Source organism: Sphingomonas trueperi, assembly GCF_011927635.1.
GTDB lineage: Bacteria > Pseudomonadota > Alphaproteobacteria > Sphingomonadales > Sphingomonadaceae > Sphingomonas > Sphingomonas trueperi.
Genome location: NZ_JAATJB010000022.1, coordinates 1 through 44,711 on the forward strand (window position 1 = coordinate 1; position 44,711 = coordinate 44,711).

At 67.2% G+C, this 44,711-nt stretch carries 41 protein-coding genes and 2 pseudogenes; 19 read left to right on the plus strand and 24 right to left on the minus strand.

Going from position 1 to position 44,711, the window contains the following annotated elements:
• A pseudogene (locus tag GGR89_RS22840) lies at positions 1-736 on the minus strand (response regulator transcription factor); the annotation flags it as partial.
• A 287-nt stretch (positions 737-1,023) separates the two neighbouring features.
• Positions 1,024-1,398, minus strand: coding sequence for a winged helix-turn-helix transcriptional regulator (locus tag GGR89_RS22730; protein ID WP_125972347.1), 375 nt, complete (start codon positions 1,396-1,398; stop codon positions 1,024-1,026).
• A gap of 95 nt (positions 1,399-1,493) precedes the next feature.
• Between GGR89_RS22730 and GGR89_RS20520 the strand changes: the two genes are divergently transcribed.
• The 5 genes and pseudogenes from GGR89_RS20520 (at position 1,494) to GGR89_RS20535 (ending at position 4,621) form a co-directional block, all read left to right on the plus strand.
• The gene (locus GGR89_RS20520; RefSeq protein WP_125972349.1) at positions 1,494-2,075 is read left to right on the plus strand and encodes an FMN-dependent NADH-azoreductase; all 582 of its coding nucleotides are present in this window, start codon (positions 1,494-1,496) and stop codon (positions 2,073-2,075) included.
• Positions 2,076-2,175: 100 nt separating this feature from the next.
• Positions 2,176-3,322: pseudogene (locus GGR89_RS20525) on the plus strand (N-acetyltransferase).
• Between the two features lie 150 nt (positions 3,323-3,472).
• A complete protein-coding gene (locus GGR89_RS22735) occupies positions 3,473-3,604 on the plus strand; it encodes a hypothetical protein (protein ID WP_277600085.1) in 132 nt (43 codons plus the stop codon).
• A gap of 160 nt (positions 3,605-3,764) precedes the next feature.
• Positions 3,765-4,109 (plus strand): lysozyme inhibitor LprI family protein, encoded by a 345-nt coding sequence (locus GGR89_RS20530; RefSeq protein WP_164521820.1) that lies wholly within the window; start codon positions 3,765-3,767, stop codon positions 4,107-4,109.
• 14 nt (positions 4,110-4,123) lie between these two features.
• Entirely contained in the window at positions 4,124-4,621 is a 498-nt protein-coding gene (locus tag GGR89_RS20535; RefSeq protein WP_126002006.1) for a hypothetical protein, read from the plus strand.
• Positions 4,622-4,719: 98 nt separating this feature from the next.
• Here the strand turns inward: GGR89_RS20535 and GGR89_RS20540 are convergent, their stop codons facing one another.
• Entirely contained in the window at positions 4,720-7,749 is a 3,030-nt protein-coding gene (locus tag GGR89_RS20540) for a sensor histidine kinase (RefSeq protein WP_164521819.1), read from the minus strand.
• A gap of 197 nt (positions 7,750-7,946) precedes the next feature.
• Here GGR89_RS20540 and GGR89_RS20545 point away from each other — a divergent pair, with 197 nt between their 5' ends.
• The gene (locus GGR89_RS20545) at positions 7,947-8,303 is read left to right on the plus strand and encodes a hypothetical protein (RefSeq protein WP_125972357.1); all 357 of its coding nucleotides are present in this window, start codon (positions 7,947-7,949) and stop codon (positions 8,301-8,303) included.
• Between the two features lie 649 nt (positions 8,304-8,952).
• Here GGR89_RS20545 and GGR89_RS20550 read toward each other — a convergent pair.
• Positions 8,953-9,609 carry a sensor histidine kinase gene (locus tag GGR89_RS20550; protein WP_125972359.1) on the minus strand — a complete coding sequence of 219 codons (657 nt, stop codon included), beginning with the start codon at positions 9,607-9,609 and terminating at the stop codon, positions 8,953-8,955.
• Between the two features lie 207 nt (positions 9,610-9,816).
• On the opposite strand from GGR89_RS20550, the gene GGR89_RS20555 reads away from it, so the two are divergent.
• On the plus strand, positions 9,817-10,503 hold the full coding sequence (locus GGR89_RS20555; protein ID WP_342449854.1) for an FABP family protein: 687 nt from the start codon (positions 9,817-9,819) through the stop codon (positions 10,501-10,503).
• Positions 10,504-10,569: 66 nt separating this feature from the next.
• On the opposite strand, the gene GGR89_RS20560 is transcribed toward GGR89_RS20555, so the two are convergent.
• From GGR89_RS20560 to poxB, 6 genes are all read right to left on the minus strand, one after another.
• Positions 10,570-11,724 carry an FAD binding domain-containing protein gene (locus GGR89_RS20560; protein WP_125972361.1) on the minus strand — a complete coding sequence of 385 codons (1,155 nt, stop codon included), beginning with the start codon at positions 11,722-11,724 and terminating at the stop codon, positions 10,570-10,572.
• Positions 11,721-12,401, minus strand: coding sequence for a DsbA family oxidoreductase (locus tag GGR89_RS20565; RefSeq protein WP_125972363.1), 681 nt, complete (start codon positions 12,399-12,401; stop codon positions 11,721-11,723). The genes GGR89_RS20560 and GGR89_RS20565 overlap by 4 nt, the downstream gene beginning before the upstream one ends.
• A gap of 115 nt (positions 12,402-12,516) precedes the next feature.
• Positions 12,517-14,754 carry a xanthine dehydrogenase family protein molybdopterin-binding subunit gene (locus GGR89_RS20570; protein ID WP_125972365.1) on the minus strand — a complete coding sequence of 746 codons (2,238 nt, stop codon included), beginning with the start codon at positions 14,752-14,754 and terminating at the stop codon, positions 12,517-12,519.
• Positions 14,751-15,227, minus strand: a complete 477-nt coding sequence (locus GGR89_RS20575) for a (2Fe-2S)-binding protein (RefSeq protein ID WP_125972367.1) — start codon at positions 15,225-15,227, stop codon at positions 14,751-14,753. Before GGR89_RS20575 ends, GGR89_RS20570 begins: the two co-directional genes overlap by 4 nt.
• On the minus strand, positions 15,224-16,528 hold the full coding sequence (locus tag GGR89_RS20580) for a cytochrome c (RefSeq protein WP_125972369.1): 1,305 nt from the start codon (positions 16,526-16,528) through the stop codon (positions 15,224-15,226). Before GGR89_RS20580 ends, GGR89_RS20575 begins: the two co-directional genes overlap by 4 nt.
• A gap of 142 nt (positions 16,529-16,670) precedes the next feature.
• The gene (gene poxB / locus GGR89_RS20585; RefSeq protein WP_125972371.1) at positions 16,671-18,395 is read right to left on the minus strand and encodes a ubiquinone-dependent pyruvate dehydrogenase; all 1,725 of its coding nucleotides are present in this window, start codon (positions 18,393-18,395) and stop codon (positions 16,671-16,673) included.
• A gap of 232 nt (positions 18,396-18,627) precedes the next feature.
• Between poxB and GGR89_RS20590 the strand changes: the two genes are divergently transcribed.
• The gene (locus GGR89_RS20590) at positions 18,628-18,912 is read left to right on the plus strand and encodes a hypothetical protein (protein ID WP_125972373.1); all 285 of its coding nucleotides are present in this window, start codon (positions 18,628-18,630) and stop codon (positions 18,910-18,912) included.
• Positions 18,913-18,935: 23 nt separating this feature from the next.
• Here GGR89_RS20590 and GGR89_RS22845 read toward each other — a convergent pair whose 3' ends face one another.
• The gene (locus GGR89_RS22845) at positions 18,936-19,838 is read right to left on the minus strand and encodes a helix-turn-helix domain-containing protein (RefSeq protein ID WP_125972375.1); all 903 of its coding nucleotides are present in this window, start codon (positions 19,836-19,838) and stop codon (positions 18,936-18,938) included.
• A gap of 74 nt (positions 19,839-19,912) precedes the next feature.
• Entirely contained in the window at positions 19,913-20,860 is a 948-nt protein-coding gene (locus tag GGR89_RS20600; protein ID WP_125972377.1) for an AraC family transcriptional regulator, read from the minus strand.
• Positions 20,861-21,057: 197 nt separating this feature from the next.
• On the opposite strand from GGR89_RS20600, the gene GGR89_RS20605 reads away from it, so the two are divergent.
• Complete coding sequence (locus GGR89_RS20605) at positions 21,058-25,140, plus strand: trifunctional serine/threonine-protein kinase/ATP-binding protein/sensor histidine kinase (RefSeq protein ID WP_125972379.1); 4,083 nt, start codon at positions 21,058-21,060, stop codon at positions 25,138-25,140.
• A 21-nt stretch (positions 25,141-25,161) separates the two neighbouring features.
• Here GGR89_RS20605 and GGR89_RS20610 read toward each other — a convergent pair whose 3' ends face one another.
• Together GGR89_RS20610 and GGR89_RS20615 are read right to left on the minus strand one after the other, a co-directional pair.
• Complete coding sequence (locus GGR89_RS20610; RefSeq protein WP_125972381.1) at positions 25,162-25,527, minus strand: response regulator transcription factor; 366 nt, start codon at positions 25,525-25,527, stop codon at positions 25,162-25,164.
• A 63-nt stretch (positions 25,528-25,590) separates the two neighbouring features.
• Complete coding sequence (locus GGR89_RS20615; protein WP_241217789.1) at positions 25,591-26,280, minus strand: response regulator transcription factor; 690 nt, start codon at positions 26,278-26,280, stop codon at positions 25,591-25,593.
• Positions 26,281-26,634: 354 nt separating this feature from the next.
• On the opposite strand from GGR89_RS20615, the gene GGR89_RS20620 reads away from it, so the two are divergent.
• Positions 26,635-27,258 carry a response regulator transcription factor gene (locus GGR89_RS20620; protein WP_241217790.1) on the plus strand — a complete coding sequence of 208 codons (624 nt, stop codon included), beginning with the start codon at positions 26,635-26,637 and terminating at the stop codon, positions 27,256-27,258.
• Positions 27,259-27,322: 64 nt separating this feature from the next.
• Here the strand turns inward: GGR89_RS20620 and GGR89_RS20625 are convergent, their stop codons facing one another.
• Positions 27,323-28,165 carry an alpha/beta fold hydrolase gene (locus GGR89_RS20625; RefSeq protein WP_126002020.1) on the minus strand — a complete coding sequence of 281 codons (843 nt, stop codon included), beginning with the start codon at positions 28,163-28,165 and terminating at the stop codon, positions 27,323-27,325.
• Between the two features lie 21 nt (positions 28,166-28,186).
• Here GGR89_RS20625 and GGR89_RS22110 point away from each other — a divergent pair, with 21 nt between their 5' ends.
• Complete coding sequence (locus GGR89_RS22110; protein ID WP_209092437.1) at positions 28,187-28,561, plus strand: hypothetical protein; 375 nt, start codon at positions 28,187-28,189, stop codon at positions 28,559-28,561.
• 113 nt (positions 28,562-28,674) lie between these two features.
• Here GGR89_RS22110 and GGR89_RS20630 read toward each other — a convergent pair whose 3' ends face one another.
• The 4 genes from GGR89_RS20630 to GGR89_RS20645 all read right to left on the minus strand — a co-directional run bounded on the left by GGR89_RS20630 (position 28,675) and on the right by GGR89_RS20645 (position 32,284).
• Positions 28,675-28,914 (minus strand): threonine/serine exporter family protein, encoded by a 240-nt coding sequence (locus GGR89_RS20630; RefSeq protein ID WP_164542605.1) that lies wholly within the window; start codon positions 28,912-28,914, stop codon positions 28,675-28,677.
• Between the two features lie 84 nt (positions 28,915-28,998).
• Complete coding sequence (gene cydB / locus GGR89_RS20635) at positions 28,999-30,000, minus strand: cytochrome d ubiquinol oxidase subunit II (protein ID WP_125972389.1); 1,002 nt, start codon at positions 29,998-30,000, stop codon at positions 28,999-29,001.
• A complete protein-coding gene (locus GGR89_RS20640; RefSeq protein WP_125972391.1) occupies positions 30,000-31,418 on the minus strand; it encodes a cytochrome ubiquinol oxidase subunit I in 1,419 nt (472 codons plus the stop codon). The genes cydB and GGR89_RS20640 overlap by 1 nt, the downstream gene beginning before the upstream one ends.
• 293 nt (positions 31,419-31,711) lie before the next feature.
• The gene (locus GGR89_RS20645; protein WP_125972393.1) at positions 31,712-32,284 is read right to left on the minus strand and encodes an HdeD family acid-resistance protein; all 573 of its coding nucleotides are present in this window, start codon (positions 32,282-32,284) and stop codon (positions 31,712-31,714) included.
• A 176-nt stretch (positions 32,285-32,460) separates the two neighbouring features.
• On the opposite strand from GGR89_RS20645, the gene GGR89_RS20650 reads away from it, so the two are divergent.
• The 3 genes from GGR89_RS20650 (at position 32,461) to GGR89_RS22930 (ending at position 33,728) form a co-directional block, all read left to right on the plus strand.
• A complete protein-coding gene (locus tag GGR89_RS20650; protein WP_164542606.1) occupies positions 32,461-32,943 on the plus strand; it encodes an outer membrane protein in 483 nt (160 codons plus the stop codon).
• A 91-nt stretch (positions 32,944-33,034) separates the two neighbouring features.
• Complete coding sequence (locus tag GGR89_RS20655; protein WP_125972397.1) at positions 33,035-33,337, plus strand: hypothetical protein; 303 nt, start codon at positions 33,035-33,037, stop codon at positions 33,335-33,337.
• A 214-nt stretch (positions 33,338-33,551) separates the two neighbouring features.
• Positions 33,552-33,728: an HdeA/HdeB family chaperone gene (locus GGR89_RS22930; protein ID WP_425338783.1), complete on the plus strand. Its 177-nt coding sequence runs from the start codon at positions 33,552-33,554 to the stop codon at positions 33,726-33,728.
• A gap of 263 nt (positions 33,729-33,991) precedes the next feature.
• Here the strand turns inward: GGR89_RS22930 and GGR89_RS20665 are convergent, their stop codons facing one another.
• Genes GGR89_RS20665 through GGR89_RS20675 form a run of 3 tightly spaced genes read right to left on the minus strand, consistent with a single transcriptional unit; the run spans position 33,992 to position 36,737 of the window.
• A complete protein-coding gene (locus GGR89_RS20665) occupies positions 33,992-35,245 on the minus strand; it encodes a TolC family protein (RefSeq protein ID WP_125972399.1) in 1,254 nt (417 codons plus the stop codon).
• Positions 35,242-35,445, minus strand: a complete 204-nt coding sequence (locus tag GGR89_RS20670) for a YgaP family membrane protein (RefSeq protein WP_125972401.1) — start codon at positions 35,443-35,445, stop codon at positions 35,242-35,244. The genes GGR89_RS20665 and GGR89_RS20670 overlap by 4 nt, the downstream gene beginning before the upstream one ends.
• Entirely contained in the window at positions 35,442-36,737 is a 1,296-nt protein-coding gene (locus GGR89_RS20675; RefSeq protein ID WP_125972403.1) for an NAD(P)/FAD-dependent oxidoreductase, read from the minus strand. The genes GGR89_RS20670 and GGR89_RS20675 overlap by 4 nt, the downstream gene beginning before the upstream one ends.
• A 100-nt stretch (positions 36,738-36,837) precedes the next feature.
• On the opposite strand from GGR89_RS20675, the gene GGR89_RS20680 reads away from it, so the two are divergent.
• From GGR89_RS20680 to GGR89_RS20695, 4 genes are read left to right on the plus strand one after another with little or no spacing between them, the layout of a single operon-like run.
• Positions 36,838-37,152, plus strand: a complete 315-nt coding sequence (locus GGR89_RS20680) for a rhodanese-like domain-containing protein (protein WP_342449855.1) — start codon at positions 36,838-36,840, stop codon at positions 37,150-37,152.
• A 2-nt stretch (positions 37,153-37,154) separates the two neighbouring features.
• A complete protein-coding gene (locus GGR89_RS20685; RefSeq protein ID WP_342449856.1) occupies positions 37,155-38,171 on the plus strand; it encodes an efflux RND transporter periplasmic adaptor subunit in 1,017 nt (338 codons plus the stop codon).
• On the plus strand, positions 38,168-41,395 hold the full coding sequence (locus GGR89_RS20690; RefSeq protein ID WP_125972407.1) for an efflux RND transporter permease subunit: 3,228 nt from the start codon (positions 38,168-38,170) through the stop codon (positions 41,393-41,395). Before GGR89_RS20685 ends, GGR89_RS20690 begins: the two co-directional genes overlap by 4 nt.
• Positions 41,392-41,712 carry an ArsR/SmtB family transcription factor gene (locus GGR89_RS20695; RefSeq protein WP_125972409.1) on the plus strand — a complete coding sequence of 107 codons (321 nt, stop codon included), beginning with the start codon at positions 41,392-41,394 and terminating at the stop codon, positions 41,710-41,712. Before GGR89_RS20690 ends, GGR89_RS20695 begins: the two co-directional genes overlap by 4 nt.
• 172 nt (positions 41,713-41,884) lie before the next feature.
• Here GGR89_RS20695 and GGR89_RS20700 read toward each other — a convergent pair whose 3' ends face one another.
• Together GGR89_RS20700 and GGR89_RS20705 are read right to left on the minus strand one after the other, a co-directional pair.
• Complete coding sequence (locus GGR89_RS20700; RefSeq protein WP_125972411.1) at positions 41,885-42,265, minus strand: DCC1-like thiol-disulfide oxidoreductase family protein; 381 nt, start codon at positions 42,263-42,265, stop codon at positions 41,885-41,887.
• Between the two features lie 93 nt (positions 42,266-42,358).
• Positions 42,359-44,356, minus strand: a complete 1,998-nt coding sequence (locus GGR89_RS20705; RefSeq protein WP_125972413.1) for a RiPP maturation radical SAM C-methyltransferase — start codon at positions 44,354-44,356, stop codon at positions 42,359-42,361.
• Between the two features lie 134 nt (positions 44,357-44,490).
• Between GGR89_RS20705 and GGR89_RS20710 the strand changes: the two genes are divergently transcribed.
• A complete protein-coding gene (locus GGR89_RS20710; RefSeq protein ID WP_167713069.1) occupies positions 44,491-44,658 on the plus strand; it encodes a hypothetical protein in 168 nt (55 codons plus the stop codon).
• Positions 44,659-44,711: the final 53 nt, after the last annotated feature.

A 44,711-nucleotide genomic window follows, 5' to 3' on the forward strand; every position in this document is an offset into this window, starting at 1 on the left:
TCAATCGGTCGGCGTGGCAATATGAGCCGCTTCGCGGGAAGGACGATGCTGTCCGCGAGCGGATGCGCGAGCTCGCGAACGAGCGTCGTCGGTTCACCACCGCACGCAGGACCTGGTGTTCGCGCGGCGTCAGGGTTGCCAGCAACGCGGCACGGCGATTGGCGATGCCGTCTGCCGCGCGGCGATTGCGGTCCTGCTCGGTTGCGCGGGCGATCGCATCGAGGAGCGCCTGGTGGCGAAAGGGCTTGGTGAGGAAGTCGACGGCGCCCAGCTTCAGCGCCTGCACGCTCATCGCAATGTCGCCATGGCCGGTCAGGAACACGATCGGCCGTCAGTTTCCCTTCGAGAGGAGGATCTGTTGCACGTCGAGGCCGCTAAGGCCGGGCATGCGGACGTCGAGAACGAAGCAGCCGGGGCGATCGGGCAGATCGGCCCGCAGCATCTCCCTGCCGGAGCCAAAGGCGAGTACGTCCATGTCGACGGTTTCCAGAAGCGATACGATCACGTGCCGAACCATCCGGTCGTCGACGACGACAACGGGGGTGGTGCATCGGCCATCGAGGTCATCCGACGAATCCAAAGGCGCCAGTGCGCCGCCGAACGGCGCATGTCGGCCTTTGTCGTCTTTACCAACCTTCGGCCAGGACGGGGATTGCATCTCGAGCCCGGTGCGGTCGATCACATGCATCGCTCGCCCCTTCATCGCCTCCGCTTCGATCTGCCGGCACTTTCCCATGCGGCAACGGACGGCGGCACCCTAACTAGGGCTAGTGTTACATCCGTCGTTCGGGTGGGGCGGGGCGTCAGCCCGGACGTCCCTGGAGGATGATCCCTCGCCGGCCGAACATGCCGGTATCCATGGAATAGAATTGTCGGTCAGCCTGCCCGGGCTGGAACCGGCCTTGGCTACCAAGCTGGCGGAGGAGGCGGACCAGATCTCCCCCTATTCGCACCGCGCGCGCGAGGAGATCCGTGTCGGCATCGCCGACCGACGCGACCCGCTGCCGCCGGTCGCGACGCCATTCAGCCTTCTTCCTCTACCTTCGCGTCGAACGCGGCGCGGCTCGCGGTGAGGCTTTCGAGATGGCTTTCCACCCACCCGCCCAGTTCGCGGCCCTGCGCGGCGAGCGAGGCGCCCATCTGGGTCAGCCGGTATTCGACCTTGGGCGGCGTGGTGGGATAGACCTCGCGGCACACCAGGCCGTCCCGTTCCAGCGCGCGCAGGGTGCGGGTCAGCATCTGTTGCGAAATGCCGGGCACCGCGCGTCGCAGCGCGTTGAAGCGCATTGCGCCGGTCTGCAGCGTCACCACGATCGGCAAGGTCCAGCGATCACCGATCCATCGCAGATGCTGCGAAAGCTCGATGCAGCGGTGCGATCCGGGGTCCAGCGAAGTCATATGGGTGTGACCATGTCAGGAAAATATGCGTTCTTGGCCGAGGGTCAACCCGCCCGTAGGCATGCTGCATTCCACCAACAGCAGGATAGTCAGCGATGCAGCTTCTTCATCTCGACTCGTCGATCCAGGGCGATACGTCGGTCACGCGGTTGCTTTCCGCCGCCGTGGTCGAGCGCTATCGGCAGCAGATCGGCGGGATCGCCGTCGACTACCGCGACCTCGCCGCGGCGCCGCTTCCGCACATCACCTTGTCCCGTTTCGGCACCGATGCGGCGGAGGCCGTTCTCGCGGAATTCCTGGCCGCCGACGTCCTCGTGCTCGGCGCCCCGATGTACAATTTCGGCATCCCCAGCCAGTTGAAGAGCTGGTTCGACCACATCCTGGTTGCCGGCAAGACCTTCCGCTACGGTGCCGGCGGTGTCGAAGGCCTCGCCGCCGCAAAGAAGGCGGTGGTCGTGCTGTCGCGCGGGGGCCTCTATTCGGAAGGGCCGGCCGCCCCCATGGAGCACGCCGAGACGCATCTTCGCGCCATGCTGGGCTTTATCGGAATCGATCGACCGCAGATCGTCGTTGCCGAGGGGGTCGCGATGGGCGACGCGCCGCGGCGTGCCGCGATCGACGCGGCGCTGGCTGCGGTGGAGCATGTGGCAGCGGCAAAGGAGCCGGCCGAAGCGTGATTCCGTGCATGCCGTAAATCGAGCTACGGCCGAAACGGAATGGCAATTCACCGGCGTACCTTGCTCGATCCGCGTCGCTTGCGCGGCTAGTCACGCCCACATGACGAAGATAACCATCACGCCGGTGACAAATAAACGCGAGCGAAAAGCGTTCTTGGCGCTACCATTTCGCCTGTACGCGGAGGATCCTTACTGGGTCCCTCCGCTCAAGGGGGAGGCGCTTGGGCTGATCACGCCCGAGAAGATCGGCTGGTTCTCGCATGCCAAGGCGCAATTGTTCCTGGCATATCGGGATGGCCGCGTCGTCGGGCGCATCTCCGCGCATATCGACACGCTGGCGCTCGACATGCCGGCGGCCTTGGGTTTCGGGCCGGGTGTCGGCCAATGGGGCCTGATGGATGCGGAGGAGGAGGAAGTTTTCCTCGCCCTGCTCGACCGCGCCGAATCCTGGTTGCGAGACCAGGGCATGACGCGCGCGCTCGGCCCGACCATCATGTCGATCTGGGAGGAGCCGGGGCTGCTCATCGAAGGGTTCGATCAGGCCCCCACGGTGATGATGGGGCACCATGGCCCGAAATTTCGGGCATGGATCGAGGCCGCCGGGTACGAGCCCGTCAAGCAATTGCGCACCTATGAACTCGACATCACGCGCACCTTCCCGCCGATCGTCCAGCGCATCCACGCGGGGGAGAACAACAAGCGCATCGTCGTCCGCAAGGTCGACAAGCGCCGCTTCGACGAGGAAGCCGCGATTATCCTCGAAATCCTGAACGATGCCTGGTCGGACAATTGAGGGGCGCCCCGCTCACCCCGCCCGAGATCGAGGATGTCGGCGTGAAGCTCAAGCCGATCGTGTTCAATGACCTGATCCGCATCGCCGAGCTGGATGGGCGGCCGGTGGCGTTCATGATCACGCTGCCCGATCTCAACGAGGCGATCCGGCCGCTCAACGGCAATCTTCTGCCCTTCGGCTGGGCCAAGCTGCTGCTGTGGCTGCGCAAGCCGCGCGTGACCACGATGCGCGTGCCGCTGATGGGCGTGCGCAAGGAATTGCAATCCTCCCGTCTCGCCAGCCAGCTGCCTTCATGATGATCGAGCAGATCCGCCAAGCGTCGGTCGCCAACTATGGCGCGTCGCGCGGCGAGATCGGGTGGATCCTCGAGGACAATCAGGGGATGAAAGCGATCGCCACCACGATCGACAGCCGGATCAACAAGATATACCAGATCTACGGGGACAGCCTGTAGACGCTTGCGTCGGGCCACCGGGAAGCGACGCCGCGGCACTGACGCTACGTTCGAAACCTGTTTCGGCGCGCATGAAGCGGCCGGGAAACGAAGATCGACGACATGGCGTGCATGCGCTTCGGCGAAGCCCTTCAAGGATGCGAACCAGCGGTGACCGTCGATCTCTTCATAACCTATGTGATCACCGCAGCGCTTCTGACGATGGCGCCCGGGCTCGACACGGCCACCGTGTTGCGCTCGGCAATGGTCGAAGGTGCCGCGCACGGGGCTGCGACGGCGTGATGGCGCCCCCCGCGTCGGCTCGGCCGAGGCCGTATGCCCGGGTGTACGCGCTGATCGATTCACAATGGTGGTGCGTTGATGCCCCGTTCGACGCCGCGAGGAATCACAAGGAGTATCTGAAGGTATGCGCGCATACGGTCTTCGCAGTCTCTTCTTGGCCATGGCATTTGGGCTGGCTGCCGCCCCGCTGGCGGCCCAGACGCAGTCCGCGACGAACGCTTCGGCAGCGCGTGAGGCGCACGCTGCCGATCAGGCATTGAATGCCCAATACAAGGCTGCAAGCGCGCGGTTGTCGCCCGCCTCCCGCCTGCTGCTGCGCGATGCCCAGCGAAGCTGGATCGCGTTTCGCGACTCGCAGTGCAAGTTCGAGACCTCGGGCGCGCAGGGCGGCTCCGCTTACCCGTTGGTCCAGGCAACGTGTCTGAAGGCGCTCAGCCGGCAGCGCACCCAGCAGCTTAGGAGGATCGCGGCGTGCCAAGAGGGCGATCTCGCCTGTCCGCGTTGAAGCTAGCGGGTCCGATGGAAAGACCGCAGAATCCCTGTCGTGTTGAAGAGGGTGCCATGTCCCAAACAAATGTTCGCCACGTCCTTGCTTCCTTCGCGCTCCTGACGGTTGCTGCGCTGGTTGCCACCCCTACGGCCGCCGATCCGGATCACTCGCCCCCGCCGGGCGGCGTATACACGTTGAAGCCCGGCATATTCGTCGCGCAGGGCGTATCGTGCGGCAATCCGCCGAAAGCCGCGATCAGGCGCTACGACGGCAAGGGCATCAGCTCGGCGCATAGCCGCGCCTGCATCGCCCGGATCCTGTCCAAACGGCGCAGCGGATATGGCAGTCTCTACACGGTAAGCCAGTCCTGCATCGATGCCGGTGCCGGGCCCGCGAAGCGCGTTGTCGCGCAGCAGACGATCGACATTCCCGATGCCCTCCACTTCACAATACGGTCTGAGGGAAGGACGGCATATCGGTATTGCCCGATCCGCGAACTGCCTGCCGGCCTGCGCGCGACCCGCTAGGGCGGCGGGCGCCATTGGCGGCGCCGATCGCCGTGCACGTAACCGGCCAGACTTGCTCCGCTTCTCGATCCTCACCAGGATAGGCGTCGGCGAAGAACTCACCGGCGTCGGCCCGGCCACATGCCGCGCAGCATGGTGCGAAGGCGTATTAGACGACTGCCCGGCTGCGCACGGTACGCCGCGCGTGCCGGCACGACGAGCCCTACTTCGGTGCCGCCGCCCGATCTGCCGCCGCCGCCTCTGCTGATGACCACAAGCCGGCCCCCGATGCGCTCGGCGCGCTCACGCATGCCGCGCAGGCCGAAATGGCCTGGCCGCTCACCATGCGCGAGGATGTCTGCCGGTATTCCTACGCCGTCGTCGCAAACCGACAGCCGCAAGCTCTGCCGCCCCCAAATCAGCAAGACGGCAATCGACGCTGCATTTGCGTGCGCTTGGGCATTGCGGATGGCCTCCTCGCCGATCCGATGCACTTCCTCCAGAACCAGCGGGCGCAACGCGCGAGGTTCGCCTTCGGTCGTCACCTGCACGTCCGGTCCGGTCCTGCTTGCGGCCGTGGACGCGCTATCGATCAGCGCTTGTGCCAGATCACCAGCACGATCCCGCGTCCGAAGCTCCTGTACGCGATCTCGACCCTCGATGAGCACGGCCTGCGCCTGCTTCAGCGCCTCGTCCAGCGGCTTTCGCGCTGCAGCGTCGGGCAGCCGGTTCACCCCCGCTTTTATCTGCAGCATAAGCCCCTGGAACCCTTGCAGCAACGTATCATGCAGCTCGCGCGCGATCCGTTCGCGCTCGGCAATGCGGATATCGAAGCGATGTTGCAGCCGCGCAGTAAGTTGCCGGAGCCGCCACAGATACGAAGCGGCGAGGATGCCGATCACCCCGAGCCCGACCAGCAGCTTGAACCAGATCGACTGCACGAAGGTGGGGGGAATGGTGAATTCGAGCGTCGCGCCATCGCGGTTCCACACCCCGTCATTGTTGGCCGCGGTCACCCGGAAGCGATAGGTGCCGGGCCCCAGATTGGTGTAATAGGCGTCGCGTCGCGTCGCGGCGTCGATCCAGTCATTGTCGATGCCTTCGAGGCGATATCGAAAGCGAACCCGGCCTGGTATCGATAGACTGAGGCCCGCATATTGAATGGCCAACTGCGACGTTCCCGGGGCGAGGGTCATGCTGGAAGGGTTGCGATAGCGCAGTCCCGCCACCGTCATCGCGCGGATGGAAACCGGCGGCGGCACCGCGTTGCGCACCAGCCGGGCCGGATCGACCGACACGACGCCACCCGTGGTCGTGAACCACAGCCGACCGTCGCCGCCGCGCACGGCGTTCCGGTCGCCATCGCGAAACTGAACATTGGGAAGACCATCCTCCATGTCGAGGATCATCGCTTCCAGCGGCGCCGCGGGATCGGCGAACGCCTGGTCCAGCGCCCGGGACGACAATCGGATGATTCCGGCCCGGGCGATCAGCCAGGTCTGGCCGGTGGGCGTCTCGACGAACCCGGACGGACCGACCAGCCAGGGGAAACGAGTGGTGCCGATAGTCTGCAGGCGCCCTCCGCGCAGTCTGCTGATTCCGGATTGCCGCCCGAACAGGACGTCCCCCGCGCCCACATAGACCGTGCTGACGTCGGTCAGACGATCGCCGAGGATGGGAGCCGGATTCCTTCCCAGGCGGTCCAGCCCTACGAGCGCGCCGGATCCAAGCAACGCAAGGGATGGCTGCTGCGCCCTGATGATGAGGTATTGCGGGGTTGCGGCCAATGTCGCGAAGGAGCGCCGGTGCCATCGGCCCGAGCGAAGGCTGTGCAACTCCCCCGGGATACCCGGGCTGCCGATCAGCAGGTTATCGGCATTGTCCACGGCACAATATTGTCGGTCGCGGCCCAAAGGGACGTCGCGTCGTGCAATGCTGCCCGGCCGGATGCGCAGCGCCTTTCCCGTCTGGATCGCCCAGATGCTTCCGTCGTGCGCTTCGCACAGATCGTGCGTTTCTCCGCCAGCGCCCGGAATGCGTGTCGGCCGCCCGCCGGGCGGAATCTGGAACACGCCATCGTTGGCGCCGACATAGACGGTGCCGTTTCGCGCACCCAGCAGGACGTACCCCCAAACGCCCTTGGTTCCTATCGACGGCGTTACCACGACATTCGCAGCACGAAACCGATCAAGCCCCAAACTCGTGCCGATCCAGATATTGCCTTCCCGGTCCTCGAGAAAGACATTGGCGACGTCCGAGGTCAGCCCATCCTTCGCCGTGAATGTGTCGACCCGCTCCGAAACCGGGCGGTCGCGCCAAGCGCCCGGCGCGCGCATACGGAACAGACCGGCGCCGGTAATTCCCCATAGGTTGCCGTCGCGATCGAAGCGGGTGTCGAATGCGTTTTGCGCCGCAGGCGTCGCCACAGCGGGGCCGCCGGGAGCGAGCGATGCCGAACGCCTGCGGGTTCCGCGTCGGTCCGAGAACCAGATGTGCCCCGCTGCATCGTCGCTCACCGCAGCCAAGCCGACAGGCGTTTCGACCTTCTCGAAGCGGCGCGCGCCCTTTCTGAGAAGCAGGATCGCCTTGCTGGTCGTCACCCAGAGCGATCCGTCCCGCGTCGCGGTGACGTCGCTTATCCAGTCGTCGGGCAATCCCCAGTCGGTGCCGATTTCCTGCCAGCGCCCGCCTGCTCGGCGCAGAAGCCCTCGGCGCTGCAAGCCGGCGGCAAGCCAGATCGCGCCGTCGCTCGTCTGCGCAAGGCGCATCGTGAACGCCACCGTCTTTGGGACCGATCTGTCCAATTGCAAAGCGCCGCCGCGATACGTCGCCAGCGCACCATTATCGTATCCGACCCAGATGGTACCGTCCTGCGCCGCGAGCATCGCCGTGACGCGCCAGCTCTCGGCGCGCGGAACGCCCAGCGGGATGGGTTCGAAGGTGACGCCATCGAAGCGGTACACTCCTTCCGAGCCACCGATCCACAGATAGCCGTCAGGCCCCTGGACGAGCCCATAAATGCCCTGCGGCGCCCCCTCGGTGATCGTCCAGCGCGTGTGCTTATATTGGTTCAGGTCGCGGGCCGGGTCGAGGGCGTAGGCCGGACCATGCGCGAAGCCTGCAACCAAGATGCCCAGCAGAAAGCACAAGCGCGAGGCTACCATCGCTCCAAATGCTGTCTCCATACATTGCCGCGCGCCACGCCGCATCGCATGCCTCACCCGATCTCGCCTTGCGAGGATCGGGCTAACCCGATCGCGCCCCACGGCCATTCCCCTAAAGACCCAGTGGACGATAGCCCATTTCGCGCTGCCGGGCAGCCCTCGACAACAGTATTGCTAGGGGCATGCCAAGCATTCTCCCAACCTATCCGGACGGTCGGATTGGCACCGGACTCCTGCTGCTGCGCCTCTCGGTTGCGATGTCGATACTCGCTACGCCGATGCTGACGCCCGCGGCTGCGCGCCCTTGGGGGGTGATGCTGCTGGCGATCGGTCTCCTCATCGGGCTCTGGACCAGGATGATGGCAATCGGCTGCTTGGCACTGTTGCTCTCATGCCTGGTCACTAGCGTAGTTCCGATCGGGGCCGCCGCGCATTCGTTTGCGATGCTGGCAATCCTGCTGATGGGATCGGGTGCCTACTCCTCCGATGCGATCATTTTCGGGCGGCGGACGATCGTGCTCGGGCGCGGCCCGCGTTGACGACTTTCATGCAGGGTGCACGCGACACCGGCATCCGGCGAACTTCGGCGGGCGAAATGAACGAGATCGGCGTCGCTGAGAGGGGCTGGCGCGGGCTCTGCCGAGGAAATCGGTCGGTGCCAGATTTAGATCGGTTGTCGCCGACCATAACGTTCTCGTCATGCAGTGCGGATGTCGGTTATTGCAGCGCTGAGCGCGATCATATCGGAATACATAAGTAAAAATCCCTGACCTCCCAATTTATGGGGAAGTTTTCGACACTGGAGGGGCAGTGGTCGACGACGCGTATAGTCGGTGCCGGGGCAGCTTCAGGATGCCAATGGCCGCTACCACGAACTTGCCGCGACCTAGCTGCGCGCGATCCATCACGCCTTTGGCGATGTCGAAGACGCACTCGCCAGCGCCGCGCGGGCGTCCACCATGGCGACATGGGCGTCGCCGCGGGCGAGGCTGACACAGGCGACGAGCATCGTGGATCTATACAAGGCGCTGGGGGGCGGCTGGTCGATATCGGCGGACGGAAACACTGCGTACTCGGGCGCGTGATATCTTCTGTCCGGCGCCGCGAGGATCGCCGCACGGATTGTCGTGTCCGCCGCACAGCGCCGGCTGCCAGACGGCGGGGATCCGGCGAAGGCCGGCCGATCGCTCAGTGCGGGTGGAGGTTCAGGTACAGGTTGAATCGGGTGCCGGGGCTTGCCTGCTCCCAGACCGCGATCGCATTGAGCCGCTTCACCGTGGCGTCGATCAGAAGCGAGCCAAGCCCGGGTTGCCCCGCCAGGCGCGGTCGACCGCAGCCCTTGTCTTCCACGGTCAGCCGGGCCTGGCCCGCAACCGCGGAAAGCGAAAGCCCCACCGCGCCGGGACAATCGGCCGGATAGGCATGCTTGCAGGCATTGATGATGAGTTCGACCGCGAGCATGCCAAGCGACGCCGCGGTTTCGGCGGATACCTCCACGCGGTCCAAGGAGACCAGGAGCGTTCGATGATGCGGCAGGCTCTCCTGCAGATGCGCGCAAAGCTCGTGCAAATAGGTGCCGAGATCGATGCTATTGCCGGTGTCGGCCACGTGGAGGTGGCGATGCACGGCCGCGATCGCGCCGAGCCGGTTCATCGTCCGCTCCAGCGCGGCCCGGCCCGCGGCGTCCTCCGTCTCGCGCGCTTCGGCCGCAACGAGGTTCAACAATACCTGCAAATTGTTCGCGATCCTGTGGTTCGCCTCGTCCACCGCCGTTGGAACTCGCAATGGGGGTAAGATCCTTGCGCGCTGCCAGGCCTTGGCCTGGGCGTTGATCCCTGCGTCCATTTGAAGCTCCCGTTACTAATGTCCGTTGCCTTGATTGCCCTTTTTCTTGGGGTCGCCGCTATAATACTGAAGTGCAAATCGGCTATTCCGAAGCCGTGATCCTCGTCTTTCGCTGTGGATCGGCAACGACGGCGATACGAATGTATAGGTGCACTCGTCGGCACCTTCAGGGATGACAGGGGGTGTGCGCGATGAGGTGCACGCTTGATGTTGAGGATCGCCGCCATGACGCCAGCGCCGAGGGATGTTTTCACCGAGCCTGCGGACGTCGATCCGGACACCCTAGCCAACCTGGGCCCGTTGCGTCGGCTGGCCGGGCGGTGGCGTGCGCGGAAGGGCGCCGATGTCGCGCCGAAGGCGGCCGGGCCAGAGCGCCGGGCGTTCATCGAGACCATCGTTTTCCAGGCGATCGATCCCCAGGCCAACGGCCCGCAGCTCTTCTATGGTCTCCGCTACCACGTCCATATCACCACGGAGGAAGAGGACATCACCTTCCACGACCAGGTGGGATATTGGCTGTGGGAGCCGGCCACGGGCCTGGTGCTGCAGACGCTGGCAATCCCGCGGGGGCAGGTGGCGCTCGCATCCGGCTCGGCCGCGGCCGACGCGGACGAGATCGTGGTGGCTTCCGTTCGCGGCGCGACCGAAAACGGAATCTGCTCGACGATGTTTCTCGACCAGGCATTCCGGACGGACAGCTACCGTATCACCATCCGCTTCCATGCGGACGGTTCGTGGAGCTATATCACGGACACGGAGCTCATGGTCGAAGGCCAGCAACTGCCGTTCCAGCATCAGGATCGCAATACGCTGCACCGAATCGGCCCGGCGCGGCCGAACCCATGGCTGGACATTCTGCAGAAGCGCAGCGACGGCAACCAACCGGCGGCGTGAGCGGTTCTTTCTCGGTGAACGACCGCCGGCAGCTGGCGCGTGGCAGATCCTGGGCGACGCGATGCCCTAGTCGGGCCCAAGCCTCGCCCAGCGCCGCCCGAGCTGCACGCCATACGCAAGCAGGCTTTGGCCGTAGTGCAGTTGCTCGCGTTGGAAACGGTCCAGGCTCCGGTCGATCTCGGATCGGGGCGCTCGCAGCGCCTCGGCAAGCAGTTGGGCGTCTCGCGCCGCCTTGGCGGCACCGCCTGCGGTATGCGGGCGTACGATGAAGGCCGCATCGCCGACCAGCACGGTCCGCCCGAAAACGGTCCGCGGTGCAGCGAAATCCACGATCGTCTGCAGGAACGGCTCGGCGGTCTGCGCGATGAGCCGCGCGAACATCGGATGCAATTCGGCAACCGCGCGCGCTTTCAGGTTCGCGACGACGCTCTGGCGCGCCATGCCGCGACGCAAGGATGCGCGACGCTGAACGCCATCGCGGGTGACGAGCAGGTCGTCTCGCGCGGCCGCGTTCGCATCGACATACCATACCCAGTTCATCTGCCGCGCGCCCGGCGCGGTCTCCAGATTCTCGCCCGGGATGAAATAGGCGAGGGCATGCCCGCCGGATCGGGCGTCGGCGAAGGTGAAGACATCGTCGAACGCGTCGAGGATGTCCTGCGGCATGTCGCGCTCGGGCACCGTGCCCCGCCACGCGACATAGCCGGCATAGTGTGGCTGCACCTCCGGCAGAAGCGTGCGGCGCAGCGGGGACTGCGCGCCGTCTGCGGCGACGAGGAGGTCGGCGGTAACGGCGCCAACCCCGCCGATATCGACCTGCAATGCGTGTTCGTTGCGCGTGAAGCGCTCGACGGTCGCGCCTCGGTGATAGCGCTCTCCCGGAAAGATCTGCAGCAACGTGGCATGCACCGCGGTCCACGAGGTGAACTGCTGCGGCATGCGCTGCAACGGGCCGAATTCGCCGTCGAAGCCGAGGGTCTGGCGGCCGCGACAGCGCGTCGTCGGCAGGGTCGCGCCGTCGGCGGGGCGGAACAAGGCGGCGAGCTCCGGCTGGACCACCAGCCCGGCGCCGGCCGAGCGCATGGCGCCACCGTCCTGCTCGAAGACATGCACGTCGATGCCCGCGCGATGCAGCGCGAGGCCCGTTCCAAGCCCCGCGATGGAGCCGCCCGAAACGACGACCCGGAGCGGCCTCTCGGCAGCGTGGGAGGCGTCCATCATTGTGCTGCAGCCATCTGGGAGGAATCACGGTTTTCCGTTGCGCGCAGCAGACCAAGCGCGATCGTCTGAACCGGCTGCGCGCCGGCGAAGAGGAGGTGGTCGTCGAGCAGGAAGGTCGGCACGGCGCTCACCCCGGAGCGCCGGGCGTTGATCGCCTCCTGCTCCACCAGCTCCCACAGGTCGGCGCCGACCGACGGTCCATGCACGAAGCCGGCGGCACATGCGATCTCTTGCAGTATCTCGCTGCGGCCGATGTCCCAACCCTCGACGAAATAGGCCTGAAACAGCAACTCGACGACCTGCGACTGCAGACGCGTTCCTCCGGCGCGTCGGGCATCGGCGATCAAGACATGGGACGCCAGCGTGTTGGGCGTGCGGGTGATGCGGTCGAAGCGGAAGTCGATGCCGAATTCTGCACCTGCTGCTTGCACGTGCGCATCCATCTCGTCGCTGATGGCGGTGCTGCCGAACTTCGCGGCACGATATTCCCTGCGGTCCATGCCTTTGTCCGGCGTGTCGGGGTTGAGTTGATAGGGGCGCCACGCGACGTCGATGGCGTGGCCCCGCTCGGCCACGATGTGCAGCGCCGCTTCCAGCTTCCGCTTGCCGATGAAGCACCAGGGGCAGATCGTGTCGGAAACCACGGTGATGGTGCGGGTGTGCGCCTCGATGCCCATGTCTCGTTCCTCGTCTGAAAAGTCCGTGCTGAAAGTAGGGCGCCGGTATCCGGCCAAGAATCATACCTAGGTTTCGGCCGATGCGGGGGCGCGCCCCGGAACGAAGCGCATGCCCTCAAACGCCGATCGCTGCCTTCACCACCTCCGGCGTGAGCGGCATGTCGCGCAGCCGCGCGCCGGTCGCGTCGGCGATCGCATTGGCCAGCGCGGCGGAGGTGGGGCCCTGTGCCGTCTCGCCGGCGCCGAGGAACGGATCGCCGGGACGATCCATGACGTGCACGGCGACCGATCCCGGCACCTCCTCGAAACGCAGGATCGGATAGCTGCCCCAGTCGAAGCTGGTGCGGCGGGTGGCGTCATAGGTCACCGCCTCGCGCGTCGCCCAGCTCAGCGACTGGAGGATGCCGCCTTCCACCTGGTTGCGGATGCCGTCGGGCGAGGCGGGCTGGCCGGCATCGACCGCCGCCTGCACCCGGTGCACGGTGATCGCGCCGGTCTCGCGCTCGACCTCGATCTCCATCGCGATCGCGCAATAGGCGCCGATATTCTTGTAGCGGGCAAAGGCCATGCCGCAGCCGCGCCGGCCGTCGCCGCGTGGGCGCTTCGCCCAGCCGAAACGATTGGTCGCCTCGATCATCACCGCGCGGGCGCGCGCATCCTGCATATGGGCGAGGCGGAAGGCGAGCGGGTCGACGCCGCCGGCCAGCGCCAGTTCGTCGAGCACGCTCTCGATCGTGAAGACGTTGAGATGCGCGCCGAGCGAGCGCAGCGCCGAGACGCGCAGCGGCATCTCCGGCACGAAATGATAGCGCACGTCCATGTTGGGGAAGACGTAGAGCGGGTTGGCGTTCCGGTCGCCGTCACCCTCGGGCATCGGGATCGGCTTGGGGGGCGGCGCGGGGAAGCCGGGGCTGATCTCCTGCGCCACCGCATAGCCGCCGGCGCCGACGGGGCGGTTGTTGTGCGAATTGCTCCACACTTCGTAGGTCCAGTGCGCGATCCGCTTGTCCGGGCCGATCGCCGCCTCGACGCGGGTGACCATGCCGCAGCCGCACGGCTCCCAGCCGAATTCCTGTTCGCGCATCCATTGCAGCCGGATCGGGCGGCCGGGCAGCGCCATCGCGATAAGCCCGGCCTCGGCGGTGACGTCGTCGGCGCCGTTCTGGCCGTAGCAGCCGGCCGAGGGGGTGTGGATGCAGCGGACCTTCTCGGGCGGAAGGCCGACCAGCTCGGCGACGGCGCGGTGCATGTCGAACACGCCCTGGCTGTGCGACCAGAGCGTCAGCCCGCCATCCTTGGCCAGCGCCACCGCGCAGGAGGGGCCGATCGAGCCATGGCTGTACCAGGGGCGGCTGTAGCTGCCGCGCACCGTCTTCCACACGGGCTTCGCGCCGTCGTGCGTGTCGAGCACCTGGATCTCGCGGGTGGGCAGCTTCTGCAGCCGGTGCGGGCCCTCCGCCACGGGGAGCAGCGGCAGGTCGCGAACATAGTCGCTGTCCTGCGCCACGCGCATCGCCTGGATCGCCTGCCATTCCTTCTCGGCGACGACCGCGGTGAAGCGGCCATTCTCGATCACTGCCACCACGCCGGGCATCTTGCGTGCCCGGTCGAGCTGCGGCTTGGCGAGACGGGTGCCGTAGCTCGGCCCGCGCACGACGCGCGCGTGGAGCATGCCGGGCAGCCGCAGGTCCTGCACATAGGCCGCGCCGCCGGTGAGCTTGGCGGGGATGTCGACGCGCGGCAGGTCGTGTCCCAGCGTGCGATAGTGGCGCGGATCGCGGCGCGGCGCGTTCGGGATCGCCTCGACGTGCAGCGACAGGTCCGCTGCCAGTGCGCCATAGCCCAGGCTGCGGCCATCGGGCGCGGTCACCTGCGCCTTGCCGTTCGTGGTGAGCATGTCGGCAGCGGCCCGCCAGCGCTTCGCTGCGGTCCGGGTGAGCAGCATCCGGACATTGGCGCAGGCATTGGCGATCGCGGTGCCGCCATCCTGCATCGAATGGCTGCCGGCGGTAAGTCCCTCGTCGGGGGTGCGGGCGGTGTCGGCGGTGACCAGGTCGATCGCGCCGGGCGGCACGTCGAGTTCCTCTGCCGCCACCTGGAGCAACGCGGTGCGGATGCCCTGGCCGAGCTCGGCCTTGCCCGAGAAGACGGTGATCCTGCCGTCGGGGGCGATGTGCACCCAGCTGTCGAGCACCGGGTTGCTCTTCAGGCTGCCGGGCAGGTCGGGCCGCACCGGCCTGGGCGCGGCGCCGCCCTCGCCGCCGCCGGCGAGCTGGGCGAGGCCGTGCCCCGCCATGCTGAATGCGACGAGCAGGCCGCCGCCCGCCAGCAGCTGGCGCCGATCGAGGTTCATGCCGCGGCTCCGTCGCTGGGCAGGCCGGCGACGCGGCGGATCGCGCGCAGGATGCGCATATGGGTGCCGCAGCGGCAGAGATTGGTCTGCATGTGCGCGCGGATCTTGGCTTCGTCCGGGCGCGGATCGGCGTCGAGCAGCGCCTGCGCGCGCATGATCATGCCGGCGATGCAATAGCCGCACTGTGCGGCCTGCTCGTCGCGAAACGCCTGCTGGAGCGGGCTCATCCGATCGACGGTGCCCAGACCCTCGACGGTGCGCACCGGGCGGTCTCCGACTGCGGACACCGGGGTGATACAGGAGAAGATCGCCTTGCCGTCGAGCTGGACGGTGCAGGCGCCGCACTGGCCGAGCCCGCAGCCATATTTGGCGCCGTTGAGGCCGAGATCGTCGCGCAGCACGTAGAGCAGCGGGGTTTCGGGGCTGGCGTCCACCTGGTGGCGCTTGCCGTTCACGGTGATCGAGAGGGTCATGGCTGGGCGCCTTCCTTGCGGGCCTTGGCGACGGTGGCGGGCAATTTCTTCCAGTCGGGCCGGTCGGTGTAGCGGGCGCGGAGATAGCCGAGCACCGCGGCGATCTGCTGGTCGGTCAGCGCGTCGGCGAAACCGGGCATCTTGGGGCCGCGTCCGGCGACCGGCGGTGCGATCCCCTGCAGCACCGCCTGGGCGGCGCTGGTCGGATCGGAGTCGCGGAGCACGGTCGCCAGCGACAGCAGCGGCCGTCCCTGGCCCATCATCGGCGCGCCCGGCCCGTGGCAGCCGGCACAGGCACCGCCGAACAGCACCGCGCCTTCCGGGAAGCGGCGGGCGGCCGCGTCGGCATGGTCGGGCAGCGGCGCGACCGGGGCCGAGGGGCTGCCGCCCATCTTCGAGACGATATAGGCGGCGATCGCGCGCACCTCGGCCTCGGGCACCTGCGAAAGGCTGTCGACCACCGGCCCCATCGGCCCTGCAGCCGCGCTGTGATCGGGCGAGATGCCGGTGCGCAGATAGGTGACCAGCGCCTCCTTAGTCCATTTCCGCGCGGCGGGATTGGCGGCGTTGAGCGCCGGCGCGCGCCAGCCCTCGGCGATGCCGCCGGCATAGGCCTGCGAACGGATCTCGCCACCGGCCAGGTTGCGCGGCGTGTGGCAGCCGCCGCAATGGCCGAGCCCCTCGACGAGATAGGCGCCGCGGTTCCACTCGGCCGACCGGCTCGGGTCCACCGGCGTTTCGCCGGGGTGGAGGAACAGCAGCTTCCAGCCGGCGAGCAGTGGGCGGAACCCGAGCGGGAAGATCAGCCGGTTGGCCGGCGCCGCTTCGCGCACCGGGCGGCGCGTCATCAGGAAGGCGTAGATCGCGTCGAGGTCCGCATCGCGGACATGGGTGAAATGCTCATAGGGCAGCGCGGGATAGAGATGCGCGCCGGAGCGGCTGACACCCGCCTTCATCGCCCGGCGGAAGGCCGCGGCCGACCAGGTGCCGATGCCGGTTTCCGGATCGGGCGTGAGGTTGTCGGAGTACAGCGTGCCGAACGGCGTCGCCAGCGGTCGGCCGCCGGCAAGCGGGCGGCCGCCGTCGCGCGTGTGGCAGACGGCGCAGTCGCCGAGCTTGACGAGCATCGCGCCGCGCACCACCTGCGCTGGCGCAAAGCTGCCAGGGGAGGGCGGCGCGATCGGTGCGATCGCCGGCCGCCAGCTGAGCGCCAGCGCGATCAGCGCGCCGGCCAGTCCGAGCAGCAGCAGTGCCGTCACCCACCACCATTTGCTGCGTGCGGTACGGCGAAGGGTTACCATGAACGTGATCCCCGGAAAGCGTCCCCGATGGTATGCCGCACGCGGCGCGTGCCGCCTTGCGCGATTGCGTGTCGATTTGAACGATCGGAACCCCAAGTTCTGCGGTCGACACGCAGCGTTGCGCTAGGGCGGCGGCCCGGCCTCACCGAAGCAGGTTGGTGCGGGCAAGGTCGATGACCTCGCTGACGTCGCCGTTGAGCACGGCCTTCAGCGCCCAGAGACTGAAGCCCTTCGCCTGCGCGGCCTGGATCGTCGGCGGCATCGCAAGTTCCTGCGTGTTGGTTACCACGTCGAGCAGCGCCGGTCCGGGATGCGCGAGGATTTCGGCGACGGCCGCGTCGAGATCTGCCGGATCCTCGACACGAAAGGCGTGCATTCCGATGGCCCGGGCAACGGCCGCGAAATCGGGATTCTGCAGGTCGACGCCTGCCTCCAGGAAGCCGGAGGCCTTCATTTCGAGTGCGACGAAGCCGAGGGTGCCGTTGTTGAAGACGGCCACCTTGACCGGTAGTTGCTCCTGGACGAGCGTGAGTAGGTCCCCCATCAGCATCGACAGGCCGCCATCGCCGGACATGCTGATCACCTGGCGGCCGGGATGCGATGCCTGTGCGCCGATCGCCTGCGGCAGCGCGTTCGCCATCGAGCCGTGCGCCAGCGAGCCGATCATGCGGCGCTTGCCGTTCATCTTCAGATAGCGTGCCGCCCACACGGTGCAGGTGCCGACGTCGAAGGTGAACACCGCATCTTCGCTTGCCCGCGCACTCAGCCGTTCCGCGAGTTGCTGCGGATGGATGGGCCGGCGGCCGGAATCCGCGTCGGCCAGCTTGTCGAGGTCGGCCCGCGCCTTTCGATAGTGCGCCACGCTCGCCTCGAGGTGGCTGCCGTCCCGGTCGTCGAGCAGCTTGGGCAGAAGCGCCGCAATCGAATGGCGGACATCCCCTACCACCGCGCAGTCGAGCGGGACGCGACGGCCCAGATTCTCCGGGCGCACGTCGATCTGCGCGATCTGCGCCTTCGGGTAGAATTGGCGGTAGGGGAAATCGGTGCCCAGCATGAGCAGCGTGTCGCAGGATTCCATCGCATGATAGCCGGACGCGAAGCCGATCAGGCCGGTCATGCCCACGTCATAGGGATTGTCCCATTCGACATGTTCCTTGCCGCCGAGCGCATGGACGATCGGCGCCTTGAGCCGTTCGGCCAGCGCCATCACCGCATCGTGCGCGCCGGCGCAGCCTCGCCCGCAAAACAGCGTGATCTTCTCGCTGGCGTTGAGCAGATCGGCGAGCGCAGCGATTTCGTCCGTGTCGGGCAGGATCCGGGGCTGGCGGATGGCGAGCGCGCGCGGCGCCGAGATGGGGGCTTCATAGGGCTGCAGGGCGACGTCGCCGGGGATGACGATCACCGCGACGCCGCGGTGGCCCAGCGCCGCGCGGATCGCCGCTTCCATCACGCCCGGCAGCTGCGAGGGATGCGCGACGGTCTCGCAGAAGTGGCTGCAATCGCGGAACAGCGCCTCCGGCTTGGTTTCCTGGAAATAGCCGCGACCGACTTCCGGGGAGGGGATCTGGGCCGCGATCGCCAGCACCGGCACGCGCGTGCGATGGCAGTCGAATAGGCCGTTGATCAGGTGCAGATTGCCCGGTCCGCACGAGCCGGCACACACCGCGAGCCTGCCGGTCAGTGCGGCTTCGGCGCCGGCGGCGAATGCCGCGACTTCCTCATGCCGGACATGCACCCATTCGAGATCACCCCGCGCCCGCATCGAATCGGTGATGCCGTTCAGGCTGTCGCCGACCACGCCGTAGACTCGCTCTACTCCTGCGCTGGCGAGAATGTCCGTTACTAGATCTGCTACTTTGCCGGTCATGATAGGGGCTCCCGAAATCCGCCTGTCAATTTTGGCAAAGTCTGCTTCTGGAGAAGCCATCTTTAGGTATGAGCGGCGCCATCCAGTCAGCCAGCCGGATGGGGGAGGCGCGGCGGCAGCCACCTGTGTTCGTACAGGGAATGCGTCGGAATCTTTCGAAAACGACCGGAACTTTCAGGACACGCGCTCTCGGACGGAACAGAAGGTCGACAAGAGAAAGGAGGGCTGTTGAATGAAGTGCCGCACATCCCTTGTCCACCGGAAGGCCTCGCCCGACCAGCCGGTTGCAGCCGCGCAGGTTGCGCCATTTCTCGCTCCCCAGGACGCCGCAGACGCGCCGGGCCGGCACGGGTTGCTCGAGGATGCGACGGCCATTCACGTTGCCCTCCAGGCCTATGAGAACTGGTCCGGCAGACAGGATCCCGAAGCGCTGCGAGAGGTGAGGGCTGCGTTTGACACGCTGAAACAGGGCTGTGCCCGTCTGACCGAGCGGTTGCGACGGCACCGTCCCGGCTGACGCGCCTTCTGCCCGCGCCGGGATCAACCGTAGCGATGCTGCCTGCGCCAGACGCCGGGCGTGGCGCCTTCCAGCCGGCAGAACACGCGGGTGAAGTGGCTCTGGTCGGCAAAGCCGCAGGCAGTGGCGATTTCCGCCAGGCCGATGTCCGACCGATGCAGCAGATGCTTGGCGTGCTCCACCCGGCGAACGAGCAGCCATTTGTGCGGGGGCATGCCCACCGTCTCGCGAAACGCACGCGCGAAATAGCCGGCGGACAGCCCGCAGGCATCCGCCAGCGCCTGCTGGGAAAGGCCGCCACCGATGTTGGCGTCGATCATTTCCTTTGCCCGGCGCTCCTGCCACGGCGCGAGCCGGCTCCGGATGGTGGCGCGCGGAAGCGCGAGCTCTGCGTAGCGATCGGCAACATGCGTCGCGAGCGCCAGGCTCACATGCGACAGGAAGAGCAGGTTCGCTTCCTCCGGCCGGAGAAGCGACGGCAGGATCGCGCGCACGAGCGCGGCGAACACAGGGTCTGACATCGGCTCGCCGGCCTGGTAGCGCAGCGTCTGCACCCGGCGCTTTTCGCTCGTCTGCAGCGCGCTGTTGAGCGCTTCCAGGGGAACGTGAAAGTTGACGCAATCATAGGCCGAGCGGAGATTGGCCGACCAGGGTCGGCGATAGTCGTAGAGCTGGAGCTCGTTCGCCCGTTGCTGCCGGAACGACAGCTTGCGATCCTTCAGCAGGATGTCGCCGCTATAGTCCACCAGCTGCAACGACAGCATGAAGGCTTCTTCCTGGGCATGCGGCAAGGTGAAGCCGTTGTTTTCCGTGCCGGACCACGCCCGTGTCGCTGAAATGCGGTGAACGCCGACGCCAAGATCGAGCGTGGAGATCGCCGGCGCGCGCAAAAAGCGTTGCGACCGGTTCTGGTAGGCATCGGTCACCGTCTTGTCCTTGGCTGCGAGCCGACAGGATAGCAGGCGGGGCGGCGGCCTGCATTACAGCTTTTGCCGAAGCTTTAACGGATATTGCTGTTTCCGGCGGTGCGGGCCGGCACCTGGAGGCTGGCCGATGCGGTCGCGGCCCGGTACGCGCCGGGTGTCATGCCGGTGCTGCGCTGGAAGGCCCGGGTAAAGCTCGCCTGCGAACTGAAGCAGCAGGCCAGCGCGACGTCGGCGATCGACCGCGAGGGGTCGTCCAGCAGGGTGCGCGCATGTGCCAGCCGCCGCTCGCTGAGATACCGGTGCGGCGGCACCCCGATGGTTTCCTTGAAGGCGCGGGCGAAGTGAAAGGGGCTGAGGCACGCAACCTCTGCCAGGTCGGTCAGGCTGAGCGCCTGTTCGAGATGGCTCTCCATGAAGTCCATGACGCGGGCGAGCCGTTTGCTGTCGAGGCGTCCGCGTGCCGACGTCCGCGACAGCGCCGCAACCGGATGCCCGGCGTAGGAGCAATGCACGTGCGTGAGCAGGGCCGTGGCGATCTGCTCGACCAGCAGCTTGCCGGCGGCGGTCTCGTGCTCCAGCTCCTGCAGTACCCGCAGCGCGAGTTGTCGAACGAGTTCGTCGTCGATGTCGGCCAGGTACGGAATATCGCGTGCGGCGCCGTTTTCGGAGCGCAGGCCATCCAGCGCGATGAACATTTCGGCGCCGATGAACAGGTGCAGGATCCTGGAAAGCGAGGCCGACAGGAGGATATCGTCTTCCTTGAACCCGATCGGGCAGAACCAGATGGTTCCCCTATGCACCGGGGTGCGCTGGCACAGCGCGCCGGCGCGCCGCTGCACATAGCCGGGCATCGTGTCGAGCGCGATGGTGATTTCCATGTGGCGGGGCTCGACCGGCAGTATCTCGCCCTGCGGATGCGCCCGCAGTTCGGCCTGGATGCCCGACCAGCTTCTGCCGGCCGAACTGGCGAGCAGCGCTGCGACCGGGAATTTCTGGCCCCCGAAGGTCTGCAAGGACGTCACGTCATCTACTCCTGGGAGCGCGAGGAACCCCAAATTGCCGTTCGCCTGCGGTGGAACCGCACCATCGATCAAAAGCACGGCAATTTCAGTCAAGCCAAAGCCGGCGCACGCTCTACCGTGCATACAGGAAAACGGTCCTGCGATCCTCCCCTCGGGAAGGTTCGCTACGTCGCACGGTGCAAGGGCTTCTCGCGAAAATGTCGGGTTTCAAGGATCATTTCGTAGGGCGATTGCACGAAACGGCGCTGCTCGCAAACATGCTGGACCGGGTCCGTGCCAGCCGCCGGTCGGAGCTGCTGCTGCTTTCCGGGCCTCCCGGCATCGGCAAGTCTGCGCTGGTGGATCGTGCCCTTTCCGTGCCGCAAGCCGCCGATTGCCTGCGCGCCGCGGGGAAGTGCAAGCTTGTGCCGGACCAGGCGAGTGCCATCGTCCAGGCCATCCGTCTCGCTCTCGACGAGCTTCTCGTCGCGGATCACCAGACCTTCGCTGCCGTCCGCCACCGCGTGCGCGAGCGGTTGCCGGCGGGCGGGCAGTTCCTCTCCAGCGTGATTCCGGAGGCAGAGGCGCTGCTGGAGCATTCCGGACGCACCGCAGATCTGCCGCCGACCTTGGTCAAGGAGCGCCTGCAGCAAGATCTCGGCACGCTCGTCCGCGCGATCGCCGATGGCGACCGGCCATTGATCCTGTTCCTCGACGACGTGCAATGGGCCGACGCGCTTACGGCAGGCGTCTTGACCGATCTGTGCGAAAGGCCGGCCAGCAACCTGTTGATCCTCGCGGCCTTTCGCGACGCGGTGACACCGGCAACTCTCAATCTGGAGCGGCTGCGCACCGCCGCCGCGCCCGTCACCGAGATCGAGCTGGCGCCGATCAGCGCCGCCGCCACGGCCGAACTGCTCCGCGCCCTATTGCCGATCGACGCGGCCGACCTCGCCGCCGTAGCGGCGGCCGTGCATGCGCGCGCGGCAGGCAACCCGCTGTTCATCGAGCATCTGCTCCGGTCGATGCGCGAAGATGCCGGCGCGGTGCCGCGCGCGCCGAAGGGCGGCACCGGGCGCGACGGCGACGGCGTGTTCGCGTTCATGCGGTACCGGCTCGCCAGGCTCAAGCCCGAGGAAAAGCAGATGTTGCGGGTCCTCGACCTGCTGGGCGGACAGGGGACCATCGATCTGGTTGCGGCCGCGCTGCGTCTGCCGGAGGAGGACATCGCGGCCGCGGCCCCGACGCTGATGGCATTCGGGTTGCTCAAGGACGTTCCCGGCGGGATCGCGTTCGCGCACGACCAGGTGCTGGAGGCCGCGCGTCTGCTGGGGGACGAGCGACGTCGCCCCCGCCAGCATGCCCGGCTCGCGCGGTTGATGCTCCGGCGTTCGAGGCAGGGAAGAGAGCCGTTGCACGTGGTCGCGTCGCAGGCGCTCGGCGCGATCGACGGCGCCGGCGCTGCGCTGCTGCGACCCCGCGACCGGCGACGCTTCGCGCGGCTGTTGCTGCAGGCGAGCCGGCGCGGGCTGACGTCCGGCCTGATCGACCAGAGTGCCGCCTATATCGACGGTGCCGATAGGCTGGTCTCGCCGGAATGGTGGTCGCTTCGTCCCCGGCTGGCCGCCGCGATCCGCTTGCTCCGCGCCGAAACCCTTCTGCTCCGCGGCGAGGTGGGGGAGTCCGAGGGCATCGTGCGTGCGCTGGTGGGGCGGGACCTGCCGCTGGCGCAGCGCGGGCAAGCCTACCGCCTGCTGGCCACGATCCGCACGATGCAGTCCGACTATGAGGGTGCGATCGCGGCCGCGCTGGAGGGGTTGGCGCTGCTCGGCCAGCCCCTCCAGCGCCATCCTTCCGATGCTATCTGCGATGCGGCGCACGAGCGCGTCCGTGCGTTGATGGGGCCGCGGCCGGACAGGGCGCTGGCGAAGCGTCCGCTCACGCGTGACCCTGTGCTGCGCGCAACCACGTCGCTGCTGTCGACGTTGATCGTTGCGACCTTCTCGGGCGACAGCCTGCTGTTCACCCATGTGGCAAGGATCGTGGAATTGACGATCACGCGGGGAAGTACGCCGCACGCTGCCTATGGCCTCGCCTGGTACGGGGTGATGATCGCAAGCCGCTATGGGCGCTATGCGGATGGGTTCGCTTATTGCCAGGCCGCGCTGGCGCTGGTCGAACACCATGGCCTGGAAGACCAGCGTACCGCGACTCTCCTCGCCCTCGATCAGCTTGCGCCCTGGGTGCAGCCTTTCTCGACGGCGCTCGACTATGCGCGTGCTGCGGTCCATGCCGGTCGCTCGACCGGCGATGCCGCGATGACCTGCTATGCGCGCAACCACGTCGTCTCGGATCTGCTACAGATGGGGCGTCCGCTTTCCGAAGCGCGTGCGGAAGCGGAGGAGGGTATCAAGCTCACACGGCGCTATGGCTTTCGCGACATCGAGATCTTGCTGGATTCGCAGCTGCGGCTGATCGAGGCGCTGCAGTCCGGCGGCGATTCTCTCCCGCGCGTTTCGGACAGCGACGTGGTTTCGGCAGCCACCGCCTTCTGGCGCGCGCTGTATCGCGGCATGGAGGCGTTCCTGACCGGCGACAGTGCCGCAGCATGCCGTTTTCTGGCACTGGCACAGGACACCGCATGGTCGCTGCCCGCGCACATCGATCTCGGCTATCTCGCCTTCTTCCAGGCGCTGGCCGCGGCGGATGCCGACGATCCCGGGACGGCGCTCGCGGCAATGGCGCCTGCGCATGCCCGCCTGGAGGCCTGGGCGGCGCTGAACCCGCAGACCTTCGCGCACAAGCGCCTGCTGGTCGAGGCCGAGATGGCGCGCCTTCGCGGCGAGGGGGCGGAGGCGCTTCGGCGCTTCGAAGGCGCCATCGAGGCTTCGGGCGAGTTCATCCACGAGCGTGCGCTGGCACATGAGCGGGCGGCGTTGCATTGCTCGGCCGAGGGCCTTTCGGTTCTGGCCAGGATGCATCGTGCGGCTGCGAGCCGGGACTATCGAAGCTGGGGCGCAGCTGCAAAGGCCGATGCGCTCGCAGCCCAGGACGGGGCATCGCCGGGCGAACCGCACCCGGCAACCAGCGCCCCGTCGTCCGAGCAGGTACTGGCGGCAATGCTTGCGCTGGCGGGGGCGAAGGACCCCGACACGATACTGCCCGAGATTTTGCGCGCGATGCTGCGCCAATGCTCCGCGTCGAGCGGCATGCTGCTCCTGCTCAACGACGGGAATCCGATGGTCGAGGTCATGGGCGAGCGCCTGGGCGGCGACGTCGACGTTCGACGCCTGCGGGCCTTTCCGACGCGGGAGGTCCTCGCCGAGCCGACCTTGTTCGCGCTGCTGCGGCTGGCGCGCCCCCGGTATCTGGAGGAGGGCGAGGCGCTGGGATGTCCCTTGCTCGCCGACGGCGTGAGAATTGGCGTGGTCTATCTGCGCCCGGACGCGTCCGCCGAGGCGCGCGGTCCGCTGAACTTGGCGTTGCTGGGCGCGTTCGCAAACCATGCAGCGGCCTGGCTGGAGGTGGCGCTGCGCAGCGCGCGGCAAGCGGCGGAGAACGACCGCCAGACGCGCTCCCGCGAGGCGTTGCGACTGGCGCGGATCGAACTGGCGCGCACCTCGCAGCTGGCGATGATGGGCGGGCTGGCCGCTTCGATCGCGCACGAGGTCAACCAGCCTCTGGCCACGATCATCGGCAGCGCCGACGCCAGCCTTCGCTGGCTGCGCCGGGACGTGCCGGACATCGACGAGGCCGTCGCCGGTCTTCAGGGTATTCGTGCGGGCGCCCGGCGTGCCGCGGACATCATTGCCTCCCTGCGGTCGCTGGCAAAGCGCGACCAGGCCTCGCTCGCACCGCTCGCGCTCGATCCGTTGGTCGGCGAGGTGGTCCGCATGACGCAGACGGAGGCCGAGGCGCAGGGCGTCGCGCTGGCCTGCCAGCTCGATGGCGGCGAGGCGCAGGTGCTCGGCGATCCCGTGCAGCTGCAGCAGGTGATGCTCAACCTGATCACCAACGCACTCGACGCGCTTTCGGAGAAACCGGAGGGAGACAGGCGGGTCTGGGTTCGTACCGGCGTCGTGAACGGCGCGCTGCAGGTGATCGTGCGCGATACCGGCGCGGGCATTCCGCCGGCCGTGCGCAATCAGATCTTCATGCCGCTCTATACCACCAAGGGCAAAGGCATGGGCATGGGGCTGGCGATCTGCCGGTCGATCATCGAAGTGCATGGCGGCACCCTGACGCTGGACGCGACGAGCGGCGAGGGGACGGTCTTTCGGCTCACCCTCCCCGTGCGCTAGACCGGCGCTGGCGGGAGGGCGTCAGAGTGCGATCAACGCGCGCTCGATTGCGGCCAGAAGGGGCTCGCCCTCCAATGGCTTTTCCAGCACCTCGACGATTCCTGCCGCCATCGCCTGCTCCCGGGTGATGTCCTGGGCGAACGCCGTCATCAGGACGATGGGCGTGCGATCGCCAGTCTTGCGCAGTTCGCGGGCGAGCGCGATGCCGGAGACAACGGGCATCTGATAATCGGAGAGGATGCAGGCGACGTCCTCCCGGTCGGACTCGAGGAATGCGGTAGCGGACGGGAACAGCGCAGCGGCGTATCCGCACGACCGAATCAGGCTGCCGAGCGCATCCAGGACCAGCCGGTCGTCATCGACGATGGCAATGACAGTCTTCTGCAAGGGGTTCTCCCGAGTGCGCGCCGAGAACTGTCACGCCCCACGGCCGGGGCTTGCCAACGCGGCTTACGAGGCAAGGGTGCGGCTTTGCAGCGCGGTCCAGGAGCGCACCAGATCGGGCACGGTGCGCACGCCCATCTTGCGCAGCATGCTGGCGCGGTGGAGCTTGACGGTGATCTCGGCGAGCCCCAGCTCGGCGGCGATCTGCTTGTTGAGCAGGCCTCGGGTCACGCCCTGCAAAACCTCGCGTTCGCGCGGCGTGAGCTTCTGCCAGCGCTGCTGGAGCACGGCGTGCTGCTCGCGATCGTCCCAATGCTCCCTGGCGCGGCTGATCGCCGTCGCAACGGCGTCGATCATGTCTTGGTCGCGAAAGGGCTTTGGCAGGAAATCGATCGCGCCCTGCTTCATCGCCTTCACCGACATGGGTATGTCGCCGTGTCCGGTCATGAAGATGATCGGAATGTGCCAGCCGCGCTCCTTCAGCCGCTCGCGCAGTTCGAAGCCGCTCATCTGCGGCATGCGGACATCGAGCACGATGCAGCCGGGCACGTCCGGTGCCGGCGCATGCAGCGCTTCCTGCGGGCTGCCATAGCAGCGCGTCGCGAAGCCCACCGATCGCAACAGGCTGTGCAGCATCGTCCGGACCAGATCATCGTCATCGATGACGATCACGACAGGCTGGTCCTCTCGCGCTCCGGCGAGGCTCTTCGGGCCACGCACGGCGCTCATCTGGCTCGAGGCATGCACTGCCTGCATCGCAAATCCTTCCCAATGTCTCGCCGGATTTCAACAGGCGCATGGGATCCGCGCAATCACACTTGAGTGTTACGAAGCCTGCCGAGCGCCCGATCTCCGCCCGCAGGTGCGTGGCCGGGCGGCCTCGATCCGAGCAGCGCCGCCGACGCTAAACATCTGTATGATGGCGCTGCTCCCCGGTGACAGGTGAAGCACGGACGAAGCGATGCTGCGTTCGGGAGAAGTCATGCTTGCCAGGGAAATGGTCGGATCGGAGGGGGGCAGCGCGGCCGTCACCGAGAGATGCGTCCCGGCCCGGAAAGCGGGCAATGTCCTGCGTTCCGGTTCGCGAGCGCCAATGCCATGAAGGGTATCGTGAGCATCATCGACGATGATCTCCAGCTGCGGCGCATGCTTGACAGCCTTTTGCGCGCCGAGGGCCATGTGGTGCGCCTGTACGGCAGTACAGCCGAGTACGCCGCGTATCCGCGAGCAGCGGCCCCCGCCTGCCTGCTGCTGGACATCCAGCTGTCCGGGGAGAATGGCCTGGATTTCCAGGAGGTGCTTTGCGCGCGCGGCGACAACACGCCCGTCGTGCTCATGACCGGCCATGGCGACATTCCCATGACCGTCCGGGCCATGCGCGCCGGCGCCATCGACTTTCTTCCCAAGCCGTTCGAGGCCGAGCAATTGCTGGCGGCGGTGGCGCGTGCGCTGGAGGTCGATCGCCGCCAGATGGCGGATGCGGCCGAAGTAGCCGAAATCGCAGTGCGCTACGGCCAGCTCAGCACGCGGGAGCGCGAGGTGATGGCGCTGGTCGTTGCCGGGCTGATGAACAAGCAGATCGCGGCGCGGCTCGGGATAAGCGAGGTCACGGTCAAGATCCACCGTGGCCAGGTCATGCGCAAGATGGCGGCGCCGTCCTTTGCCGATCTGGTCCGCATGGCCGAGCAACTCGGCGTCCGGGATCCCAACATCGGGCGGTACAGCGGCACCTAAGGTCCGCAAGATGCGGCGGAGGACGGCACGTCACGTCCTCCTCCGCCGGTGTCGGCCGACCGGGTTACTTCCGGATGAAGGCGAGCAGATCGAGGTTGATCACGTCGGCATGCGTCGTGAGCATGCCGTGCGGGAAGCTCTTGTAGATCTTGATCTCGCCATGCGGGAGGAGCTTGATCTGCAGCTCCGACGCATCGGTATAGGGCACGACCTGGTCATCATCGCCCTGTAGCACCAGGGTGGGCACGCGGATCGCCTTCAGGTCCGCCGTCTGGTCGGTCTCCGAAAAAGCCTTGATGCCTTCATACTGGGCGAAGGCACCCCCCATCATGCCCTGGCGCCACCAATTGTCGATCACCGCCTGCGAGACCTTCGCGCCCGGCCGGTTGAAGCCGTAGAACGGTCCGGACGCGACGGCGGTGTAGAACGCCGCCCGGTTCACGGCGAGCGCCGCGCGATAGCCGTCGAACACCGAAAGGGGCGTTCCGTCGGGATTGTTGGCGGTCTTCAGCATCAGCGGCGGTACCGAACTGACGAGCACGGCCTTGGCGACCCGTCCTTGCGGCTGGCCGAACTTGGCGACGTAGCGGGCGACTTCACCGCCGCCGGTGGAATGGCCGATATGCACGGCGTTGCGCAGATCAAGATGTTCGGCAACGGCAAAGGCGTCCGCGGCATAATGGTCCATGTCGTTGCCGGTCGACACTTGCGACGAGCGCCCGTGTCCGCGCCGATCGTGCGCAACGACGCGGTAGCCGTTGGCGAGGAAGAACAGCATCTGCGTGTCCCAGTCGTCCGCCGTCAGCGGCCAGCCATGATGGAACATGATCGGCTGCGCATCCCGCGGGCCCCAGTCCTTGTAGAAAATCTCGGTGCCGTCGCGTGTCTTCACATAGCCGCTGCTCATAGCATGTTCTCCGTTGGAAGCGTGTACAAGGGTCTGGGCGTGCAGGAGCGTCGCCTGCCCGCCGCAAACGGCCGCCGCGACGATGCTGCTTGCCTTCAGGACCTCACGCCGGTTCGGCTTCTTCGAGGGAAGGGTAAGGTTCATGACGATTTCCCGTTGGTTCGCAATGTTGCATCGTGGAGCGACGATGACGGCGAAAAGGTCGCCGACGAACGGAAGATGGGAGTCTTGCCGGGATTTATAATCATACTAATGGGTGGTGTTGTCGGCGCCGCGCATAGAGCGTTCAGGGTCTCTTGTTCGCTGGCATCCGTGCCGAAGCGCATGCCACGCGGAGCTTTGGATTATGCGCGCGGTGTCCCAGGGCCGGATTTAGAGCGTTTTCACCATGGGTGAAGACGCTCTAGATGTTTGTTTGCCGCATTTTCCGAGTCGTTGACCGTATACGGTCAACTTGAAAATGCTCTAGCTGCAGGAGGTGGAGCGGCAGGATGGCGATCGCCCGCTGATTACGGCGCTGATCGCGGTCGCGCGACGCCCAAGCGCGGAAGCGTTCGCCGTAAGGCCGTGTTGATCAGGCCCGCCAGGAACGCTGCGGCAACCACCGGGCTGTCCGCGCCGAACAGCCGCGCGAGTGCCGCGGCGGTCGTCGCTACGGCAATCACCGTCAGCCATGCCGGATGGTCGGGGCCGTCCCGCGCTGTTGCATCGCGCTTCCGGCCGGGCAGGCGGCCCGCCGAGGCGTTCACCAGTGTACGCGCCGTCTTCACAGTGCCACAGGCGTGGTAGACCGCCTTGGGCACGCGGTCGCCGCCGATGTTGAAATGGTGGGGCTAGCGCTCGGTCTGTTCGCCATACAGGTCGCTCTGGGAGATCCGGCCCTTGAACAGCAGATAGACCGCCAGCGTGTAGGCCAGGGTCAGCGGCAGGATCACCACGCCGGCGCCCCAGAACAGGAAGGCCTGCGAGCTACTCGGCGCCGCCGCCTGCGCAGCCGTGATCGCGTAGGGGATGATGTAGGGGTAGAAGGAGAGGGCCAGCGTCCCGAACGCCGAGGCGAACAGCAGCACTGCAGCCAGGAAGGGCAGCAACGGGCGGCGCAGCGCCGCGCCCGCCGCCAGCAGGATCGCGGCAATGCCGCCGATCGCCGGCACGATCAGCATCGCGGGATGCCCGGCCCAGCGCTCCAGTACCGGCAGGTCCAGCCGTACCGCCGCGACAAAGGCCGCCGCGAGGAAGGCCAGCACGCCGATCAGCAGCCGCGGCAACAGGCGGAAGGCGCGGCGCTGCACGCCCAGCCGGGTCTTGTAGGCGAGCCAGCCGGCGCCCATCAGCATGTAGCCGAGGCACAGCCCCGCCCCGCACAGCAGGGCAAAGGGGGAGAGCCAGCCGAACGCACCGCCGACATAGCGCCCGTCCACGATCGGCAGCCCCTCGACCAACGCGCCGACCGCCGCGCCCTGGATGAAGCTCGCCACCAGCGAGCCGCCGAAAAAGGCATGGGTCCAGACGCCGCGAAACCGGACGCTCTTGTCGCGATATTCGAACGAGACGCCGCGCAGGATCAGCGCCGCCAGCATCGCGAACAGCGGCAGGTACAGCGCCGAGAGCAAGGTGGCGTAGACCAGCGGGAACACGCCGAACAGCACCGTGCCGTTGACGACCAGCCAGGTCTCGTTGCCGTCCCACATCGGCGCCACCGCCGCGAGCATCGCCCGCCGCTCGCGCTCGCTGCCGGCCATCGGCAGCAACATGCCGACGCCCAGATCGAAGCCGTCCAGGGTGACGTAGAGGAAGATCGACAGCGCCAGCACGCCGAGCCAGAAGGTAAGCATCAGATCAGCTCCTCGACACGATGATCCTGCGGGGCGGGCGCCGTGCCGACCGGCACCGAGAGCGGCCGCTTGGGGTTGGTCTCGCCGAGCTGCGGCTCGGCTTCGCCCGCCGGGCCGCGCGCGATCAGTCGGGCGAGGACGAGCACGCCGAAGCCGAAGATCGCCGTGTAGACCAGCGCGAACATCACCAGCGTCGCCGCGACCATAGGGGTGGAGAGGAAGGGCGTCACCGCCTCCGCCGTGCGCAACTGGCCATAGACCGACCAGGGCTGGCGCCCGACCTCGGCGACGAACCAGCCGGTCACCGTGGCGATGAAGCCGAGCGGAAAGGACGCGGCCGTCGCCCAGAGCAGCCAGCGGCTGCGCTCCAGCCGGCGCCGCGCCATCAGCAGGCACCCGCCCCAAGCGATGCCCAGCATCAGCACGCCGCAGCCGACCATCACCCGGAAGGCGAAGAAGGGGATGGCGACCGGCGGGCGGTCCTGCCGCTTCCAGTCGGTCAGGCCCACTTCGCGCGAGGTGAGACTCATCGACCCGATCAGGCTGCCGGCATAGGGAATGCTGAGCGCGTAGCGGTTGCGCTCGGCCTTTTCGTCGGGCCAGGCGATCACCACTTCGGACGCGGGCTGCTCGTCGTGCCAGCGTGCCTCGATCGCGGCGAACTTGGCGGGCTGGCGATCATGGACATAGTCGCCGACGAGGTGGCCGATGCCCAGCTGCACCGGCACCAGCACCGCCGCAAGACCGAGGCCCATCCGCAGCATCACCCGCGCTTCCGGCAGGAACCGGCCCTGCAGGAGATGCCAGGCCCCGGGCGCGGCGACGCAGAAGGCGGTGGTGATATAGGCGGCGAGCAGCATGTGGGGGAAGCGCACCCACACCACCGGGCTGAACAGGATTTCGCGCCAGCTGGTCGGCAGGAACAGCCCGTCGGCCCCGCGGACGAAGCCGACCGGCGCTTGCATCCAGCTGTTGTTCACCATGATCCAGAAGGACGACATGGTGGTACCGAGCGCGACCATCAGGCAGGAGAAGAAATAGAGCCATCCGGGCACGCGTCCGCGGCCGAACAGCAGCACGCCGAAGAAGCTGCTCTCCAGCGCGAAGGCGGTGAAGCTCTCGTAGACGAGCAGCGGCCCCTGGATGGCGCCGGTCTGGCGCGACAGCTCGCTCCAGTTGGTGCCAAACTGGAAGGCCATGACGATGCCGGAGACGACGCCCAGCCCGAAGGCTACGGCGAAGATCGTGCGCCAAAAGCAGAACAGCCGCTGATAGACGGGGCGGCCGGTCGCAAGCGACATCCCCTCCAGCACGCACAGCCAGGCCGCGAGGCCGACCGTGAACGCGGGGAACAGGATATGAAACGAAATCGTCGCGGCAAATTGCAATCGCGAAAGGAATAATGCTGTCCACATCATGGGTTAGCCTTCCTCGGGGGTGCTTAGGATCGCGCACCTGGGCGCCCGGTGCGTCTGGGCTGCTTCGGACTATTGTTCAGAAGGCGCTGGACGGGATCGGCTTGGCTTGTTCTCGACGGCGAAACTCGGCCATGGACCCCGCGGGTTCCATCATATGTTCGTATGATATGCCCGTGCATTGGTTCGAGAACTTCAATGCGCCGGTCTGGTGTTTCCAGGGCCGGGGATCTGGTCGGCGCGCGTTCCGCCGTCTGGGTGCGGCGGCTTCGGGCGAGGAAGCCGCCGCATGTGCCTCATGCGTGACCTAGCCTGCCGAATCCGCGACTCAGACGGCGCAGCCGCAGGGAGATGCGGATGGAGGCCAATCCGCCGGCTACGAGGCTTACCGCGATCAGCAGGCTCAGGAGCGGAACCCCGAGCGTCTCCCATTCCCACGCAATGATCAGGGCGACCACCAGGTCGACCATCCCGGTGAGGAGGAGCGGGAAGCGTTCGGCAGGGGTGCGGAACGCCGTCGTCAGCTTCAGGATGCCGCCGATCGCCAGCCACAGCCCGAGTGCCCAAAGAAGGCTGAAGGCGCCCGCGAAGGGATCCAGAAGGGCCAGCAAGCCGGCGGCGATCGAGATGCCGCCGATGAAGAGATCGAGCGCGTGCCCCCTATGCCGTGCTGCGCCCAGGTTGTTGACCGTGGAGAGCACGCCAAAGGCGATCATCGTGCAGCCGAAATAGAGGCCGAGCGTAAAGGTACTCGCAAGCGGATACAACAGGGTCGTGACGCCGACGAGGATCAGCAATGCGCCTTGCAGGGAAGTGAGGTACCAGTAGTGCGCACTTCGGCGCACGAGCTTTATCTTGTCTTCTACCATTTGACTGACTCCCGGCGATGCAACTCAGGACCCGAAGGTGTAGGGGATCGACAGCTTGCCGATGCTTGCGCCACGTTCCGAATGGATCGCCGCATCGAAGTCGACGGTCTTCTTCGAAGACGGCACGTGCTGGAAATACAGCCAGCCCTCGAGCGAGCCACCCGGATCGAGAACCCGTGGAAGCCGGCTGGGGCCGTGTCGGCGGCGGCAGCCGGGTCGCCGGTGACGGCTTCGTCTATGGTGCCTCGCTTGGCTATGATCTGGCGCGCGGCAATCTGCGCGTGGGGCCGGAGGTCGAGATCGCCGACTCGACGCAGTCGGAATGTCGCCCGTATGCGACGGCGGGTGCCGGCGCCCGGCGGTGCGAGCGAGCCGACCGGGACCTCTATGTCGGCGGGCGCCTGGGCTATGTCTTGAACCCCAAGCTGCTGGTCTATGGCAAGTTCGGCTACAGCAACGCCCGCTTTTCCACGCGGCTGGAGCGCGCGTCCACCGGCAACGTCGACCGTGCGACCGACGGCGACGGCTATCGCCTGGGCGTCGGTGCCGAATATGCGATCACCCGCGCCGTCTACCTTTCGGGAGAATATCGCTACTCGCACTATTCGGCCGACGTGCACCGCAACCAGATCCTCGCGGGCGTGGGCCTGCGCTTCTGATGCCGACCTGGGGGGCGGGCTGCGCCGCAGCCGCCCCACGCTCCCCCGCTGATCGGAAATCGCTCCAGTGGAGCAACTGACGGAGTAAACCATGATTCGTACGATCCTCGCCGCTGCTGCGGCCACCCTCCTCGGCGTCGCCGGCCAGGCGAGCGCGCAGACGGTCCAGCAGGACCGCAGCTTCACCGATGCGAGCGGCTTCCGCGCCGTCGAGACGCCGGGGGGCTACGCGCCGGCAGCCCCCGCCATCGACGGTCCCGTGACGCCCGCCACGAAGGTCGACTTCGTGCCGCAGACTTTGACGCCCTCCGAAGCCTTTCCGCCGCCGGCGCCCCGAAAGACCTATCCGCCGTGCAGCAAGCAGCGTCGGGACGAGTGCCTGCAGCGCAAGTGATGCCGGCCCCCATGGATGCTTTTGAAGCGAAGGAAACGAAGATGAAAAGGTTCAGCGCAGCGCTTTGCCTTGCCGCGATCGCCGTCGGCGCGGTGCCGGCGCTTGCCCAGTCCATCTCTGCCAAGCAAGGCGTTATCACGACGACCCGTACCGAGGTTAAGGGCAAGCAGATCGACAAGATCACCTGCCGCGAATCCTCAGCCTGCAAACCCGCCTGCAGCCGCAGGTCCTCTCCTACACCGTTGGCTACAACAGGGCGAAGAAGCCGGAGGACATCATCTTCGATGTCGAGGACGTCGATCGCCTGACGCCCGTCGTCGTGCGGTCGTGCAAGACCCGTCCGGAAGAGACGCTGATGCAGCGCATTCGGGCCGTTTGGCACAGGCTCTGAAGCCTGACGCTTTCGGTAGCGTGCCGAAGAACGGCGGGAATGTCGGTGCTCCGGGATCGATGCTCGGGGCACCGCGCCGTCGCCAAGCTTGATCGACTGCGCGATGCAGCACCTCCCCGTCCGAGGTGGCAATTTGCCGCGCCATTTCCAACGCGAGGCGGTGATCGCCCCGCAGCGCAGGCGGACCATCGTCAGGGCCTCCAGGCTGCAACGAGGGGCAGAACGCGGGCTCCCGCCAGGTAGCCGTTCGGCCAGCGGCCGCGTCAGCCCCCCAGCATGCTCGTCAGCACCTGGGCCTGGACCTGCATGTCGGCGGCGGCTTCGGTTCGGGCGGCTTCGGCGGCGGCGGATTCGCGTTCGGCGTCGAGCACGGCGAGCATCGGTTGCGCGCCCGTCTGCGCCTCGAGGCGAACCCCGCGCAGCGCGGCGGCGGCGGCCGTGACGCGCTTGGTCGCGGCGTCATAGGTGGCGCGGGCGCTCCTCAGCGCTTCGTAGGCACCGATCGTCTGGCGCTCGACCATCGCGGCGGTGGCGCGTGTCTGCGCCTCGCGTTCGGCGCGATCGGCTTCCGCGCCCCGTTGCCGGGCGCTCGTCCGCCCGCCATCGAACAGCGTCCAGCGCGCGCGCAGGCCGATGCTGGCGGTGTCGGCCTTGTAGCCTGGGAAAAACTGGTCGCGCACGGTCGCGGCCTCGGCATAGGCGCCCACCACCGGCAGGCGTTCCGCCCGCGCGGCGCGGACGCCGGCGTCGGCCATCTCGGCCATCCGGCGGGCGGCGGCCAGCGCCGGGTTATGGGCCAGCGCCTGCTCGACGGCAGCGGCGCGCGCGAGGGCAGGGGGCGGCGGTGGCGCGAGGGTGGCATCCGGCTGGACCGGCATGCCGGTGAGCGACGCCAGCGTGGCGAGAGCAACCTGTTCCTGGCCGAGCGCCGCGGCACGCGCCGCTTCGGCCTCGGCGATGCGGGCTTCGGCCTGGGCGACCTCGGTGCTGGTGCCCGCGCCCGACTGGAATCGCAGCCCGGCCTGGCGGCGGATCTCCGCGAGCGTGGCGACCATCCGGCCATAGCTATTCGCATTCTCCCGCGCCGCAACGGCACCTGCATAGGCGCGGACCACCGCTACGCGCAGCTCCAGCGCCACGGCGTCGCTGCCCGCCTGGGCTGCCGCCAAGCCCGCGCGGGCCTGGGCGGTGGCGGCGGTGGTGCGTCCGCCGGTGAACAGCGGCAGCTCGGTGCCGAGCTGCGCCGAGCGCGGGTTCACATTGTCCGCGCGGAGGCCGAAAAAGCCCTGGGGATCGATCCGCCCGGCGGCGACCTGGCCCTGCAGCGTCACCACCGGCATCCGCTCGGCACGGGCCTGGTCGAGCCGGGCGCCGGCGCTTGCCTCGCGCGCCCGCGCGGCGGCGAGTTCCGGGGCATGGTCGAGCGCGGCGGCGATCACCGCGTCGAGCGACTGGGCCTGGGCGGGCAGCGCCGCACCCAGCGCAAGCCCCAGCAGCAGGGCGCCACGGCGGATCACCGGAACACCGTTCCCGGCCGCACGCCGAGCCCCTTGAATACCATCGCCGCCGGGCAGAAGCCGGTGAACGCGGCCTGGAGCATGTTCGCACCGGCGAACAGCGTCAGCGCGATCCACCAGGGATGCACGGTCAGCGACAGCGTGGCGCTGAGCAGCACGACACAGCCCGCAAAGGCGAGCACGGCAGAATCGAGGGTCATGGACGAGCTCCTGTTCCGAGGCGCAGTTTCTTCACACCGAGCACATGCAGGGCGAGGCTTTCGTAAAAGGGTTCGCTTTCCCCGCGGCGCACCTTGCGGAGGAAGTATTTCTCGAAGCCGATCTTGGCGAGGTGCACCCATTTGCCGTGCGCGGACCAGTTGGTGTTGCGCGGCGGGATCTGCGGCTTGGCGACGAAGGCGACGCCGCCATCGCCGAAATCGGCGAGGCAGATCGCGTTCCACGTCGCCTCGTGGCTGGGCTCCTCGCCGTCGTGGAGCTGCTTCAGGTTCTGGGCGATCGCCGTCACCATGCTTTCGATCATGAAGCCGGTCTTGGGCACGCCCACGGGCAGCGGCGTCGGCCCGGTCGGCGGGATGGCGATGCACACGCCGAGCGCGAAGATATTGGGATAGGCCGGGTTGCGCTGGTGCTTGTCGGTCAGGATGAAGCCGCGCGGGTTGCTGAGCCCGGCGATGCCCTGCACCGCATCGACGCCGCGAAAGGCCGGCAGCAGCATCGCCCAGCCGAAATCGAGATCATGCGCCTTCTTGAGCGAGCCGTCCTCGTTGACTTCCTCGGCATGAAGCACGCCGTCCTCGACGCCTTTCACGCGCGTGTTGGTGAGCCACTTGATGTGGCGGTTGCGCATCTCGCTTTCGAGCAGCGACTTGGTGTCGCCGACGCCGTCCAGGCCGAGATGGCCGATATAGGGTTCGGGGGTGACGAACGTCATCGGCACGCGGTCGCGGATGTTGCGGCGCTTGAGCTCGGTATCGAGCACCATCGCCATCTCATAGGCTGGGCCGTAGCAGGACGCGCCCTGCGCTGCGCCGACCACGATCGGCCGCGGATTGGCACAGAGTTCCTCGAAGGCATCGTGCGCGCGCTTGGCGTGATCGGTCTGGCAGACCGACTGGGTATGGCCGGCGGGACCGAAGCCTGGGATCTCGTCGAAGGCGAGTTCGGGCCCGGTGGCGATGACCAGATAGTCATAGCTGATCGAGCTGCCGTCGAGCAGTTCGACGCGGTTCTCCTCTGGATGGACCTTGGCGGCGCCGACGCCGGAATAGGCGATGCCGTGCCGGGCCATCGCCGGCGGCAGATGCACCCGGATCGCCTCGGGCTCGCGCCACCCAACGGCCACCCATGGGTTCGAGGGCACGAACCAGTAATCGTCGCCCTTGTTGAGGACCGTCACCTGCGCCTTGCCCTTGAGTGCGGCGCGGATCTCATAGGCGGCGATCGTGCCTCCCAGTCCCGCGCCGAGCACCACGATTTGTGAGTCGCCCATGGCCTGCTCTCCTACATTGTTCTTGACTAATATACGCAATATATCATATTAGCAAGTGCAAATGGAGGGTGCGATGTTTGGTTTCGGACGGAGGCGGGTGATGCGGGAAGTGAAGGCAGCGGAGCTGAAGGCGATGCTCGATGCCGAGTCGGCACTGGTGGTCGATGTGCGCGAGCCAGATGAATTCGCGGCTGGGCACGTCGCCGGCGCGGTCAACCTGCCGCTTTCACGATTCGATGCGGCGGCGCTGCCGCAGGCAGGCGAGAAGACGCTGGTGCTCCATTGCCTGGGCGGCAAGCGCTCGGCGATGGCACTCGATCGGTGCGCGGCGGCGCAGGCGGCAGTGGATACGCACCTTGCCGGCGGGGTGAATGCCTGGACCGCCGCGGGCTTTCCGCTGGTGCGGGGCGCCTGACGGTGCGCGCGCGTCTGCTCCCCTGGGCCTTGTCGGTCGCGGTGCCCCTGGCGGCCTGTGGCGGCGAGGCTTCGGCACCGCCGGCAGCGTCCGCCCGCTATGCCGGACCCATGGTGACGGTGGCGCGCGGGGCGGTGCCCGACTGGCGTTCGGTGAGCGCCAGCATCGGCACGATCCGGCAGGCGCAGGCGCTCGCGCGCATCCCTGGCATTCTCACCACGCTCCTCGTGCAGGAGGGCGACCGGGTCACCAAGGGGCAACTGCTTGGCCGCATCGTCGACAGCCAGCTCGGCCCGCAGAGCGGGGCCTATGCGGCGCAGGCGGCAGCGGCCGAGGCGCAAGCGGCCAATGCCCAGGCAGAGCTTTCGCGCACGCGCTTCCTCTATGACAATGGCGTCTACGCCAAGGCGCGGCTCGACCAGGCACAGGCGGGCGCCCGCGCCGCCGAGGCGCAGATCCGCGCGTCGCGGGCGCAGCAGGCGGCGGTGAACGCGGTGGCGGGGCAGGGCGCGATCGTCGCGCCCGCCAGCGGCCGGGTGCTGCTCGCGCCGATCCCGGCCGGATCGGCGGTGGCACCGGGTATGGTGATCGCCACGATCGCCGACGGCCAACCGCTGCTCCGGCTCGAGCTGCCCGAGAGCCTGGCGGCGACGGTGCGGCCGGGCGCAGCGGTGCTGGCGACGCTCGATGCAGCGCCCGTGCGGGGCAGCGTGACGAAGATCTATCCGGCGGTGCAGGGCGGGCAGGTGCTCGCCGATGTCGCGATGCCGGGCATCGACGACCGGCTGATCGGCCGCCGTGTCGCCGCCAAGGTAGCAGCGGGCAGCCGGCAGGCGCTGGTGGTGCCGCGCAAGGCGGTGACGACCCGGTTCGGCGTCGACAGCGTGACGCTGGTCGCTGCCGACGGCACCACCGCTACCGTGCCCGTGCAGACCGCGCCGGTGGCCGATCCGGCGCAGGTGGAAATCCTGTCGGGCGTCTATCCGGGCGACCGGCTGGCGATCGGGGGCGGCAAGTGAGCCTCGGGATTTCCGGCCGGCTCGCCCGTGCCTTTATCGGCTCGCCGCTGACGCCGCTGGCGCTGCTCGCGGCGATCCTGGTCGGCCTGATCGCAACGATGACGATCCCGCGCGAGGAAGAGCCGCAGATCAGCGTGCCGATGGTCGACATTCGCGTCGCCGCGCCGGGGCTTTCGGCGAGCGACGCGGTGGAGCTGGTCGGCAAGCCGCTGGAGACGATCGTCAAGTCGGTCGACGGCGTCGAGCATGTCTATACCCAGGCGGAATCGGGCGGGGTGCTGGTGACGGCGCGCTTCCTGGTCGGCTCGCGGCCCGAGGATGCGGCGACGCGGGTCGACGAGAAGATCAAGGCGAACATCGACCGAATCCCCGTCGGCATTCCGGCGCCGCAGGTGACGGTGCGCGGCATCAACGACGTGCCGATCGTGGTGCTGACGCTGACGCCCAAGGCGGGCGCGCCGGGCCAGTGGAACGACCAGACCCTGTACGAACTCGCCAGCCGCTTGCGGACCGAGATCGCCAAGGTCGACAATGTCGGCCTGACCTTCCTGGTCGGCGGCCAGCGCGAGGCCATCCGCATCGCCCCCGATCCCGCTCGGCTCGCGGCGCAGCAGGTGCCGCTGCAGAGCGTGATCGAGGCCGCCTCGCAGGCCAACCGCAGCTTCCCCGCCGGCAGCGTGCGGGAGGGCGGCCAGTCGGCCCAGCTGATCGCTGGGCGGACGCTGGCAACCGCCGATCAGGTCGGCGCGCTGGTGGTGCGCTCGGTAAGCGGCGCGCCGGTCTATCTGCGCGACGTGGCCAGCGTCACCCAGGCGCCGACCGAGGACCAGGCGCGCGCCTGGCGCTGGTGGCGAAATGGCGACGGCTGGGCGAATGCCCCCGCCGTCAGCCTCGCCATCGCCAAGCGAGCCGGTGCCAATGCCGTCACCGTATCCAGCGCGATCGTCCAGCGCGTCCATGCGCTGGAAGGCAGCCTGATCCCGAACACCGTGCAGGTGGCCGTCACCCGCAACTATGGCGAGACCGCCAACAGCAAGGCCAATGAACTGCTGTTCCACCTGGCGCTCGCCACCGGATCGATCGTGCTGCTGATCGGCTTCGCGATCGGCTGGCGCGAGGCGGGGGTGACCGCGATCGTCATTCCCACCACCATCCTGCTGACGATGTTCGCATCGAACCTGATGGGCTTCACGATCAACCGGGTGAGCCTGTTCGCGCTGATCTTCTCGATCGGCATCCTGGTCGACGATGCGATCGTGATGATCGAGAATATCGCGCGCCACTGGGCAATGGGCGACGGGCGCAGCCGGGTGGATGCGGCGGTGGACGCGGTGGCGGAGGTGGGCAATCCCACCATCGTCGCGACGCTGACCGTGGTGGCGGCGCTGCTGCCGATGCTGTTCGTCTCGGGGCTGATGGGGCCGTACATGGCGCCCATTCCGATCAACGCCTCGGCGGCGATGGTGTTTTCCTTCTTCGTTGCGGTGATCATCGCGCCGTGGCTGATGATCCGCTTCGCGCGCAAGACGCTGGCGGAGGGCGGCGGGCACCACGACGCGCAGGGCGGCAAGCTCGGCGCGCTCTACGGCCGCGTCGCCGCGCGGGTGATCCGCAGCCGGGCGAGCGCGCGCAATTTCCTGATCGCGGTCGGCGTGGCGACCCTGCTTGCCTGCTCGATGTTCTACTTCAAGGCGGTGACGGTGAAGCTGCTGCCCTTCGACAACAAGTCCGAAGTTCAGCTCGTCGTCGACATGCCCGAGGGCACCAGCCTGGAGGCGACCTCGCGCGTGCTGGAGCAGGCCGCGGCGATTGCCCGCACCGTGCCCGAGGTGACCGCGATGGAGGCCTATGCCGGCACCTCGGCGCCGTTCAACTTCAACGGGCTGGTCCGCCACTATTTCCTGCGCGCGAAGCCCTGGATGGGCGATGTGATGCTCACCCTCGCGCCCAAGGAGGACCGTGCCCGCGCCAGCCATGCCATTGCCGTGGCGCTGCGCGAGAAGCTCAAGGCGCTGGCGCTGCCTGCGGGGAGCTCGATCAAGGTGGTCGAGACCCCGCCGGGGCCGCCGGTGATGGCGACGCTGCTCGCCGAGATCTACGGGCCGGACGAAGCCACCCGCCGCGCGACGGCCTTGCAAGTGGAAAAGCTGTTCAACTCGGTGCCGTTCCTCGTCGATGTCGACAACAGCTTCGGCCAGCCTGCGCCCGAGTTGCGGTTGGTGTCCCAGCGCGACCGGCTCGACCATTATGGCCTGTCCGAGCGTCAGCTGTTCGACTCGATCGGCGCGCTGATGGGCGACATGGTGGCCGGCTACGCGCCGCAGGGCGACGGCCGCGATCCGCTGCCGATCCAGATCGGGCTCGATCAGGCGCAGCGCAGCTGGAGCCAGGCGCTTGCCGCGACGCCCGTTGCGGTGACGCAAGCCGCCGGACGCCCGCAGCTGCTGCCGCTCGGCGAACTGGTCGATGCGCGGATGGAGCAGGCCGAGCCCAATCTGTATCGCCGCGACGGTCGCGGCGCGACGATGGTCACCGCCGAGCTGGCGGGCCGCTACGAAGCGCCGATCTACGGCATGCTCGCGGTGGACGACGCCATCGCCCGGCACGACTGGGCCGCGCAGGGACTGCAGAAGCCCGAGATCCGCCTCAACGGCCAGCCCGAGGACGAAAGCCGTCCGTCGCTGCTGTGGGACGGCGAGTGGGAGATCACCTGGGTCACCTTCCGCGACATGGGCGCGGCGTTCATGGTGGCGCTGCTGGCGATCTATGTGCTGGTCGTCGCCCAGTTCGGCAACTTCAAGCTGCCGCTGGTGATCCTCACGCCGATCCCGCTGACCCTGGTGGGCATCGTCGCCGGGCACATGCTGTTCGGTGCGCCGTTCACCGCGACGTCGATGATCGGCTTTATCGCGCTGGCCGGCATCATCGTGCGGAACTCGATCCTGTTGGTCGATTTCATTCGCCATGCCCGGACCGAGGACAAGTCGCTGCGCGATACGCTGCTGGAGGCAGGGATGATCCGCTTCAAGCCGATCGTGCTGACCGCGGCGGCGGCGATGATCGGCGCGGCGGTGATCCTGACCGACCCGATCTTCCAGGGGCTTGCGATTTCGCTGCTGTTCGGCTTGGCATCGTCGACGCTGCTGACCGTCCTCGTCATCCCCGCCATCTATGTGGTGCTGCGCGAGGATGGTCGGCCCATAACGAAGGTGTCGCACGCATGAAGGATATGACGATCGAGCAGATGCGCGATCAGGCCGAGGGGCTTGCGCGCAATCTGCGCACGATGGCGAACCCGGCGCGGCTGGTGATGCTGTGCCGGATGTCCGAAGGCGAGGCCTCGGTCGGCGAACTGATCGAAGTGACCGGCCTAGCGCAGTCCGCGGTTTCGCAGCACCTCGCCTTGTTGCGCGAGGCCGGCGCGGTCTCGGTCCGGGCGGACCAGCAATCCCGGCTCTACTCGATCGCGGACCCGCAGGTCCGGCAAATCTTCGACGCGCTGTGCAGCGCCTGCCAGCCCACGCCCAAGTCCGAGGCGTAGCGCGCTCGGGCATTGCGGAGGCGTCCCTCGCTCGACGGTCATGTTGCGGGAGGCAGGGCGAGAGCGGGCCCGATCATCGGCATCTGCAACCCGGCTTGAATACCCTGGACGCGCAAGAGAGCAGCGCTGGCGGCCGAACGCGGCTCGCGCAGCTGCCGCTTGCGGCGGAATGTCATCGTCCACCAATGCGCGGAACCCGCCGGACAGCGAGGGCCGCGTTGCGTACCAGCCTGAGCGCCGGATAGCAAAACGACGCGAGCCAGCGATGCTGCATCAACCCGCTCCAGGGTGATTCCTCGATCAGTATCCCGACCAGGTTCATGGCGTCCGCACCGTGAAATGCCTTGCCCCGCCACAAGGCGAGCATACCTCGATCGAGATCGTAGCGCGACGCCGCTGGAAATCGTGTTCGATTTGCTGCTTCGCGCGCATCGTGCAACTCTACCGCGATCCCGCGTGCCGCAAGCGCGGCCATCGCGCAATAATGGGTGCAGAACGGGCATTCCCCGTCGTAGAGCAGGACGAGCGTTTCACATTGGGAAGCGTCGTTCATCGACCGTGATCCACAAGGCCTGGGCAAGCCCTCAAATTGCAAACGCTCCTCGTCCTGCACGAAGCGCAACGGCGGGGAATCGCGCGCCAATCCTCAGACCGTTCCAAGCAATGTCTCGATCCCGTCGAGCAGGCGCTCGCTTGGGCGCGACTCGAGATACGTGGTCAGGCAGACCGGCAAGGACAGGTAGCTCTTGCCGTCGCACCACATCAGGCCGAGGTCGCATAGCGCGGTGAGTTCGCGTGCGATTTCCTCCGGCGAATAATCCGGCAATTCTCGCTCGAGCATGTGCTGGGAGCGCCCCTTGTCGCATTCCGCGAGGATTTTGGCAGCCAGCCCCCGGATCGTTTGACCTGGCGCATGCGAGCGCCCCCGGCGGGAATCGAGAACCACGAAGCTGCTTTCATCCTTGAGATAGAATAGCGTGCTTTCCCGATGGGCGCTGCGCCATCGATCGATCTGCCGTTGCAACGTGCTGGTGTAGGTGTCGACGTGCCGGTCGAGGTCGTGCTCGGCCGCGAAGAAGAAGGCCAGGTTCGTCACGGCCTGTCTGGGCAAGCCCGCATAGACCTGGAAATAGCTGGGAAATGGGCGAAGGTGCCGAAAACCGAACGCCTCGGCGGCAGTGAAGTGGGGACTGTGCCGGTCGAGGCGCACGCGCGACCCGCGCGCAGGTGGTTCGAGGTGCCACAACAGAGGCATCAGTTCCGCCATTTTTTCGTAATCTTCGGGAGACTCGCCGGGGAAGCCCCACAGCACATTCCAGTCGACCCGCACGCCAAATTCCATGCACCACTTCAACAACTGCAGATTCTGGATGGCCGAGACGCCCTTTCGCATCAGACGTAGCACCGGATCGCTCAGGCTTTCGATACCGGGCTGGATGTGGCGGACGCCTGCATCGCGCAGGGCTCGGACCTCGTCCTTGCTCACATTGCTCTTGATCTCGAAAAAGAAGCTGGTGCCGCTGTCAGCCCGGGCCAGTTCGGGCAACAGCGTGCGATAATATTCGCGATCCATGATGTTGTCGACGAAGCAGATGTCGCAATCGGGATAGGCTCCGACGTAAAAGCGAATGTCGTTCAAGACGTTCGCGGGCGACTTGCTGCGGAAGGACATCGAAGCACCGTTAAGGCCGCAAAACGTGCAATGGTGTTTCACGCCCCACCAACACCCGCGCGAGGCCTCCATCGGGATTTCTACTTTCAGTTGCTTCGCGAGCGCGGGGTACCGAGCAAGGTCGGAGAAATAAGGCTTGAAATCAGGCCTCTGCTGTCCGCTCATGTCGCGAACGAGCCGGGCCTGAATGAACCTGGGGGCGCTCTCCGACCGCTCGACCAGCCCGACGAGCGCGGGATTGTCGGGCCAGGCAATCCCTTCGAGCAGGCCGGCCACGAGCGGAGTCACGATCAGATCGGCTTCGCCCGATACCACCAGGTCGATGAATGGAAACTGGCGGGAAAGTTCGGCGCCCATCTCGCCTTCGCAATTTGCGCCGCCCAGCAGAATGATGAGGTCGGGCGCCAAGGCGCGCAGGCGCCGGGCCAGGGCGATCGACGCCAGGTTCTGCTCGAATATGGAGGTCAGCCCCACCAGGCGCGGCTTCGCTGCGAGAATGTCGCGCGCCGCAAATTCGATGAACTCGCCCGCCTCGGAGGCCAGCCGCAAGATCTGCTCGATCATCTTCAGCCGCAACTCGCGCTCCAGGACGCGCGATGCAGAAGGCCCGGCCTCTTGCGTATCCCCGCCAGGCGAATCAAAGACCTGCTGCAGGTAGGCGGCCTGCTCCTCGGCGGAACGGGGATTCAGCGCGTGACTGAAGATCCACTCGCCGAGCAAGGATGTCGTGCTGGGGAACCCGCCGGCAATGCGCTCATATGCCACTTTGCCGATCCGAGCTGCGTAATCGACGGTGAAATGGCGGCATTGCGTCGTGATCCCGGCATCCTCAAGCCGGGCCTGGAGGATGCCGAGCGCCAGCGACGGACTGTGGAGCATGCCGAAAGGCATGCTGACGAGAAGTACGTCCGTCCGACTTCTGGAAGCTTCCGCCACAGCGTCGTCCTTCTTGCGGCGCGCCCGAACGGGCATTGCCAGCTTGACTATTTCACGAAGCGACCGGATTTATTTTCGGCGGTATAGTATCTGACTGGGCAATCGGCTGTCGAGCGATGATTTGACCGAGCGCCATCGCCGGCCCGGCAAGGGATGGAGCGCATCGGTTCATGACGGACATCGCCACGAGCCTCGATCAATATCTCGCTAGCCGCGAGACGCCGGATACTCGAACCGTGGCTGAGGTCTACGGGACGGAAAATTTCTGCCATTTGCTTCATGCCCTGATCCGGATGTGGACTGCCTGCGACGACTGGTCCGGTTGCATAGTTAGTTGATGCGCGCCTGTGATGCCAGCCTGGGCGGGAGGCGTAGCGTAGCGGAGCCGATC

Bases quoted from the DNA above. Each gene is read 5' to 3' on its own strand.
- GGR89_RS20575 (WP_125972367.1), bottom strand. From the start codon at position 15,227: ATGACCCTCTCGATCACCGTGAACGGCAAGCGCCACCAGGTGGACGCC.
- GGR89_RS20710 (WP_167713069.1), top strand. From the start codon at position 44,491: ATGACGGACATCGCCACGAGCCTCGATCAATATCTCGCTAGCCGCGAG.
- GGR89_RS20545 (WP_125972357.1), top strand. From the start codon at position 7,947: ATGCCAAGCATTCTCCCAACCTATCCGGACGGTCGGATTGGCACCGGA.
- GGR89_RS20640 (WP_125972391.1), bottom strand. From the start codon at position 31,418: ATGATGTGGACAGCATTATTCCTTTCGCGATTGCAATTTGCCGCGACG.
- GGR89_RS20535 (WP_126002006.1), top strand. From the start codon at position 4,124: ATGGAAAGACCGCAGAATCCCTGTCGTGTTGAAGAGGGTGCCATGTCC.
- GGR89_RS20655 (WP_125972397.1), top strand. From the start codon at position 33,035: ATGATTCGTACGATCCTCGCCGCTGCTGCGGCCACCCTCCTCGGCGTC.
- GGR89_RS20555 (WP_342449854.1), top strand. From the start codon at position 9,817: ATGTTGAGGATCGCCGCCATGACGCCAGCGCCGAGGGATGTTTTCACC.
- GGR89_RS20615 (WP_241217789.1), bottom strand. From the start codon at position 26,280: ATGCAGGCAGTGCATGCCTCGAGCCAGATGAGCGCCGTGCGTGGCCCG.
- GGR89_RS20565 (WP_125972363.1), bottom strand. From the start codon at position 12,401: ATGGGCATCGAGGCGCACACCCGCACCATCACCGTGGTTTCCGACACG.
- poxB (WP_125972371.1), bottom strand. From the start codon at position 18,395: ATGACCGGCAAAGTAGCAGATCTAGTAACGGACATTCTCGCCAGCGCA.
- GGR89_RS20550 (WP_125972359.1), bottom strand. From the start codon at position 9,609: ATGGACGCAGGGATCAACGCCCAGGCCAAGGCCTGGCAGCGCGCAAGG.
- GGR89_RS20680 (WP_342449855.1), top strand. From the start codon at position 36,838: ATGCGGGAAGTGAAGGCAGCGGAGCTGAAGGCGATGCTCGATGCCGAG.
- GGR89_RS20675 (WP_125972403.1), bottom strand. From the start codon at position 36,737: ATGGGCGACTCACAAATCGTGGTGCTCGGCGCGGGACTGGGAGGCACG.
- GGR89_RS20700 (WP_125972411.1), bottom strand. From the start codon at position 42,265: ATGAACGACGCTTCCCAATGTGAAACGCTCGTCCTGCTCTACGACGGG.
- GGR89_RS20590 (WP_125972373.1), top strand. From the start codon at position 18,628: ATGAAGTGCCGCACATCCCTTGTCCACCGGAAGGCCTCGCCCGACCAG.
- GGR89_RS20520 (WP_125972349.1), top strand. From the start codon at position 1,494: ATGCAGCTTCTTCATCTCGACTCGTCGATCCAGGGCGATACGTCGGTC.
- GGR89_RS20605 (WP_125972379.1), top strand. From the start codon at position 21,058: ATGTCGGGTTTCAAGGATCATTTCGTAGGGCGATTGCACGAAACGGCG.
- GGR89_RS20695 (WP_125972409.1), top strand. From the start codon at position 41,392: ATGAAGGATATGACGATCGAGCAGATGCGCGATCAGGCCGAGGGGCTT.
- GGR89_RS20645 (WP_125972393.1), bottom strand. From the start codon at position 32,284: ATGGTAGAAGACAAGATAAAGCTCGTGCGCCGAAGTGCGCACTACTGG.
- GGR89_RS22730 (WP_125972347.1), bottom strand. From the start codon at position 1,398: ATGACTTCGCTGGACCCCGGATCGCACCGCTGCATCGAGCTTTCGCAG.
- GGR89_RS20705 (WP_125972413.1), bottom strand. From the start codon at position 44,356: ATGCCCGTTCGGGCGCGCCGCAAGAAGGACGACGCTGTGGCGGAAGCT.
- GGR89_RS20560 (WP_125972361.1), bottom strand. From the start codon at position 11,724: ATGATGGACGCCTCCCACGCTGCCGAGAGGCCGCTCCGGGTCGTCGTT.
- GGR89_RS20530 (WP_164521820.1), top strand. From the start codon at position 3,765: ATGGCATTTGGGCTGGCTGCCGCCCCGCTGGCGGCCCAGACGCAGTCC.
- GGR89_RS20625 (WP_126002020.1), bottom strand. From the start codon at position 28,165: ATGAGCAGCGGCTATGTGAAGACACGCGACGGCACCGAGATTTTCTAC.
- GGR89_RS20670 (WP_125972401.1), bottom strand. From the start codon at position 35,445: ATGACCCTCGATTCTGCCGTGCTCGCCTTTGCGGGCTGTGTCGTGCTG.
- cydB (WP_125972389.1), bottom strand. From the start codon at position 30,000: ATGCTTACCTTCTGGCTCGGCGTGCTGGCGCTGTCGATCTTCCTCTAC.
- GGR89_RS20580 (WP_125972369.1), bottom strand. From the start codon at position 16,528: ATGGTAACCCTTCGCCGTACCGCACGCAGCAAATGGTGGTGGGTGACG.
- GGR89_RS20570 (WP_125972365.1), bottom strand. From the start codon at position 14,754: ATGAACCTCGATCGGCGCCAGCTGCTGGCGGGCGGCGGCCTGCTCGTC.